The 44,336-nt window shown below is 37.2% G+C and carries 41 protein-coding genes and 1 tRNA gene; 30 read left to right on the top strand and 12 right to left on the bottom strand.

Annotated features, from left to right (window positions below):
- Nucleotides 1-75: 75 nt before the first annotated feature.
- Genes FFM57_RS06460 through FFM57_RS06450 form a run of 3 tightly spaced genes read right to left on the bottom strand, consistent with a single transcriptional unit; the run spans nt 76 to nt 2,836 of the window.
- The gene (locus tag FFM57_RS06460) at nt 76-1,056 is read right to left on the bottom strand and encodes a FecCD family ABC transporter permease (RefSeq protein WP_137599712.1); all 981 of its coding nucleotides are present in this window, start codon (nt 1,054-1,056) and stop codon (nt 76-78) included.
- Complete coding sequence (locus FFM57_RS06455) at nt 1,053-2,039, bottom strand: FecCD family ABC transporter permease (RefSeq protein ID WP_137599711.1); 987 nt, start codon at nt 2,037-2,039, stop codon at nt 1,053-1,055. The genes FFM57_RS06460 and FFM57_RS06455 overlap by 4 nt, the downstream gene beginning before the upstream one ends.
- Complete coding sequence (locus FFM57_RS06450; protein WP_137599710.1) at nt 2,036-2,836, bottom strand: ABC transporter ATP-binding protein; 801 nt, start codon at nt 2,834-2,836, stop codon at nt 2,036-2,038. Before FFM57_RS06450 ends, FFM57_RS06455 begins: the two co-directional genes overlap by 4 nt.
- Before the next feature lie 147 nt (nt 2,837-2,983).
- Between FFM57_RS06450 and FFM57_RS06445 the strand changes: the two genes are divergently transcribed.
- The gene (locus FFM57_RS06445) at nt 2,984-3,931 is read left to right on the top strand and encodes an ABC transporter substrate-binding protein (RefSeq protein ID WP_137599709.1); all 948 of its coding nucleotides are present in this window, start codon (nt 2,984-2,986) and stop codon (nt 3,929-3,931) included.
- Nucleotides 3,932-3,981: 50 nt separating this feature from the next.
- Here the strand turns inward: FFM57_RS06445 and FFM57_RS06440 are convergent, their stop codons facing one another.
- The 3 genes from FFM57_RS06440 to FFM57_RS06430 form a co-directional block, all read right to left on the bottom strand.
- A complete protein-coding gene (locus tag FFM57_RS06440; protein ID WP_137599708.1) occupies nt 3,982-4,812 on the bottom strand; it encodes a TIGR03943 family putative permease subunit in 831 nt (276 codons plus the stop codon).
- A gap of 12 nt (nt 4,813-4,824) precedes the next feature.
- Nucleotides 4,825-5,727: a permease gene (locus tag FFM57_RS06435; protein WP_137599707.1), complete on the bottom strand. Its 903-nt coding sequence runs from the start codon at nt 5,725-5,727 to the stop codon at nt 4,825-4,827.
- Between the two features lie 101 nt (nt 5,728-5,828).
- The gene (locus tag FFM57_RS06430) at nt 5,829-6,539 is read right to left on the bottom strand and encodes an HAD family hydrolase (protein ID WP_137599706.1); all 711 of its coding nucleotides are present in this window, start codon (nt 6,537-6,539) and stop codon (nt 5,829-5,831) included.
- A 207-nt stretch (nt 6,540-6,746) separates the two neighbouring features.
- Between FFM57_RS06430 and FFM57_RS06425 the strand changes: the two genes are divergently transcribed.
- From FFM57_RS06425 to typA, 3 genes are all read left to right on the top strand, one after another.
- Nucleotides 6,747-7,031, top strand: coding sequence for a UPF0223 family protein (locus tag FFM57_RS06425; protein ID WP_137599705.1), 285 nt, complete (start codon nt 6,747-6,749; stop codon nt 7,029-7,031).
- Nucleotides 7,028-7,786, top strand: coding sequence for an inositol monophosphatase family protein (locus FFM57_RS06420; RefSeq protein WP_246023432.1), 759 nt, complete (start codon nt 7,028-7,030; stop codon nt 7,784-7,786). The genes FFM57_RS06425 and FFM57_RS06420 overlap by 4 nt, the downstream gene beginning before the upstream one ends.
- A gap of 151 nt (nt 7,787-7,937) precedes the next feature.
- Entirely contained in the window at nt 7,938-9,794 is a 1,857-nt protein-coding gene (gene typA / locus FFM57_RS06415) for a translational GTPase TypA (RefSeq protein ID WP_137599703.1), read from the top strand.
- Between the two features lie 148 nt (nt 9,795-9,942).
- On the opposite strand, the gene FFM57_RS06410 is transcribed toward typA, so the two are convergent.
- Both FFM57_RS06410 and FFM57_RS06405 read right to left on the bottom strand, forming a co-directional pair.
- Complete coding sequence (locus tag FFM57_RS06410) at nt 9,943-10,692, bottom strand: hypothetical protein (RefSeq protein WP_137599702.1); 750 nt, start codon at nt 10,690-10,692, stop codon at nt 9,943-9,945.
- Between the two features lie 251 nt (nt 10,693-10,943).
- Nucleotides 10,944-11,017: transfer RNA gene (locus FFM57_RS06405), tRNA-Arg, on the bottom strand.
- 123 nt (nt 11,018-11,140) lie between these two features.
- Between FFM57_RS06405 and FFM57_RS06400 the strand changes: the two genes are divergently transcribed.
- Nucleotides 11,141-11,323, top strand: a complete 183-nt coding sequence (locus FFM57_RS06400) for a hypothetical protein (protein ID WP_137599701.1) — start codon at nt 11,141-11,143, stop codon at nt 11,321-11,323.
- Between the two features lie 80 nt (nt 11,324-11,403).
- Here FFM57_RS06400 and FFM57_RS06395 read toward each other — a convergent pair whose 3' ends face one another.
- Entirely contained in the window at nt 11,404-12,639 is a 1,236-nt protein-coding gene (locus tag FFM57_RS06395) for an aminopeptidase (protein WP_137599700.1), read from the bottom strand.
- A gap of 253 nt (nt 12,640-12,892) precedes the next feature.
- Here FFM57_RS06395 and FFM57_RS06390 point away from each other — a divergent pair, with 253 nt between their 5' ends.
- On the top strand, nt 12,893-13,459 hold the full coding sequence (locus FFM57_RS06390) for a TetR/AcrR family transcriptional regulator (protein ID WP_137599699.1): 567 nt from the start codon (nt 12,893-12,895) through the stop codon (nt 13,457-13,459).
- Nucleotides 13,460-13,636: 177 nt separating this feature from the next.
- On the opposite strand, the gene FFM57_RS06385 is transcribed toward FFM57_RS06390, so the two are convergent.
- Together FFM57_RS06385 and FFM57_RS06380 are read right to left on the bottom strand one after the other, a co-directional pair.
- Nucleotides 13,637-14,080 carry a flavodoxin gene (locus FFM57_RS06385; RefSeq protein ID WP_137599698.1) on the bottom strand — a complete coding sequence of 148 codons (444 nt, stop codon included), beginning with the start codon at nt 14,078-14,080 and terminating at the stop codon, nt 13,637-13,639.
- 93 nt (nt 14,081-14,173) lie between these two features.
- Nucleotides 14,174-16,033: an LTA synthase family protein gene (locus FFM57_RS06380; RefSeq protein WP_246023430.1), complete on the bottom strand. Its 1,860-nt coding sequence runs from the start codon at nt 16,031-16,033 to the stop codon at nt 14,174-14,176.
- Between the two features lie 152 nt (nt 16,034-16,185).
- On the opposite strand from FFM57_RS06380, the gene map reads away from it, so the two are divergent.
- Both map and FFM57_RS06370 read left to right on the top strand, forming a co-directional pair.
- The gene (map, locus tag FFM57_RS06375) at nt 16,186-16,950 is read left to right on the top strand and encodes a type I methionyl aminopeptidase (RefSeq protein WP_137599697.1); all 765 of its coding nucleotides are present in this window, start codon (nt 16,186-16,188) and stop codon (nt 16,948-16,950) included.
- 61 nt (nt 16,951-17,011) lie between these two features.
- Nucleotides 17,012-17,944, top strand: coding sequence for a YihY/virulence factor BrkB family protein (locus FFM57_RS06370; protein WP_137599696.1), 933 nt, complete (start codon nt 17,012-17,014; stop codon nt 17,942-17,944).
- A 2-nt stretch (nt 17,945-17,946) separates the two neighbouring features.
- Here the strand turns inward: FFM57_RS06370 and FFM57_RS06365 are convergent, their stop codons facing one another.
- Nucleotides 17,947-19,080 carry a glycosyltransferase family 4 protein gene (locus FFM57_RS06365; protein ID WP_137599695.1) on the bottom strand — a complete coding sequence of 378 codons (1,134 nt, stop codon included), beginning with the start codon at nt 19,078-19,080 and terminating at the stop codon, nt 17,947-17,949.
- Nucleotides 19,081-19,263: 183 nt separating this feature from the next.
- Here FFM57_RS06365 and FFM57_RS06360 point away from each other — a divergent pair, with 183 nt between their 5' ends.
- The 22 genes from FFM57_RS06360 to FFM57_RS06255 all read left to right on the top strand — a co-directional run bounded on the left by FFM57_RS06360 (nt 19,264) and on the right by FFM57_RS06255 (nt 44,054).
- A complete protein-coding gene (locus tag FFM57_RS06360; protein ID WP_137599694.1) occupies nt 19,264-20,046 on the top strand; it encodes a glycosyltransferase family 2 protein in 783 nt (260 codons plus the stop codon).
- Between the two features lie 10 nt (nt 20,047-20,056).
- Nucleotides 20,057-20,878: a glycosyltransferase family protein gene (locus FFM57_RS06355; protein ID WP_137599693.1), complete on the top strand. Its 822-nt coding sequence runs from the start codon at nt 20,057-20,059 to the stop codon at nt 20,876-20,878.
- Nucleotides 20,875-21,597: a glycosyltransferase gene (locus tag FFM57_RS06350; RefSeq protein ID WP_137599692.1), complete on the top strand. Its 723-nt coding sequence runs from the start codon at nt 20,875-20,877 to the stop codon at nt 21,595-21,597. The genes FFM57_RS06355 and FFM57_RS06350 overlap by 4 nt, the downstream gene beginning before the upstream one ends.
- Before the next feature lie 13 nt (nt 21,598-21,610).
- Nucleotides 21,611-22,480, top strand: coding sequence for a glucose-1-phosphate thymidylyltransferase RfbA (gene rfbA, locus FFM57_RS06345; RefSeq protein WP_137599691.1), 870 nt, complete (start codon nt 21,611-21,613; stop codon nt 22,478-22,480).
- A gap of 13 nt (nt 22,481-22,493) precedes the next feature.
- Nucleotides 22,494-23,072: a dTDP-4-dehydrorhamnose 3,5-epimerase gene (rfbC, locus tag FFM57_RS06340; RefSeq protein WP_371851246.1), complete on the top strand. Its 579-nt coding sequence runs from the start codon at nt 22,494-22,496 to the stop codon at nt 23,070-23,072.
- Between the two features lie 12 nt (nt 23,073-23,084).
- Nucleotides 23,085-24,113 carry a dTDP-glucose 4,6-dehydratase gene (rfbB, locus tag FFM57_RS06335; protein WP_137599690.1) on the top strand — a complete coding sequence of 343 codons (1,029 nt, stop codon included), beginning with the start codon at nt 23,085-23,087 and terminating at the stop codon, nt 24,111-24,113.
- 88 nt (nt 24,114-24,201) lie between these two features.
- The gene (locus tag FFM57_RS06330) at nt 24,202-24,999 is read left to right on the top strand and encodes an ABC transporter permease (RefSeq protein ID WP_137599689.1); all 798 of its coding nucleotides are present in this window, start codon (nt 24,202-24,204) and stop codon (nt 24,997-24,999) included.
- 2 nt (nt 25,000-25,001) lie between these two features.
- Complete coding sequence (locus FFM57_RS06325) at nt 25,002-26,207, top strand: ABC transporter ATP-binding protein (protein WP_137599688.1); 1,206 nt, start codon at nt 25,002-25,004, stop codon at nt 26,205-26,207.
- A gap of 30 nt (nt 26,208-26,237) precedes the next feature.
- Nucleotides 26,238-29,285, top strand: coding sequence for a rhamnan synthesis F family protein (locus FFM57_RS06320; RefSeq protein ID WP_137599687.1), 3,048 nt, complete (start codon nt 26,238-26,240; stop codon nt 29,283-29,285).
- Nucleotides 29,286-29,301: 16 nt separating this feature from the next.
- A complete protein-coding gene (locus FFM57_RS06315) occupies nt 29,302-30,540 on the top strand; it encodes a glycosyltransferase family 4 protein (protein ID WP_137599686.1) in 1,239 nt (412 codons plus the stop codon).
- 42 nt (nt 30,541-30,582) lie between these two features.
- Nucleotides 30,583-31,944, top strand: coding sequence for a DUF2142 domain-containing protein (locus tag FFM57_RS06310; protein ID WP_137599685.1), 1,362 nt, complete (start codon nt 30,583-30,585; stop codon nt 31,942-31,944).
- 1 nt (nt 31,945) lies between these two features.
- Nucleotides 31,946-33,211: a glycosyltransferase family 4 protein gene (locus FFM57_RS06305; protein ID WP_137599684.1), complete on the top strand. Its 1,266-nt coding sequence runs from the start codon at nt 31,946-31,948 to the stop codon at nt 33,209-33,211.
- 92 nt (nt 33,212-33,303) lie between these two features.
- The gene (locus FFM57_RS06300; protein WP_170999917.1) at nt 33,304-34,089 is read left to right on the top strand and encodes a glycosyltransferase; all 786 of its coding nucleotides are present in this window, start codon (nt 33,304-33,306) and stop codon (nt 34,087-34,089) included.
- 26 nt (nt 34,090-34,115) lie between these two features.
- The gene (locus FFM57_RS06295; RefSeq protein WP_137599683.1) at nt 34,116-34,844 is read left to right on the top strand and encodes a glycosyltransferase family 2 protein; all 729 of its coding nucleotides are present in this window, start codon (nt 34,116-34,118) and stop codon (nt 34,842-34,844) included.
- 1 nt (nt 34,845) lies between these two features.
- A complete protein-coding gene (locus FFM57_RS06290) occupies nt 34,846-35,208 on the top strand; it encodes a DUF2304 domain-containing protein (protein ID WP_137599682.1) in 363 nt (120 codons plus the stop codon).
- Nucleotides 35,205-36,065, top strand: a complete 861-nt coding sequence (locus FFM57_RS06285; protein ID WP_137599681.1) for a LicD family protein — start codon at nt 35,205-35,207, stop codon at nt 36,063-36,065. The genes FFM57_RS06290 and FFM57_RS06285 overlap by 4 nt, the downstream gene beginning before the upstream one ends.
- A 20-nt stretch (nt 36,066-36,085) precedes the next feature.
- On the top strand, nt 36,086-36,991 hold the full coding sequence (locus FFM57_RS06280) for a glycosyltransferase (RefSeq protein ID WP_137599680.1): 906 nt from the start codon (nt 36,086-36,088) through the stop codon (nt 36,989-36,991).
- Between the two features lie 231 nt (nt 36,992-37,222).
- Complete coding sequence (locus FFM57_RS06275; RefSeq protein ID WP_170999916.1) at nt 37,223-38,047, top strand: LicD family protein; 825 nt, start codon at nt 37,223-37,225, stop codon at nt 38,045-38,047.
- 47 nt (nt 38,048-38,094) lie between these two features.
- Nucleotides 38,095-39,510 carry an oligosaccharide flippase family protein gene (locus tag FFM57_RS06270; RefSeq protein ID WP_137599678.1) on the top strand — a complete coding sequence of 472 codons (1,416 nt, stop codon included), beginning with the start codon at nt 38,095-38,097 and terminating at the stop codon, nt 39,508-39,510.
- Between the two features lie 44 nt (nt 39,511-39,554).
- Nucleotides 39,555-40,253, top strand: a complete 699-nt coding sequence (locus tag FFM57_RS06265) for an IspD/TarI family cytidylyltransferase (RefSeq protein WP_137599677.1) — start codon at nt 39,555-39,557, stop codon at nt 40,251-40,253.
- Nucleotides 40,253-41,278 carry an alcohol dehydrogenase catalytic domain-containing protein gene (locus FFM57_RS06260; RefSeq protein WP_137599676.1) on the top strand — a complete coding sequence of 342 codons (1,026 nt, stop codon included), beginning with the start codon at nt 40,253-40,255 and terminating at the stop codon, nt 41,276-41,278. Before FFM57_RS06265 ends, FFM57_RS06260 begins: the two co-directional genes overlap by 1 nt.
- A 427-nt stretch (nt 41,279-41,705) precedes the next feature.
- Entirely contained in the window at nt 41,706-44,054 is a 2,349-nt protein-coding gene (locus FFM57_RS06255; protein ID WP_137599675.1) for a BspA family leucine-rich repeat surface protein, read from the top strand.
- The last annotated feature ends 282 nt before the right edge of the window (nt 44,055-44,336 follow it).

Here is a 44,336-nt window from a genome sequence, read left to right as displayed (position 1 = left end):
ACCGCCGTATACGGAACCGTACGTACGGTGGTGTGAGAGGTCGGTAGGCGAAATAATCGTCTACCTCCTACTCGATTAGCTGGTTTTTAATAATTGATAGATGAAATAAGGTGCTCCTACTAAAGCGACGACAATCCCCGCAGCTAGTTCCCCTTGCGGTAAAAGGATACGACCTAAAAGATCGCCATAGGTTAACAGTAAAGCGCCCATTAGCATGGTGAAAGCTAAGGTGGTATTGTTGCGCTTGGGTTGCAAGGTCCGGGCGATGTGGGGGGCAATTAAACCGATAAAACTAATGCTACCGGCAACGGCGACACTGACTGCCGCTAGACAAACGCCACAAAGCAATAAGAAAAATTGTTTCTTACGTAGCGCCACTCCCAAACCAATCGCTGTTTCATCTCCTAAGTTTAAGAGCTCTAAGGTTCGCCCTTGGGAAAATAAAACAGGCACTAAAATCAGGAGCCAAGGGAGCAATAAACCGACGTATTGCCAAGTAGCGCCCCAAATAGTTCCCGCTAGCCAACTGGTGACAAAGGTGTAATTATCCCGTGCGACTTTTAAAGTGGCAATTAACGTGAGGGCGGAAAGACCAGCGTTTACGGCAACGCCAGCTAACAATAAACGATTGGGTAAGAGACGACGGAATTGTTGACCACAAAGGTAAACAAGGAAAGCGGCAAATAGACTACCAGTACAAGCGACTAAAGGTAAGAGCCAACTCGTTTGACCACTAGCAAAAAAGCCTAGATAAAGTAGGACGGTTAAACCCGCTCCGGCATTAATTCCTAAAATGCCGGGATCGGCTAAGTCGTTATGGGTAATCGTTTGAAAAACATAGCCAGCTAAACTCAAGCCGCTACCCGCCAAAAGAGCAATAAGCAGGCGCGGCAAACGAAAGTCGTAGAGCACTAAATTTTCAGCGCTAGTACCGCCCCCTTGTAAAATACGACTCAAAGCGGCCCAACTAAAGGAAGTGGTGCCAACTTTTAAGCTGAGAAGGATACCTAAAAAGAGGAGCAACAGTAAACCAATCAAGGTAATTTTCTTTTTCATAGGCGACCTCGACGAATTTGATAAAGGAGAAAGGGCACACCAATTGCTGTGACGATGACTCCCACCGGTGTTTCTAAAGGTGGGGCAATGATGCGGGACAAAAGGTCGGCACTAACGAAAAATAAGCCGCCTAAAAGGGCTGTTGCTGGTAAAAGTCTGCGATAGTCATGACCGACAAAGTGGCGGGTAATGTGGGGGATAAAAAGTCCCAGGAAACTAATCGTCCCCACTAAAGCGACAGCAGTTCCTGCTAATAATAAAACCGCCAGCATCGCTAATTTGCGAATCGTCGCCGGCTTTTTACCTAAAGAAATTGCCGCTTCATCCCCTAAACTTAATAAGGTAATTTGGCTGCCTAAAAGAAAACTCAAGAATAGCCCACAAAGGATTACAAGAGCCGCTAGTGGCAGTTGGCTCCAAGTAATGTTCCCGGTGCCACCAACTAACCAGAAGACTAAATCTTGATTCAAATTAAAATATAAACTGATACTTTGACTACAGGCCGCAAAAAAAGAACTCAATGCCGCTCCTAATAAAACCATTTTCAATGGGTTAAAGCCAAATTTTCGTTGACTGGCTAAAAAGTAAACGATGGCTAAAGAAAGTAAAGCCCCTAAAAAAGCAAAAAGAATCGTCACAGCCGGTTGCGGACTTTTAAAAAGCGCAAAGGTTAACGCTAGACCAAGACCTGCTCCGGCATTAATTCCTAACAGACCAGAGTCGGCGATCGGGTTGGCGGTAATCCCTTGCATCATAGCGCCCGCTACAGCAAAGCTCGCCCCCACTAAAAGCGCGCTTAAGGTACGAGGCACCCGCAGCTCCATAATCATTTGACTTAGGGGACCTTGCTCTGCAGTAGGCCTAAAAAGACCCCAAACATCGTGCCAACTGTTACGCACCGCGCCATAACGCAGTGAAAGGAGACACATGAGGATGAGTAACAAGAACAGCAGACTGACAAAAGAAAATTTTTTTATTTTCATGAGGCATCTGCTCCTTTTGGCAATAAGGAATAATCTAAAATGCGGGGTTTTTGTGAGTTTTCCGGCGTATAAAATTCAGCGTCAATATCAAAAAGTCGGGCCATTTGTTGCGGCACAAAAACTTCTTGCGGTGTACCTGTCATTAAAATTTCCCCTCCCCGCATGCCGATAATGTAATCAGAAAAGCGGGAGGCCTGATTCAAATCGTGAATCGTCATAAAAATAGTTTTGCCTTGCTGTTGAATCGTAGTTAATAAATTTAAAATTTCTAACTGGTGGGCGGGATCTAAAAAAGTAATCGGTTCATCTAATAATAATAAATCGGTGTCTTGCGCTAAGGCCATAGCAATCCAGACCCGCTGTTGTTGCCCCCCAGAAAGGGCGTTTAACCGCCGCTCTTTTAATTCTGTCAGCCCGGTTGCATCTAAGGCCCATTGAATCAGTTGATAGTCGTTTTCTTTCAAACCAGCGAAACCCTTTAAATAAGGGAAACGACCGTACGCCACAACTTCGCTTACCGTGAGACCTGTCAAAAGGGTGCTACTTTGACCAAGAATAGCTAATTTTTGGGCGACTTGTCGCGTGTCGAGCCGTTGAATGTCGGTACCATCTAGTAAAACAGCACCGTTATCTGGTGTTAAAATCCGCGCCACAGCTTTTAAGAGGGTAGATTTACCACTGCCATTGGGACCAATTAAGCTGGTAATTTTTCCCACCGGCAAAGCGAGGTCTACTTGATGGATGACTTCTTTTTTTTCATAGCTGACTGTTAATTGTTTGGTTTTTAAATCTGTCATAATTGTCCTCGTTCCTTTGATAACCATTCTCAATTATCCTTTTTTTTCGGAAGGTCGTCAACTATAAATTTTAGTATTGACAAGGGTTTCAAACTTCGCAATAATATTAACTGAGAATATTTCTCAATTAAAAGAAAGAGGTAGTGTATGAAAAAGAAAATTATTTTAGGGGCCATGACGTTTTTGGCCGCTTTGAGTTTAGTCGCTTGTAAAGGGCAAGGAGATGCAAAAGGAAGCAGTGAAAGTACTACGGATAGCTCAAGTGCCGCCCAAACATTAACGGATGCTGATGGTCATACCGTCACGGTACCGGCGAATCCGCAACGCGTGATTGCCAGCTACTTAGAAGACTATGTGTTGGCTTTAGGGGTGACCCCAGTTGCTCAGTGGACTGTAGGAGGTGGCTCCATTCAAAATTATTTACAAGATAAATTAGCCGATATTCCAACGATTAGTTATGATTTGCCTTATGAAGACGTCTTGAGTTTTACGCCTGATTTGTTGCTGGTGAGCTCCAGTGGTTTAGTTGAAGGGGGCAAATACGACGAATACAGTAAAATTGCACCGACTTATGTTGTGAAAAATGGCGATGGCGTTACGTGGGAAGAACAACTGACCGACGTAGCTAAAGTTTTAGGTAAAGTGGATGCTGGAGAAAAAGTTTTAAAAGAGTATCAAGATGATGTTGCCGCAACAAAAAAAGAATTAGCGGCTAAAATCGAAGGAAAGTCCGCTGCTGTTTTATGGGTAACTAACAACACTGCCTTTATGGTACGGTCAGATCGCTCTTCCGGGCGTCTTTTGTATCAAGACTTAGGCTTTGAAGTGCCAGCTTTAGTCGCTGACGTTACTGCAAAAGCAACGTCTGATTGGTCGCAAGTCTCTTTGGAAAGTTTGTCGCAATTAGATGCCGACTACTTATTCCTTGTTAATAGCGATACTGGCGCGGCGATGTTTAAAGAAAGTCTCTGGGAAAATATTCCCGCCGTTAAAAATCAACAGCTCCATGAATTTAGTCCAGAAAAAAGTTGGCTATACAATGGTCCGATTGCCTACACAGAAATGTTGACTGATATTGCGGAAGTTTTAAAATAAACGAAAAAAGACGTTGCCAGCTGAGGCAGCGTCTTTTTGCTAAGGATTACTTAAAAAGAACGATAAACATAAGTATTGGCCGGCGTTGCGACCTTTGTTAGGGTGGCGACTTTGACCGTGGGGAGCTGACGTTTAAAGGGAGCGTAGTAGTCGTTCGTTAAGGTGCCGCTAATTGTAACCCATTCATTGTTTTGAACCGTGGTATTTGCCGGCAAGGTCACTCGTAAACCAAAAACTCCGGAGTCTGCGACACAATGGATAATGCCAAAGCGGAAAATAAAATCATCGGTGGTGCCATTTTGTTGGGTGACATAGGCAAAACCAGTATACGTAATGGTTCGGCCGAGAAACTCACTGGGATAATTATAAATGAGTTCCATTAGTTCCAAATAATTATCCTCAGTAACCTTTAAGTCCGATTGATTTTGATATTTTGCCAGCAGTTTGGTCATTTGGTCGTGGTAATCATTTTCATTAAAATAAATACTAGTGTCTGGTTTTAAGTATTGGGTATTCATTTCAGGATCCCCCACCGATTCTTTACTAATGGGGAAATTAAAGCCCTTAGCTTCCACGATGGTGGTATCAAGACTGACGGTGGGAAAAAGATAACCAACAATTAGCGGCAAACTCAGGAGCACGTAAGCGATGATTCGTTGGCTGCGACTCTTTAAGCCGTGTTGGTGATCATCATGTTCATGTTGTGTCTGGTCATTTTTCACCCAGAGAATTAATTGCACGATAGCTAGAATTAAGGAAAGAATCATGGAAAGAATGGCCAAATAGCGATAATGGACATTGATGTATTGATTTAACTTGCCGGAAGTTTGCAGCATCAGCATCAACTCAAAATAACCAGCTAAAATTAAAAATCGAATCATTAGGCCGCCTCCTTAGACAATGAAAGCGTAGCAAGTGACGCTTAAAGTAATCAGTCCCACCATCGCTAAAACAAAGCGGGTCCCAAAGTAACGTTTCATCATTAAAAGATTTTTGATGTCCACCATGGGACCGTAGACGAGAAACGCCACCACCGGCGCTGTCCCAAAAAGACTTAATAAGGAGCTGCCGACAAAAGCATCCGCTTCTGAACACAAGGACATGGTTAACGCTAAAAGAATTAGTAAGGCGATGGCTAGTAATTTAGAAGAAGTCACGGTCAACAAGACGGAAGTAGGCAAGAAAACTTGCATAGCACTGGCAATTAAGCCCCCAAACATCAAGTAACGTCCCGTATCAAAAAATTCATCTAAGGCGTGTAGCAACACGTCCACCGCCTTTTGTTTACCGGAAAGCTTTGCATGATGGTGGTGGTCATGCTCTTGTGTGTCACTTGCGGCAAGCTGTTTTTTTAAAATGGTGGTATGGTTAAAATAGGCAATCCAACTGCCAATGATGATGGCCACAAAGAAACTGCCGACAACGCGTAATAAAGCGAACTTAACAGAGTTACTAAAGGCGATATACGTAGAAAAAATAACGATGGGATTGACAATCGGGGCGGTGAGCATAAAGGCAAAGGCCGTGTGTTCCGACACGCCTTTTTTGACGAACTGATTGACAATCGGCACGATCCCACACTCGCAAGAAGGGAAGAAAAAGCCTAAGACACAGCCGACTAAAATCCCAAGAAATTTATTTTTAGGCAAGATTTTTTTTACTCGTTGCGGCGTTAGAAAAACTTGCAGCGCACCGGAAATCAGACAACCTAATAAAACAAACGGCAAAGCTTCAATGACGATGGATAAAAAAATCGTCGCCATTTGCAAAATACTATGAGGTAAAAAAGTAAACACGGGGCGCCTCCTAAACAGCTTTCAAGTTGGACTTACTATACAGCTTTTTGTTACAACTGACAAGAAACCACTGGCGGTCGGCCCCAAGTTTAAAACTTTCCTTAAAAAATTTCCTGTAAGGTGATCAATAATTGCGGAAAGGATTGAATTTCAAAGTCAGGTAAGTGGGCCGGGGCTATGGGCGCTTGGCGTAAGCGATGATTAAACCACAAGGATTGCCAGCCCGCTTTCTTACAACCGGCGACATCACTTTCAAAACTATCCCCCACATAAAGGGTTTCTGCCGGCGTGAAGCCAAAAAGATTTTGCGCAATCTGAAAAATTTCTACTTCAGGCTTTTGATAACCCGTTGCTTCGGAAATAATAATCCGTTCTTGGGCCACCCAATTTTCCACTTGCAGTTGTTTGATTTTTTTATATTGGTGATCTGTCGGGCCGTTAGTGATGATGCCAATGGGAATTTGGCGCGCTTTCAAGTAATCTAGTGTCTCTGCAATATCTGCGTGAAGTTGGATTTGTTGTAATTCATCTTCGTAAAGTTTTTGAAAACGGAGCGCTTCTACGGTTGTTAAACGGGGATAATCCAAATCCACTAAAGATTCAATAATCCGCTGATTCCGCATTTCCACTAAAGTTAATTCTCCCGTCATTACTTTGGGGAAATTTTCATCGCTGTAATAACGAAAACGCAAATACAACGGGTGAAAATCGGCTGCTAGTACTTGGGGAACGAGTGCTTTTACTGCTTTTCGGAAGGGCGCTTGTTGGTCATATAAAGTATCATCCACATCAAAAACCACCGCTTGCATCAATTAAACTTTCACACCTTTCAGTTTCTTTCAAATTTATTTTCACAAATAGTTTAGCGGAAAAAAACGGCAAAATAAAGTAGCTGTTGTCATTTAATTAGAGTTTTATTTACCTGATTACCTGAAAACTATGGGTGCTAATCCCTTTAAGCATGCGGAAAGAGGACAGTTTATGATACACTAAAGGAGAATGTAGGTAGGAGGATGAGCATGAAAGAAAATTATCAATACCCGCTAGACTACACGTGGCGTCAGGAAGAATTAGTAGTGGTGATGAAGCTATGGAACTTAGTGGAAGCGGCCTATGAAAAAGGAATACCCTTAGCCGAGTTTAAAGCTGGCTATCAAGCCTTTAAAAAAGTGGTTCCCAGTATTGGGGAAGAAAAGCGCTTAGGTAAAGAATTTCAGCAGGAGAGTGGTTATTCTCTGTACCGCGTCGTGCAAGCAAGTAAAACGAGTACCCGAAAAATCTTGAAAATGGAGGCAAAATCTTGAAAGAAATCGCTGAACTTGTTATTCCTTGGTTAGAAGAAGCCGCTAGTGTTTTGCGGGAAAAAATGTTAGAGCCTTTAGAAGTAGAAACGAAAAGTGGACGCAACGATTTAGTGACGAATCTCGATAAAGCGACCCAAGCTTTTTTAGTCGGGAAAATTCAAGAACATTTCCCGGAAGATGATATTTTAGGAGAAGAGTCGGGCTTCAATCAAGAAGTCGACTGGCAAAAACGGGTTTGGATTATCGATCCGATTGACGGCACCTTGAATTTTGTCTTACAAAAACAAAACTTTTGTATTATGTTAGCTCTTTATGAAAAACGCCAAAGTCGTCTCGGCTTTATTTACGACGTGATGGCCGGCAAACTTTATTGGGGTGGGCGTGATCTTGGCGTTTATTGTAATCAAGAAAAATTAAGGCCACCCAAGGCGATGCGCTTAGCTGATGGCTTACTAGGAATGAATGCGTATTTGTACGCTCATAATTTATGCAACGCTCAAGCGGTGGGGGATGCGACAGCCGGCGTCCGGATAATGGGTTGCGCTGGTTTAGAAATGATTGCCATCTTAACGGGTCAACAAGTAGGCTACTTATCTAATTTGCAACCGTGGGATTACGCACCAGGTTGTGCCTTGCTGGATGCCTTTGGGATTCCTTATACAGGAGCCGACAAAGCTCCTTTAAATTTTTCCGGGCGCCAACCCTTCATTGCCTTGTCACAACCCGCTTTTGCTGAGTTTCAAAAAAGCTTTTAAAAGAAAATAAATTTGAAAACTTTTACTGTATTTCATGAAAAGAATCTGCTATAATAATTTGTCGCAGTATATTCGTTGGAAAATAGCTTCAGCTATTTTCTTTTTTGTGAAGAGACTTGTCGGGAGATTATAATTTAAGGAGATATACAAATTGAAATTAAGAGAAGATATTCGTAACGTTGCCATCATTGCCCACGTCGACCACGGTAAAACAACCTTGGTGGATGAGTTATTAAAGCAATCAGAAACCCTAGGTGCACGGGAACAATTGCAAGAACGGGCGATGGATTCCAACGCGATTGAAAAAGAACGGGGTATTACCATTTTAGCGAAAAATACTGCTGTTTCTTACAATAATACTAAAATTAACATCATGGACACTCCTGGACACGCGGACTTCGGTGGTGAAGTAGAACGTATTATGAAAATGGTTGATGGTGTTTTGTTAGTGGTGGATGCTTATGAAGGGACCATGCCGCAAACCCGTTTCGTTTTGAAAAAAGCTTTGGAACAACATTTAACACCGATTGTTGTCGTGAATAAAATTGATAAACCTTCTGCTCGTCCGGAATTTGTTGTGGACGAAGTCTTAGAATTATTTATCGAACTAGGCGCCAATGATGACCAATTGGAATTCCCTGTTATTTACACTTCAGCTTTAAACGGAACTTCCAGCTTGTCTGAAGATCCAGCGGACCAAGAACACACTATGGCACCAATTTTTGAAACGATTATTGACCATATTCCAGCACCAGTGGATAACTCTGATGAACCTTTACAATTCCAAGTGTCCTTACTAGACTACAACGAATACGTTGGTCGAATCGGAATTGGCCGCGTTTTCCGTGGTACCATCAGTGTCGGGGACCAAGTATCCTTAATGAAATTAGACGGCTCCGTGAAAAACTTCCGCGTCACTAAATTATTTGGTTTCTTCGGTTTAAAACGTGAAGAAATCCAAAGCGCCAAAGCCGGCGATTTAATTGCTGTTTCCGGGATGGAAGACATCTTCGTTGGGGAAACTGTTACACCAACTGACCATCAAGAAGCGCTCCCAATCTTACGAATTGATGCGCCAACCTTGCAAATGACCTTCTTAGTAAACAACTCACCATTTGCTGGTCGCGAAGGAAAATGGGTAACGGCCCGTAAAATCGAAGAACGTTTGATGCAACAATTACAAACGGACGTTTCCTTGAAAGTTGAAAATACAGATTCACCAGATCGTTGGATTGTTTCCGGTCGTGGAGAATTACACTTGTCCATCTTAATTGAAGAAATGCGCCGTGAAGGCTATGAATTGCAAGTTTCTCGGCCAGAAGTTATCGTTCGTTATGTGGACGGTGTGAAATGCGAACCTTTCGAATTAGTCCAAATTGACACGCCAGAAGAATACATGGGTACCATCATTGAATCATTATCACAACGTAAAGGTGAAATGCAAGACATGATTCACGCCGGTAATGGTCAAATGCGTTTAATCTTCCTAGTACCAGCTCGTGGTTTACTAGGTTACTCCACTGAGTTCCTTTCCATGACGCGCGGTTACGGGATTATGAACCACACCTTTGATTCCTACTTGCCAATGTTACCAGGTCGGATTGGTGGCCGCCATACCGGTGCTTTAGTTTCCTTAGACACAGGGAAAGCTACGACTTACTCCATCATGTCTATCGAAGAACGAGGGACGGTCTTTGTGGAACCAACGACTGAAGTTTACGAAGGCATGATTGTGGGAGAAAACGCTCGTGAAAATGACTTAACCGTTAATATCACGCGTGCAAAACAACAAACCAACGTCCGTTCCGCCAATAAAGACCAAACATCGGTCATTAAACGGCCGCGGATTTTAAGCTTAGAAGAATCATTAGAATTCTTAAGTGATGACGAATACTGCGAAGTAACGCCAGATTCCATCCGCTTACGGAAACAAATCTTAAATAAAAATGAACGGGAAAAAGCTGGCAAACGCCGGAAAGCTGCCGAAAACGAAGACGCAGCACAATAATCCTGAAACGAAAAGCAGCGCCGCAATTTTTGCGGCGCTGCTTTTTTAGAAACCATAAAGCTGGTGGATAACCGTGAAAAAGCGTCCAGTTGTTAGTTTTCCGTTGGTCACTTCTTACAGGCCGTTGATGATGAGAACTGAGGACTTCTTAATTCTTTTTATGAAGTTCCATGCTTAAATAACCCATTGCATCTGTTCTTTTAAACGCAATAGTTATAGCTCCTGATTTGTTATAGAATAAAAAGCCATTACCTTCTTTAAGTTGATACATATTAAAAAATTCGTCCATGGCAGTGACGTTAGCGTCTCTAAAAATACTGGCTGTGTTTATTAATGAAGAGCTGACGATGACTTCTCTTGTATCTTGAAGATTATCATTCCAAACTTGAAGGGCTGAACGAGTATTCCCTAGAGTATAAGTCGTTTCTACTACAGAACGCTCGCCGGTAATATTCTCTGCTGGAATTATTGCTGAAAATGTGTACATATCGTCACTGCTTCGTGTGAAGGTAATCGTCGCTTCAGCAAAGCTTCCCTGTAAGGAATCTCCCACTGCTAGAAAAGTTAAATCTACTGCGTATTGGCTAGTATCTTGATTGACTTTCTTCAGTGAACCATCCTCATAGGCTGATTCAGGTTGGCTCGATGATGATACAGATTCTTGGGCCCAATCACTGCTAGCTGCCATAGTTGCCGAAGTACTTGCCCCTTGAGCGAACTCTGTCGTACTAGAAGTATTAGGACTCTCTTTTTCTTTGTCGGCGCCTAGATGCAAAATAAAAGCAATCATCATGAGTATTGTCAAAAGTAAGATCACGATAATTAGTAAAAACCACTTATTTGAATTTTTTCTTTTCCTATCCTGACCAGCATTATGATATTGACTTCTGCTTTCCATGTTTTCACCTTCTCTTTCCAATAGGGTGATTATAGCACATAGTGGGCAGCGATTAATTTCAATCCTTTAACAGATAGATGTAAAATAAAAAACAAGTCTAACAATCTTTACTAAAGAATGCAGACTTGTTTTTCTTTTTGTACCTCATAGTGCTAAGATAATTCCTTTTGACAATTAAAAAGTATTTAGCACAAATTTGGCACATTTAAAACGCGCATGTTGACAAATCAACATTTTCAGCGCTTTTTTAACGTCCCCGACTGGAATCGAACCAGCGACCTTTCGCTTAGGAGGCAAACGCTCTATCCTACTGAGCTACGAGGACACGACAATGCTTTAATTATATCCTTGAAAAAATTTTTCGTCAATCAGGCAATAAACTATTGCTAACCAACACAGTTGTGTTACAATAAGTTTGTGAAGAAAACGCTTTTAGGAGGTGAAGAGCATGGCTCACGAAACAAAAGAAGAGACTTTTGCTAAACGTCAAAAGGACTATAAAGATGCTAAATCTAAAGCTTTTAAAGAAGCGCAACAAGAAGCGCAACAAGAAGCTAAAGCTCTAAAGGATGAAAAAGAGGAAGCGCCTAAAGACAAAAAAGTAGCAAAAGAACCTGAATATGTCATCTAATTTTGGTGCAAAAGAAAAGTAAAAAGCGAGAAAAATTTCACAAATTTTTCTCGCTTTTTTATTTTTCGGTTATTTAATTTCTAGGCCCAGTCACCATTTCTAAAAATTGGGACAATCGTGCCATCTTTTTTAATACCGTCGATGTTCATTTCACTAGAACCAATCATAAAGTCCACGTGACTTTGACTGCGATTTAAGCCGTGACTAGCTAGTTCTTCGCCGGTCATTTCAGTACCACCAACTAAGCTGAAAGCATAAGCTTGACCTAATGCTAAGTGGTTGGAAGCATTCTCGTCAAATAAGGTATTGTAAAAAGTAATGCCCGATTGGGAAATAGGGGAAGGATCGGGAACTAAGGCAACTTCACCAAGACTTTTTGACCCTTCATCTGTTGCTAGTAATTTTCCTAAGACTTCTTCGCCAACTTCCGCGGAAAAGTCCACTACTTTGCCATCTTTAAAAGTAAAGTGCATGCCGGAGATCGTTGTGCCAGCATAACTTAAAGGTTTAGTGGAGGAGACTGTGCCATTAATCCGTCGGCAATCAGGAGCAGTGAAGACTTCTTCTGTTGGCATGTTAGCCATAAATTTTTCTTTGCGACTATTGAAACTACCGGCGCCTTCCCATAAATGATTTTCCGGTAAGCCGATGGTTAAATCAGTGCCAGGAGCCGTATAATGTAAAGCATCAAATTGAATGCGATTTAGCTCGTCTGCTTTTGTTTCTAACGTAGCGTCGTGTTTTTGCCAAGCAGCGACAGGATCCTCGCTATAGATACGGGTCGTTTTAAAAATTTGATTCCATAAAGCGTCTACTTGTTCTTCTTCAGAAGTTAAGTCAGGGAAAACTTTTTTAGCCCAAGCTGGGGAAGCGGCGGCTACTACGGTCCAAGAAACTTTATTAGCTTGTGTAGCTAAACGAACATGCATCATGGCTTTTCCCATGGCACTTTGGTACTTGGCGACCCGTTCTGGATCGACGCCAGCTAGTGCGTCAGGATTGCTAGAAACAACGCTAATCCGAGATGCACCTTTAGCTAACCAGTCATTTCCTTGCGCAATTTTATAAGCAGGGACTTCGGATAAACGATCTTCGGCGCCGTGCAAGTAAAATTCTCGGGCAGAAAATTCATCAATCCATTGAACTGAAACTTCAGCTGCTCCTAATTCGTAGGCTTTTTTTACGATTAGGTGAGCTAATTCTTGTTGTTCAATACTGATGTTTAGGACGATGGTGTGTCCCGGTTGGACGTTGACACCGACTTCGGTAATCAAAGCCGCGTATTTTTCTAGGTTTTGTGCAAAGTTAGCTAACATAAAGACCTCCACTAAGTTTTTTTGATTACATAATCTCCCTTATGATAACATCATTTGTCAGAATTCTCAATTTTTTATTGCAGTTTAAATAATTGAAATTCCACAAACTGATATTTCAGTTACTGGTGATTATCAAGATTTATAAATTTGACAGCGCTTTTAAAAAACAGTCTAGGCATTTGATATTAAGCATGATATAATAACTAAGGGGAAGGATTTGCTTCAGTTGTATTTTTTGAAAGGAGTAAAAGGGATGGCTAGAAAAAAAGTAATTACTCGCCAACAAATTTTGGATGCTGCCTATGACTTGGTAGCCCAAGAAGGATTTCAAAAGTTTACGGCGCGCAATATTGCGCAGCACATGGCTTGTTCGACGCAACCGATTTATTTGGAATTTCGCAACATGGACGAGCTGAAAGAAGCGGTGTTTGATCGCATTCACGATTATCTTGGGGAAGAAATTTTCACTAAGGCAATCACGGGGGACAACGTGGTGGATATGGGTTTAAATTATATCTACTTCGCAAAGCATGAAAACAAATTGTATAAAGCGCTGTATTTAGAAGATTACGGCGGCGGCGAACGGATGCACAGTTTTTCTTACACGATGTTTTCACAACGGGCACGGAAAGATGAGCATTATGCTAACTTACCAGAAGATGTGATTAATCGCTTGCATACGGGTACGTGGATTACCGTTACCGGCTTAGCCTCTTTAATGAGTTCTAATATTATTCATCCAACACAAGAGCAAATGATTGCCATTATTCAAGATTCCATCGGGACTATTTTGGATAAGGAAGAAGCTGTTGGCGCATGAAAAAAATAAAAAATCGTCATCCTCAGTGGCACCTGTCCTGCATATTTCAAGACAGGCCGCACTTGAGACTGACGCTTTTTTATTTTGACAGAGCTAGAGCAGTGGTAAGAACCTAGACTTACGCTACAACTTTAAAAAAAACTGGTACGGAAAATAAATTTCCCACCAGTTTTTTTCTTATAGTTTGCTAGCTAGGGTTTTGGCGAAAGCTTCCAATTTTTCAATATCTTCTGCTTGTGCGTCTAGTTCCACTTTAACGCCTTCAGCACCCTTAGTGGCTCCCGTCTTTAAAAAGGCCGCCTCGAAGTCATCTACAGCCTTACAGAACATATCACCGTAGAAAGTATCGCCAGAACCTACGACACCAAAAATTTTCCCTGTTAAATCTAACTCTTGTAAATCATCATAAAAGTCTTGAATTTCGTCAGGGAGGTCACCGTCACCATATGTGTAACTGGCGACGATACATAAATCAGCATCGTTAAATTCATCAGCGTCTACTTCAGTACATTCCGCCATATCCACTTCAATATCTAAGTTTTCTAGTGCTTCAGAAACAATATCGGCAATCTCTTCAGTGTTGCCGGTTAAACTTGCATAAACAATTTTAGCTAAAGCCATGGGTTACCTCCATCAAAATGTTTTAACAAAGAAATTTTAACACATTCTCTCCGTTTTTTCATAGGGAGGGAAAAATTTTCTAGCTGGTTAGTCTTATTTTTTTGTTTTCGTCGGGGTGAGGACTTCAATTTCCGAACCTTGAATAATCGTATTTTGGTAAAAGTCGGAACGTTTGGCTAATTCCGCGTTAAAGGTTTCATACCCGTATTTTTCCATTAAGGTGGGTTCGTCAGCGAAAAGATTCGTCCCTAACCCCAAACGTTCACCGCTAACCTTTGCCCCCAGTGCAGCTAAGGTTGTGGGGTACATATCCATCGTAGAAAATTGTCGGTTTTTATTTTTGCCAGTCGCTGGTGTTATCGCTGAATTTAAAAAGAGATTAAAGACAGTCCGGGTATAGTCCGGCGCTAAGTCAGCGAAGAAATCTTTATCCATCGTTAAATGATCGCCAGAAATAATGACGGTGGTGTTAGCGTAAAAAGGTTGCGTCATTATCCAACTTAGAAATTCACCAAGCATTTCATCGGAGTAGTGAATGACATTACTGTATTGGTCGTCAAAAACTTTCGGTGTATCGTCAGAAAGGTAGCCATCTTCAAAGTGGGTGTCCACCGTTAACATCGTAAAATTGAAAGGTTCACTGCTACTGGCAAGGTTATTTAAGGTGTTTTTCGCATAGCCAAAAAGTTTTTGGTCCTCATAGCCCCACCAAACGTGATAGTCAGGGGCAATCCAGCCATCAGTAATCGCGGTATTGTAATCTAAAATATTGTAATTGCCGTGTTGCGTAAAATATTTATCCCGACCGCCAAAGCTCGCTTTAGAACCAATGAGTAAGGTCTGTTGATACCCTTGTTGGTCTAAAATTTCCCCTAAGGAATAAGCGCCGGGTAAGTATTGTGAAGTAGAACCGTAGCGATTGTGGTTGCCAGAAGTGAGTAAGGGTACGCCAGCCGTTTGGGCCGCCATACCACCAGTAGTGAAGCCCACACCAGGTACTTGTTGTGCGCCCCCTAAAAGTTCAGTGTTAGAAAAGTTAAAACCGGTCGTTTGCGCTAGCTCAGCTAAATTGGGGAGTAAATTTTCTTTTTCCGCGCCTCCTAATTCGGTGGACAAGTAGCTAGATTCCATGGACTCTAGAAAAATATAAATCAAATTGCGTTTCTTTTCTGGGAAAGTAATCTTTACTTGGCGCGGGTCCACATATTCTTGCGCCATTAGTTGGCTGGTTTCAAAAAAGTAGGCCTTAATCTGGGCAAAGCCAACCCGTTGTAAACCAAAAGTTCCTCCTAAAAATAAAATGAGTAAACCAGCAACCACAGGAAGCACCCGCCGCAAAATTTTGTGTCGGAAAAAATCACCGATTTTTTTGGGGGCTAGCCGATGATAGGAGGTGCTGAGGGAAAAAAGTAACAGTTCTGAGATAACGGCCGTAACCACTAACGTTTTTAAAGCCGCATTTTCCATAAAGGAATAAATTTGCGTGTTGTCAGAACCCGTCAAAGGCTCGTTAAGATGATAGACGATTTGGTCGATGGATAATTTGCCAAAGTGATTCATGCCCCAATAACAGCTAAAGAAGAAGAGGCTGCCAATAAAAATAAAAAGAAGAGTAATGAAGTAAAGGGTCCAATCCCCAGCTTTTAAATTACGCCGCGCGATGTGTTGACTCTGCGTAAGGCGCCGTAATAAGAAAATAAGACCAACCGCAATAAATGTTAAGACAACAAAAGTACCGCTAACTTTTAAGGGTGTTAGTAACCAAAAATGAAGATGGAGTAGTGCCGGTAATAATTTTTGCCCCAGTAGCGTACTTAGGAGCAGACTAACAGCGAAGAGTAACACATTTGTTTTGAGACTTTTTAAAATAATTTTTGTTAGGGAGCTTTGGGGATTATTTTTTTTCAGGAGTAAAACATAACCGGTAAAGGTGATGAATAGTAGGAGCAGCATGGGGATAACCTTCCTTTTTCGTGTCTTAATGTTCAAAGAATATTAGCACAAATTATGCTTTTTTACTAGATAGGGAGAAGTTTTGTTGAAAGCTTACTATTTTAACAAAATATGTTAGAATAAAATCGAAAACGATAGGAGCGAAAAAAAGCATGATTACTTTAAAATCAGAACGTGAAATTGAAATGATGAAAGAATCTGGCGAAATTTTAGCCGATGTTCACCGTCATTTACGTAGTTTTATTAAACCAGGAATTACCAGTTGGGATATTGAGATGTACGTCCGCAAACTGATTAAAGAACGGGGCGCGATTGCGGCACAAATGGGTTTTGACGGCTATAAATATGCCACTTGTACCAGTATCAACGATGAAATTTGCCATGGGTTTCCCCGGAAAGATGTTTTGAAAAATGGCGATTTAGTGAAAGTCGATATGTGTGTAGATTATAAGGGTGCGATGTCCGATTCTTGTTGGGCTTATGCTGTTGGCGAAGTGTCACCAGAAATTGCCCGCTTGATGGACGTAACGAAAAAAGCAATGTACTTAGGTATTGAACAAGCACAAGTGGGTAAACGGATTGGGGACATTGGTCATGCAATTCAAACCTACGTGGAAGGCGAAGGATTTGGTGTCGTGCGGGACTTTATCGGTCATGGTATTGGCCCCACAATTCATGAAGATCCAGCTGTACCTCATTATGGTGAAGCCGGCAAAGGGATGCGTTTAAGAGAAGGCATGGTGATTACCATTGAACCCATGGTAAACGTGGGTACTTGGAAAATGAAAATGGATCCTAATGGTTGGACGGCTTACACGCGCGATGGCAAGTGGAGCTGTCAGTATGAACATACTTTAGCCATTACTAAAGATGGCCCGTACTTATTAACTTCACAAGGCGAAGAAGGCACGTATTAACAACAAAAACAAAAAGGAATGAAACTTCGGCTTCATTCCTTTTTTTATCAGAGGTGATGGGATGGATAAATTAGGTCAAATGATTAAAAATAAAAAGTTGTTAAATTTTATCGTGATTACGCAACGGCGAATGAAAGAAGCAGAAATGGGCTCCTCTGGTGTTGTAGTAGCTTACTATTTAATGTTATCGCTTTTTCCTTTGATTATGGCGGTGGGGAGTATTTTGCCTTATTTAAAGCTAGATCCCAGCACTGTCCTTCCTTATATTCAGGAACTAATGCCAGCAGAAATTTACCAGCAGTTAGAACCGGCTATTACCAGTCTCCTAACTCAAAGTAGCACAGGTTTAGTCTCTTTTTCTGCACTAGCAACATTATGGGCGGCTTCCAAAAGTGTCAATGCTTTACAAGGGGCTATGAATAAAGCTTACGGGGTGGAGGCACGGCGTAATTTTTTTGTTGCCAAATTAGTTTCCTTTATGATGATGTTTTTACTGATTATTGCGTTACTAGGAGTAATGGTGGTTTTAGGGTTAGGACAAGAGATTCTCAATTGGTTACAATCTGTTTTCCATTTTTCTTTGTCGATTGTCGACACCTTTAGTGCCTTAAAATGGCCGGTCGTTATTGTGGGCTTAGTGATTGTCATGTGCTTAATTTATCGCCTTTTGCCTAATGCGCAGATTCGAACGCGGGACGTTTGGCCCGGCGCTTTATTTACTTCTTGTGGCTGGGTCTTATTATCGCAGGTCTTCGGCTTGTATCTCAGCTATTTTTCACCAGCGATGGCCAGTTATCAAATTATCGGCAGTTTTATCGTCTTAATGCTCTGGCTTAACCTCGCCAGTTCTATTATTATTTTAGGTGGCATTATCAACGCTGTGTTAGCGGAGTATCGTTCTGGTACGGAATTGAAGGAGCGTAAAGGAATTTTGGCAAGAATTAAGAAATTAGTTGGGAAAGAGGAAGTAGATAAAAAAAGAATTGACGATTAATGTCAATTCTTTTTTTCATTTTTCTGTTTTTTTAAGCGCTGTTTTAAACGGAATTCAGGATTACCAATATATTTCAAAAGATTTAAGACGGGTTGATGATTAGGCCCCATTAGTCCGATTAATTCAGCAAAAAGCTCTAATCCGAAAAATAAGGCTAAGACTAGTAATATCAAGCCCCAAGTGTTATCACTGTAACTCATGAGAAAAGCGATTAAAGAGAAGACTAACGCCAACGTATAAATCGTTAAAACAGCTCCACGATGAGAAAAACCTAACGATAACAGTCGGTGATGCAAATGCATTTTATCTGCTGAAGTAATCGGTTGCTTATTAATAAAGCGGCGAATAATTGCAAAGACTGTGTCGGTAATCGGTACGCCTAAAATAATCATGGGACTAATCACGGTAATTAACGTGGCATTTTTCAAGCCCTGCAAAGATAAAACGGAAATCATAAAGCCAAGAAACAATGCCCCCGTATCCCCTAGATAAATTTTCGCGGGATAGAAATTATAAGGAAAGAACCCAGCAATCGCTGCTACTAAGATAAAAATCAAAATAGGAACGTAAATCGTATCAGGATGCAAAAAGAAATAGCCAATGGTGCCGATTGTTCCTAAGGCGATGATGGAAACGCCGGACGATAGACCGTCTAAGCCGTCAATCAAGTTAAAGGCATTGGTAATAGAAAGAATCCACAAAATGGTCATGGGTAAACCAAACCACCCTAAATGAATCGTGCCAATAACTGGCAAAGTAAACTCATCAAAATGGACCCCGGCTACAAAGTAAATTTCTAAAGCAGCCAAAAGAATCCCTAACGTCTTTTGCCGTGGTTTCAACTCTTTGATATCATCAATGACGCCTAAGACGATAATAATTAGGGCACCTAGAAAAATTTGTAAAAAGAACTTAGTAGGAATGATATCAGCAAATAAGATAAGAGCAGAAAAAGTAAAGGCTAAAAAGATTGCTAGCCCCCCCATTGTCGGCATAGGCACACGATTCATGCGCCGTTTATTAGGAATATCTGTTGCGCCAATTTTCAATGCTAAGTGTCGCACCAAAGGCGTTAAAGCTAGGGAAATTAAAAAAGTAATAAAGAGTTTAGTAATGGTACTAAAAGTCATGCTCATACGTTTGCTCGCTTTCTAGGTTTCCAACGAATATATTGTTATTCTACAATAGTTAAAGAGATTTAACCATGTTTCTTAAAGAAAATCTATAGAAATTAAGGTTATCTTGATTTTATTAAGCTCGGGCTTTATGATAAACAAAGGTATATTTTACAAGAAGTAGCATGGAAAGCGAGGATTTAGGTGAAGAATTTACAAATTGCTATCAGTATCGTCACATACAATGGCGACGATGTTTTTAAAACATTGGCCAACTTACAACAAGAAATTTTGCCTTTCTTTCCGTGTCGCATTTATCTCTATGATAATCATTCAACAAGTGCTTTTCAAAAAAAACTCGCCGAATACCAAAGCGAACAAATTACTATCCACTATGGCGCAGAAAATCGCGGTTTTGGTCACGGGCATAACTATAATGCGCGTCAAGCCACGGAAGAGCTTTTCCTAATTTGTAATCCGGATATTCTCGTTAGTCAAAAAAGTTTCCAAAGAATGCTAAGGTATTTAGAAAAAGAGCCCCAAAGAATGGTGGCACCAAAAGTTTTGAATACTGATGGATCTACGCAATTTTTAGTGCGGCGGCGGTTAGCTGTTTTTGATTATTTTTTGCGGTTTTTGCCAGGAAATTTTTTGAAGAAAATATTTCAGCGCCGTCTAGCCTACTTTGAATGCCGTGATTTGACTGATGAGGTCCAAGAAATCGCTTTTGCTTCAGGCTGCTTTATGTTTACTTCGCGTGCTGCGTTTTTAGCAGTTGAAGGTTTTGACGAGGGCTTTTTTATGTATTTTGAAGACAACGATTTATGTCAGAAATATCGGCAAGTGCAGCAAAAAATTATTTATCTACCGCAAGCTGAAGTGACACATTTCTATGCTAAAGGGGCTCACCGCAGCTTTAAACTCTTTAAAATCTTTTTGCAGTCTATGATCCGCTACTTTAATAAATGGGGCTGGCAATTCTTCTAGGAGTCGACGAATGAAATTTGCAATCGTAGTAGTTTTATATCAAAAAAAAATACAACAATTACCTTTTTTTTCGTGGTTGGGCGAAATATTTGCCAGCAAGATTCCTATCTATTGCTATGATAATAGTCCAATAGCCCAAGACTTTCCTACTTCGCCGTGGTTCATTTATCAGCATGATCCACGTAACCTAGGAGTGACGGCGGGCTATAATTTTGCTTATCAGCAATTGCAAGGGAAAGACTATGATGGCTTGTTGCTATTAGATCAAGATACCCAGCTTTCCTTAGCCTATTTAAAAGAGTTACAGCAACTAGTAATCGCCCCTAACGTTTTTGCTGTTGTCCCCAAAATTTTTGCGGGGAGTCAGCAAATTTCGCCGGTGAAAAGTGCTGACTACATTAATCGTAACGCACAAGCTCTAACTTCTGGTTGTTACGCACAAGAGGTGATGGCGATTAATTCAGGTAGCTTACTGCGCTTCAGCTTTTTAACAAAAATTGGCGGTTTTAATCCGGAATTTCCCTTAGATTTTTCGGATCACTGGCTTTTTTATGCGTTACACAAACAACAAGGTGAAGTGTTAGTGCTGGATACCAAGCTGGAACATCAGTTATCAGTCTTGGATTACACAACCATGAGTCATGGCCGCTATCAACAAATTCTGGCAGCTGAAAAACTATTTTATACCCGTTATCGACGCGATTTACTAAGGACACATTGCTGGCAGTTGTTTAAAAGAAGCGCGAAACAACTCGTTAAGGTGCGGGATTTATACTTTGCCAAAACAACTTTTTTTGCTGGGCTGACTTTACTTTGGGGAGGAACAAAATGATTTCAGTTTGTCTAGCTACGTATAATGGTAGCAAAACTTTAGAGCGACAATTGCGCTCCATTCTTTCGCAATTAACGGCCAGCGATGAAGTGATTGTGGTGGATGATCATTCTAGCGATAATACCGTCAAACTCTGTCGAAATATTTTTAATGAATATCCGGTGGGTTATGATATTTTGATTAACGAAAAAAATCGTGGTCCCATCTATTCCTTTGAAAAAGCGATTGAACAGGCTAATGGGGATTTTATCTACCTTTGTGATCAAGACGATGAGTGGTTACCTAATAAAGTACAAGCAGTACAACAGGCTTTTAAAGAGCAGCAAGCCGACTTAGTCATTCACGATGCGCACGTCGTAGACGGCAACTTCCAAGAAGTTGCCGCATCATGGAATCAATTTAAAAAGAATCAACCACCGATTTCAGTTTTACGTAACTTTTATAAAAATGGCTTAGCCGGCTGTATGATGGCTTTTACGAAGCGTTTAAAAAAAATGATTTTACCTTTCCCAACCACAATCCAGATGCATGACCAGTGGATTTTTTTAGTGGCAAAGAAAAACAACTATCCAGTGGTACATTTAGCCCAACCCTTGATGAATTATGTTCGTCATGGGGGAAATGTAACAGGAATGAAAAAAAGAAGTAAAAAAGAAATGCTCATAGGACGGTGGACTATGTTAAAATGTTACCTGAGTATGCGTAAAACTAAAAATTAAAGGAGTTTTTTTCATGAAAGGAATCATCTTAGCGGGAGGGTCAGGCACCCGCCTCTATCCATTAACCAAAGCAACCTCTAAACAATTAATGCCTATTTACGACAAACCGATGATTTACTATCCCATGTCTACCTTGATGTTAGCCGGCATCAAAGAAATCTTGATTATCTCCACACCGGATGATACGCCGCGCTTTGAACAATTATTCGGTAACGGACATGACTTAGGCATTCACATTGAATATAAAGTACAACCTAGTCCGGATGGCTTAGCCCAAGCTTTCATTTTAGGGGAAGACTTTATTGGCGATGATTCCGTCTGCTTGATTTTAGGGGACAACATTTATTATGGTGGTGGCCTTTCTAAGATGCTACAACGGGCAGCACAAAAAGAAGTCGGCGCAACGGTCTTTGGCTACCATGTCAATGATCCGGAACGCTTTGGCGTAGTGGAATTTAACGACGAGATGCAAGCTATTTCTATTGAAGAAAAACCGGCAGCGCCAAAATCAAATTACGCCGTCACCGGACTTTATTTTTACGATAACCAAGTGGTGGAGATTGCTAAAAATATTCAACCTTCTCCCCGAGGTGAGTTAGAAATTACCGACGTTAATAAAGTCTATTTAGAAAAAGGTCAACTTTCCGTTGAAGTGATGGGCCGGGGCTTTGCCTGGTTAGATACGGGAACGCACGAATCCTTACTAGAAGCCTCCACTTTTATTGAAACGATTGAAAAACGACAAAACTTAAAAGTTGCTTGTTTAGAAGAAATTGCGTATCGCATGGGCTACATCAATCAAGAACAATTGATTGAACTGGCTCAACCTTTAAAGAAAAATGATTACGGCCAATACATGTTACGTTTGGCTGCGCAAAAATAAGGAGTCCTCATTCATGTCATTGAAAATTACGAAAACGACGTTACAAGATGCGTTGATTATTGAACCACAAGTTTTTGGCGATCATCGCGGCTTTTTTACGGAAAGCTATTCCGAAAAAGTCTTTCAAGAAGCAGGCATCCCCTACAACTTCATTCAAGACAATCATTCCCTGTCCTCAGAACCTGGTGTCTTACGCGGGTTACATTTTCAAAAAGGGGCCGCAGCACAAACGAAACTCGTGCGGGCGGTGACGGGTGCCTTGTACGATGTGATTGTGGATATGCGTAAAGGCAGCCCAACTTATGGCAAATGGGAAGGCTTTATCTTAAGCGAGTACAATCACCGTCAACTTTTAGTACCCAAAGGCTTTGCCCACGGTTTTTGTACCTTAACTCCCAATGTGAACTTCTTGTACAAATGTGATAACTATTATGCGCCAGAAGCAGATGGCGGGATTGCCTTTAATGATCCTGATTTAGCGATTAACTGGCCATTTGATATTCAACACGCTATTACGTCCGAAAAGGACTTAAAACATCCAACTTTCAAAGCCTTCGAAGGGGAAAATCCTTTCGTTTACGGCGAAATTTAAAGGAGTCGAGCCATGAAAAAGATTATTGTGACCGGGGGAGCCGGCTTTATCGGTTCTAACTTTGTCCATTATGTAGTGAACAACCATCCAGACGTTTTTGTGACGGTTTTGGATAAATTAACCTATGCCGGGAATAAAGAAAATTTAGTCGGACTGCCTGAAGACCGCGCGAAGTTAGTCGTGGGGGATATCTGCGATGCGCCTTTAGTGGATAGCTTAGTACAAGACGCGGATGCCGTGGTGCACTATGCCGCTGAATCCCACAATGACAATTCCTTAAAAGACCCGTCACCATTTGTGCAAACCAATATTGTGGGCACCTATACCTTGCTAGAAGCTTGTCGCAAGTACGACGTGCGTTACCACCATGTATCAACCGATGAAGTCTACGGCGATTTACCATTACGAGAAGACTTACCAGGACATGGGGAAGGACCCGGTGAAAAGTTCACAGATCACACCCCTTACAATCCTTCTAGTCCATATTCTTCTACCAAAGCCGGCTCTGATTTATTAGTCCGGGCGTGGGTCCGTTCTTTTGGGCTTAGAGCGACCATTTCTAATTGTTCCAATAACTATGGCCCTTACCAACACATTGAAAAATTCATTCCTCGCCAAATTACCAATATCTTAAGTGGCATTACGCCAAAATTGTACGGTAATGGGAAAAATGTACGAGATTGGATTCATACCAATGACCACTCTTCAGCTGTTTGGGCGATTTTGACGAAAGGTCGGATGGGGGAAACCTATCTCATCGGTGCCGATGGCGAACAAGACAATAAACACGTCTTAGAACTCATTTTAGAATTGATGGGTCAACCCAAAGACGCCTACGAACAAGTTAAAGATCGGCCAGGCCATGACTTACGTTACGCCATTGACTCTACTAAATTGCGGGAAGAATTAGGCTGGACGCCTCAATTCACCAATTTCCGTGATGGTCTAGCAGATACTATCAAATGGTACACGGAAAATGAAGCCTGGTGGCAAGCTGAAAAAGCCGCAGTAGAAGCAAATTATGCGAAGAGCGGACAATAAGACTTTTTGATTGGAAACTGTTTAATAGGCCTCCTGAGAGTGATCTTGGGAGGGCTTTTAAACTTATGGTAAAAGGAGAAGTGACTACGTGTTTGAAAGAAAAAACCGTATTTTATTAAAAGAATTAGTTAAAACTGATTTTAAGATGCGCTATCAAGGTTCTGTTATGGGTTATTTATGGTCTGTTTTGAAACCCTTAATGTTGTTTGCTGTAATGTATGTAGTGTTTATTTACTTCCTAAGATTTGGTGCTGATGTTCCACACTTTGCTGTAGCAATGTTATTAGGGATGGTCCTGTGGCAGTTTTTTACAGAGACGACGAACTTAGGGATGATGTCCATTGTTCAACGGGGAGATTTATTAAGAAAATTAAGCTTTCCTACACACATTGTGGTTGTTGCAGTATCTATTAATGCTTTAATCAATTTACTAATTAACTTAGTTATTGTGTTTATTTTTGCCTTGATTAACGGCGTGCAAATCTCAAAATTTGCCTTTGTCACACCATTTCTACTAGTAGAGTTGTATGCTTTTACTTTGGGAGTAACTTTTATCTTAGCAACTATTTATGTCCGGTTTAGAGATATTGGCCCAATTTGGGAAGTATTTATGCAAATAGGGATGTATATGACCCCAATTATCTATCCAATTACAATGGTGGTGAATGTTAATCAAACCATTGCCAAAATCATGATGCTAAGCCCGATGGCCCAAATTATCCAAGATATGCGCTACTTGCTTACGAGTCCTGTGAATTTAACGTCTTGGTCCATGATTAATCAAAAGTGGATTCTCATTATTCCTTATGCGTTGCCGTTCGTTATTCTGGTAGTTGGTTTTAAAGTCTTTAATAAAAACTCTAAGAAATTTGCGGAGATTATCTAGATATGGAAAAAAATATTGCAGTTAAAGTTGAAAATATAAGTAAATCTTTTCGCTTGCCTGTGGAAAGTACGACAAGTTTAAAACGAACACTAGTAAATTACTTTAAAGGAATAAAAGGTTACCGTGAACAACAAGTCTTACGTGATATTTCTTTTGATGTTAAAAAAGGTGATTTTTTTGGTATTGTCGGGCGGAATGGTAGCGGAAAGTCTACACTTTTAAAAATTATTTCTCAAATTTATCTTCCTGAAACGGGAACGGTTGCTATTAATGGGAAGTTAGTTTCTTTTATTGAATTAGGGGTGGGGTTTAACCCCGAACTAACGGGTAAAGAAAATGTATATCTAAATGGTGCATTACTAGGTTTTTCTGTAAAAGAGATTGATGATATGTATCAGGATATTGTTAATTTTGCTGAACTTCACGAATTTATGAATCAAAAATTGAAGAACTATTCTAGTGGCATGCAAGTGAGATTGGCATTTTCAGTTGCGATTCAAGCAAAGAGTGATATTTTAGTATTGGATGAAGTTCTAGCAGTAGGTGATGAAGCGTTTCAAAGAAAATGTAATGATTATTTTATGCAAGCAAAAAAAGAAAAGAAAACGATTATTCTAGTTACTCATTCAATGGAAGCTGTCAGGAAATATTGTAATCGAGCTATGCTTATTGACAAAGGGAAAATTAAAGTTATTGGAACTCCTGATGATGTAGCAAACCAATATTCTTTAGATAATGTTTCACAAACTGGAGCTACAACGGTTATTGAGGAAGTTGAAGAAGTTGAAGAAGTAGTATATGTTAGGGATTTAAAGGTAACACTTAATTCTGAAAAGTTATTAGATAATGAAAATCGACTTCTTAAATTTCAGATTGCATATGATGTAGTTAAGGACCGCCAAACTTATATTGCTTTTTCGTTAATGGATATTGAAAGAAATGTTTGGATTTATAATGATAATTCGTTAAACTTAATGACTTCGGGTGTAGGAGAGAAGTCTATTGAGTATCAATGTAACCTACAAGGCATAAATCAGTGTAAGCTAAAATTGATTGTATCTGTTCGTGGAGATAATGATGAACCTTTTGCTATTGCAGACAGCGAAAACAGCCCGATAGTTATTGTTTCACCTAGTCCAAGCATGGATAAAAGTGCAAGAATGTCTAGTTCTGGGATAATGAATAGAAATGGCAGTTGGAAAGTTTAAATTAATTTAGATAAGGATGTAGATGACTTTATGGATAATAAAGTTTCAGTAGTTGTGACATGTTTTAATCATGAAAAATATATTGAGCAGTGTTTAGATAGTATTTATAATCAAACTTACAAAAATATTGAATTATTAGTGATTAACGACGGTTCAACGGACGAGTCACACAATATTATTCGTAAAGTCATTGCAAAATCCCCGTTTGCTCGAACAGAGTACCGCTCTCAAATAAATAGTGGTATTTGTGTTACCAGAAATAGCGCTTTTAATTGGATTGAAGGAAGCTTCTTATTATTTGTTGATAGTGATAATTACTTAGAAAGTACATATATAGATAAATTGATGCAAGCTGCGTTTCAGACGAATGCAGATATATTATATGGAAATTTATTTGATCCTGATAGTAAAAGAATGTTTATGGAATCGAAGCCATTTGTGCTGGATGACTATTTAGTGGGAAATTATATTGATAATTGCTCGCTTTTACGTGTGGCCGGCATTGGTAAAGCAAGGTACGATTTAGAACTGAATAGAAAAAAACTAGTAGATTACGATTTTATGTTAAATTTGATTGTTAATGAAAGTGCTAATCCTTACTATGTTTCTGAGGCTAACGTGAATTATCGTGTGCTAGAAAGTTCAATTTCTAATAGAAGAGACGAACATTTTTATTTTGAAGTTTACTTCTACATTATGAAGAAGTATCTAAAATTAATGCCAGAAAATGTGTATCGTGGTGCTCAAGCAAATGTTTTTTTATTAGAGGGTAGATTAAGTGAGTTGCTTGAACACTTAAGTAAAGTTACTGATTATGTACACGATTTAGAATCTGTGCGACTTGATTTAACTGAAAAACTGAAACAGGAAACTGCTCAAATTTCTTCATTAACGCAAGAAAAGCAATTACTTGAAGCAGAAATTGGTGAATTGTCTAAACATAATATTGAGATTCAACAAAAAAATCAATTCTTACAACAAGAAAATCAATTGATTTTAGCATCAAAGTCTTATCAAATAGGGAATGCTATTATTCGCCCTCTAAAATTTGTTGGCCAAATCGTTAAACATCCTAGATTAATTCGAACGTATTTAGGAAAAGCTAAGAGAAAAGTACAAGGGACATTATCAGTTTCAACAAGTTTGAAAGGTAGAGTGTTACGTCTTGCCCGTTCTGTACAACGAAAAAAAAATAATTATCAAGACCCTAAAAGAGTTCTAGTTTATGTCATTTATGAAGGACAAGCACACCTTCAAGAATATAAAATTATTTTTTTGAAAGCACTTGCTGAGCTTTCTGATAAAGTGTTAATTGTAGTGAATGGCAGTCTTCCAGAAGAGGATATCAAAACTTTAAAAAATTATGGTGAAGTTCAGCTTAGGGATAACTCTGGCTATGATACAGCTGCCTTTCGCTATGGTATTCAATATTTAGGAGAAGAACAGTTAAGAAAATTTGATGAGTTACTGCTAGTCAATGATACAAATGTTGGCCCAGTGTCAGATTTAAAAGCGGCTTTTGATAAGATGGCTACGAGAAAATTGGACTTTTGGGGCATTTCTTATGGAGATCCACAACCAGATTTTACACAGTATAATCCTTATCATTATATTCCAGAGCATCTGCAGTCCTACTTTTTAGTAATCGAAAGGTCATTGTTACAAAATAATTCTTTTTATGACTATTGGGCGAAATTGGAGGACACGGATTCAAGAAATAAAGCTATTGGTAAACACGAAACAGTATTTACTAAATATTTTGCTGATAAGGGCTTTATTCACGGTTCTCTGGCTAGTACAAATGAAGATTCTGCAATGTATATTCACCCTTTAACGATGGTAAAAGATGGTGTGCCTTTAGTTAAATATACTGCATTTGCTAATTATGATAATGATAAATTTGCTTGGCAAGGACTACTTAGAGAGACAGAAGTGCCAGCACTATTAACGTATCTTGAAAATGAAACAAGTTATCCTATGCAGGTCATTTATGATATTATGGATGAAGTCAAAAATAAAAAGGTTAAAGAACATATTTTAATTATTGATGGTGTAGAAAATGCTATTCCTCAATGTACTCGTTATCGCGTCTTAAATAAAGCAGAACAATTGCGTAGTTTAGGTCATGAGGTATGGGTAGTTAATCGCTCTGGCTTCCAAATGGGCTATGCAGAGCATGCGAGTCATATTATTATTTACCGTTGCGCATATTCAAATGAGTTAAGTGAACTATGCCGACTAGCTAAAAAGTATAATAAAACGGTATTATTTGATATTGATGACTTGGTAATCGATACCAAATATACCAATCAGCTTTCGTATACGCAAAGTCTTTCTAGAGATGAGAAACTCAAGTATGATGCTGGTGTTAACTCTTATGGTCAGATGATGTGTTTATGCGATGGCATCATCACTAGCACGGGTACTATGCAAAAAGAACTTAAGAATTATAAAGATTTGGTTCTATTAAATCGTAATTTAGCTAGTGCAGAATTGATTGCTGCTAGCGATAAAGCAATAGAAGAGATAAAGCAAGATAGCGCACTAGTAAAAATTGGCTATTTTTCTGGATCAATCACACATAACGAAAACTTTGAGCTAATTAAGCCAGCTTTAATTAAGCTATTAAAAGCATATCCGAATGTTGAACTTCATCTTGTTGGCTATTTAGATTTACCAGATGAATTATCTTTATTTAAAGCACAAATTAAGCAACATGATTATGTTGAATGGCATGAGCTACCTAGATTAATTCGTCAAGTGGACATTAATCTAGCTCCGTTAGTGAATTCGATTTTTAATCAAGCAAAATCTGAAATTAAATGGATTGAAGCAGCCTTAGTGAAGGTTCCAACTATTGCCAGCAATATTGGTTCGTTTAATGAAACAATTATTAATGATGTAAACGGAATTTTAGCTACTGATGATAGCTGGTTTGAAGCCCTAGAATCTTTAATTTTGTCTTCTGAAAAGAGGATAAGTATTGCCAATAATGCCTACAGTGCTGTTGTAAATCAACATAGCACCTATAAACATATTGATCAGTTTAGCACCTTCTTAGAAAACAAAGAAGATTAGAATTAGAGAGGTAGTTATGAAAAAGATACTGTTTATATCACCAACAGGAACGTTTGACAATGGAGCAGAGATTTCAATTTTTAGTTTGATGAAGTATCTAGTTAATTTAGGTGATGAGGTTTATGCCGTGGCTCCTCAACATTTTAGACCTGCTCAAACTGATTATTTTAATCTTTGTCGAGAAGCTGGAATTTACGTCCACTTTATCCCTTCGCTTAAGTGGTGGTGGGAGGACGCTCCGGGAGGATTAGCTGGAACTCATGAAGAACGAATATACTTTTATAAAAAAAATATTTTAGATATTCAACAATTTATACAAACGAAAAGTATTGATTTGGTAATTACTAATACTGTTAACATATTCCAGGGAGCAGTTGCTGCGGCTATCGAAAACGTTCCTCATTATTGGTTGATTCATGAATTTCCAAAGAACGAGTTTGCTTATTATCTTTCAAAGACTAAATTTATTGATTGTAATTCAGAAGCTATATATGGAGTGTCAGGAGAACTTCAACGTGAATTAAAAAAAATGTTTCCTAATCGAATTGTTAAAAGTTTTACTCCATATACAAAGTTAAAAATTGCAAAGCTAAAAAACGGAGATAATATTCGCATTGTTTCAATAGGGAGAATAACTAAGGGAAAAAATCAATTGGAGCTTATTAAAGCATTTTCGTTACTAGATGGAAATACAAAGTTAATCTTTATAGGTGATTGGGACTCCGAGTACAAAAAAGAATGTGATGATTGGATTTGTGAACATCATGTAAAAAATATAGAGTTTATTGGGAACAGAGAAAACCCTTGGGATTTAATTACAGAAAAGGATATCTGCGTATTGACATCTTCAATGGAAACCTTTGGCTTGGTATATGTAGAGGCTCTTCTTCAAGGAGTACCTGTTATTATTTCTGATAATTTAGGTTTTAAATCAGTTTATGAAATATTTAAATTCGGGACAATGTATTCATTAGGAGAAATTGAAAAATTATCCGGCACTATCAGTAAATATATGGAAAACTTTATACAAATAAAAAAAGAGTCAATCGATTTTATTCCTAAAGCTCTTTCTTTGTATGATGTGGCCTCGTCATATAAAGAATTAATTTTAGATATTGATAATATACTTCCTTATAAAAAGAAAGGAATCTCTTCTTTAAATTATTTACTTATCACCAATAAAGAAGAAAATAAATTAAAAAAAGTTCTAAAAAGGGTATTTCGGAAGATTAAATCAAAAACATGTAATTTGTAAAAAAATGTAACATAAATTATAAAGTTGAAGGGAATAAAAGGTATGAGGGAAAAAACTAAATATAATCCGGAAAATATTTTTTTGATTTTAGGTGCCTTTTTTATTGGTATAAGTATTTTTGCTTTTCCGTTAAATAGAATACCAGATGAAACAAATCATGCTCGTATGGCTTGGCAAATTGTTTATACTAGAACGAATAATAGCTTTGATTGGATGAATAGTATCGAAAATATAGATAAAGTTAGCTTTCCTGAATATAAAAATCTATTTACTGAAAAAATTAACTTAGCAAATGATCAGGTAGAAAATAATTTTTCGATTAAAAATATACCGCATATACCGCAATTGCTAGGAATGCTTCTAGGTAAATCTATATATCCGTCGGTTGGCGTTATTATGACTATGGGAAGAATAACAAATGCATTATTTTACTTGATTTCACTTTTTTTCATTATTAAAAAACTGAAATTTGGAAAATTTCCTCTAGCGTTTATCTCATTATTGCCTATTTCTATTCAGCAAGCATCGTCATTATCGTATGATGTGGTTAATTTTGTATTCGTTTCATTTGTTTTCTTCTTAATTTCTAATTTAGTTATAAACAGAAATCTTAATTATAAAAACATAATGGGAATAATAATAGCTTTTATCGGATGTTATGTTACAAAAATGAATAACTTTTTTCTACTATTACTTTTTCCCCTTCTGAAAATTCATTTTTCAGATAAATTTAAGAAAGCAAATAATTTTTTAAATCAAGTGTATCAACTAATAGCTAGGTTTAAGTACTTTGTGCTATTTATATCTGTTTTTTTTATATCAATTGTGGCAGTATTTTATTTTAAAGATAAAGGCGGAATTACTCATTTTATCCAAGTCATGATTAACTCGGTATTAAATACGAACTTGAATGGACATATCAATGGAATACTTTCTTTAGGAATATTTGGTTTCTTAGGTCAATTCCAAGTTCAAATGCCATTATGGATAATTTACATTGATATTGTAGTATTAGTATTGTTGATGTTCCAGTTAGACTTAGTTGACGTTGATATAGAGACAAACTTTGGGATTGCATCAGCGCTAATGTTTCCATTACAAGTTCTTGTAATTATTGGCGGAATGTATTTTGCTTGGACGCCACTTGTTCTAGGAGACAATGCATCTATTTCAGTAGGAGCCCAGGGAAGATATTTCACTCCGTTCTTAATTTTCTTTTCACCTTTCTTCTTGAGCATTAAAAATAGCGTAGCATTAGTTTTTCAAAAAAACACTGTAAAAAAAATTGTTATCATTACATTAATAGTTAACTTCCTAATCATGACTTATTTAATAGTTTTCTATTATTGGATACCTGACTATGAGACCGATTGGCTAATTCGGATTAGGGAGTTGTTAAATTAGCATGTCTAATATACTATTCATTTCGCCGACAGGAACGCTAGATAATGGAGCAGAAATTTCTATTTTAAACCTAATGCGGACTCTTAAGAATGTAGGGCACGAAATTTATGTAGTTGCTCCACAAGGCTATAGTAAAAGTATGGAATACAAGAAAGAATTAAGTCAATCAGGGATAAAACTTTACTTGATTTCTGCACTCAAGTGGTGGTGGCATGACGCCCCTATGGGTGGTTTTGGTTCGGTTAATCAACAATCCATTTCTATTCAAAAAGTTAACTATAAAATTGTAGATTTGATAAAAAAAAATAAAATTGATTTAGTAATTACGAATACTGTAAATATGCCGCAGGGAGCAGTTGCTGCTGCAATTAGTCAGATTCCACATGTCTGGTTGATTCACGAATTTCCTGAGGGTGAATTTTCATACTACGCTTCTAAAATTCCTTTTATTGAACAAAACTCAGATGAAATTTTTGCAGTACAAGGGGAATTGAATAAAAAAATTCAGACGTTGATTTCAAGCAAAAAGATTGGACAATTTATTCCGTATAGCAATGTAAAATCAAGTGAACTGAAAAAAGGGCAGAATACTAGGATAGTTTCAATAGGAAGAATTACAAAAAGAAAAAATCAATTAGAACTAATTAAAGCTTTTTCGAAAATCGATAGAAATAATATGGAATTAGTTCTAATAGGGGGATGGGATGAACCTTATAAACAAGAGTGTGACTTTTTTATAAAAAAGAATCACGTTAGAAATGTAGTCTTTGTTGGGAATGTGAGTGATCCTTGGGAATGTGTGAGTGACAAAGACATTTGTGTACTTCCCTCGACAATGGAAACATTTGGGCTAGTGTATATCGAAGCATTGTTAAAAGGTGTTCCAGTTATTGTTTCTGATAATTTAGGATTTAAGTCTGTTTACAATATGTACGAAACGGGTAAGATGTATTCTCTAGGTAATGAAAAAGAGCTACTAGCCAATATTTTTAGTTATATGGACAGGTTTGATGAAGTAAAAAAAATATTTATTTCTCGCTCCGATTATATAAGTAAGAAGTACACTTTAGAGAACTCATACTGCGAATTGATAGAATTACTTAATTTAGGAGTGGGGTATAAAGAGAAAGATATACTCGCTTTAAATACGCTATTGACAATCGAGTGTAATGAGACCAAAGTATCTAAATTAATTGAAAACATTAAGTTTTTAGAGATAAAAGTATGGAATAAAGTCAAAAAATTAATTAACAAAAGAAACATTTAGATAGTATAGATAACTTTTGTTGAGTTTCTTGTTGATAGTGAATTCGAAAGTTAAGCTTGCCATGAAAAGTAAAAATGTATAAGGAGACTATCATGAAAATTCATACCTTTGTTATTTGTTCTTACAAACAATCGCCCTACTTGGAAGATTGCATGCAATCGTGCCTTAGTCAACTATCTGTTAGAAATAAAAAATCGAAAGTTATACTATATACAAGTACTCCTGATAACGTTATCAGGAATTTATGTAAAAAATATGACATTGAATTATTCCACAAAGATGGCGGAGGAATTGGCAGAGATTGGAATAATGCGTTGTCTTTTGTGGATACTAAATATGCAACTATTGTGCATCAAGATGACATTTACTTACCTAATTACGGGGAAAAGATTATTGAAGAGTTTGAGAAAGTAAAAGACTGTAATATCGTCTTTTCAGATTACGAAGAGAATGATGCTACAGGTGCAGTACGTAAACGAGGTTTAAATTTAAAAATTAAAACCGTAGCATTAAAAATAATGTTTCTTTCCAGAAATAAAACTTACCAACGAAGAATATATGCTTTAGGAAATTTTATTGCTTGTCCAGCAGTTTCCTATAATCTGGAAAGATTAAAAAATTTTCGTTTCAATGAACAACTCAAGATGACCTTAGATTGGGATGCTTGGGAACGAATTATGAAGCTACCAGGTAATATTGGCTTTGTTCAAGAAAAACTAATGTATCATCGTATTCATGAAGAGTCAGAAACAACGGTTAACACCAAGGATCACACCCGTGAAGCAGAAGAATTTGAGATGTATAAACGATATTGGGGTAACGACATTGCTAAGTTTTTAATGAAATTTTATGTGTTAAATCAGAAAAGTAATCAGTAAAAAAATATGTTGATAAGGAAGAGAAAATGGATTTAATAAAAATATTACTCATCATCCCAGCGTATAATGAATCTGAAGGCATCGTAAATGTAATACGAAAAGTAGATGCATATAGAAAAAAATGCAGCTATCATTTAGATTATATTGTAATTAATGATGGCTCAACAGACAATGAAGAAGAAGTTTTGCGAGAAAATAATATAGATCACGTAGAGTTGATTCAGAACTTGGGTATTGGTGGTGCTGTTCAGACAGGCTATTTATACGCTCTTGAAAAAAATTATGATATCGCAATTCAATATGATGGTGATGGGCAACATGATATTGAATCGCTTCCTAATCTAGTTGAACCAATTATCAAAGATGAAGCTGACTTTACTGTAGGTTCCCGTTTCGTTACATCTAGTACTTCGGAATTCAAATCAACAGGTGCCAGACAGTTAGGTATAAAAATTTTGTCTACATTAATCAAATTGCTTTCGGGTGTAGAGATTAAAGATGTTACAAGTGGCTACCGTGCTGGCAATAGAAAGGTTATTCAGCAGTTTGTAGATCGATATCCAAGTAAATATCCCGAGCCCGAAAGTTATATGCATTTGCTTGCTCATAAAATAAGGATTAAAGAAGTAGGCGTAAATATGTTTGAACGAGAAACTGGAGAATCTAGTATTAGACTACTTAGTGCAATTAATTACATGGTGACAGTTTCCTTATCTATTTTATTTGCAACTTTGATCGAGAAGAAGGAGAAGTAAAATGCCTCTTAAACTACAAATTATGGCCATTCTACTGGCCATCGGTTTTTTTATTTTCACAGTAAAACTGATTCGCAAAGGGAATGCTGAAATTAGACAAATGGGGAAATGGCTGAGTTTGTCCGTTGTGTTAGTTATTGGTGCCCTGTTCCCAAATCTTGGCAATAAAATAGCTCATTTCTTTGGTATCTCTACTTTGACATCATTAGCTCTTTTTATTACAACAGCAATTCTGATTGTCTTTTCGTTGACTACCCATATTTCGCTAATTAATGCAGAAAGACATAATAAGAAGTTAACACAAGAGGTTTCCCTTATGAAAAAAGAGCTGAGTGATTTACAGAGAAAAAGTAAAGAAGGGTGAATAAAGCGATGCTATATGATACATACGATGAAACAACTTTAAAAAAATTACAAAAAATTGAATTAGATATATTGAAAGAGTTTGATGAAATATGTGATAAGTTCAATTTAGAGTATTTTTTATGTGGTGGATCCGCTATTGGGGCTGTTCGTCACCAAGGAATTATTCCTTGGGATGATGATATTGATGTTGGAATGAATCGCAAAGATTATGATAAGTTTCTAGAAATTGCTAGACAAAATTATTCAGATAAATATACAGTAGTAAACAACGAAACTAATGAAATGTTTCCGCTAATGAACACTCGTTGGGGGCTAAATGGAACTACATTTAAAACAAAAGATTTAAAAGATGTTCCAGGGGAGTTTGGCGTATTTTTAGATATTTTTTGTTTTGACAATATTCCTAATGATGAAGCAAAAATGAAAAAACAAGGAACTGCAGCTTGGTTCTATGGCAAATTATTAGTGTTAAGTGGCGTGCCAAGTCCAGTCTTGTATATAAGTGGTTGGAAGAAAAGCATTGTATTATTTGTTAGTAGATGTGCACATACAGCCTTTAAAATATTCAAACTAAGCCCTCGCTTCTTTTATAAAAAGGCCAAGAAATATGCTGTGCAGTATCAAAATGAAGATACTGATAGAATGGCATATATGTTTGATCCAGAGCGTTTTACAAGCATTGTTTATAAAAAAGATATTTATCCAACAAAAAAAATGAAGTTTGAATCCTTTGAAGCAAGAGTTCCTCAAAAAATTGAAAGTTATTTGACGCAAAGATACGGTGATTACATGACGTTACCACCGGAAGATAAAAGACATAACCACCCGCCATTTCAGCTAAATTTGGGTGAATAGAAGTATTATAAGGAGAACGTATGAAAAAAGTTGCAGTACTGATGTCAACGTATAATGGTGAGAAATATTTAGAGGAACAATTAAAAAGTATACTGAATCAAAGTTATCCAAAGGTAAAAATTTATATTCGTGATGATGGATCTACTGACGGAACTATTAACATATTAAAAAAATATGCACAAAATAATTCGAATATTAGGGTTGAACTTGGCGAGAATGTTGGATATCCTAAATGCTTTTACAAATTAACTAATAAATTGTTCGATGAGGATTACTTTATGTTTTCCGATCAGGACGATCAGTGGTTACCGGATAAAATAGAAAGGGCCGTTAGGTTTTTAAGTAATGAAGAATATTCTGGAGCACTATGCTATTACTCTTCATATAATATTTGTGATAAAAATCTTAAATTTATTAGAAAATCGATGGATAGAAAAAGTGACTTCACCCTTGAAAATACAATCTATGAGGTGTGCGGTTTAGAGTTTACTATGGCTATGAACAAGTCAGCTATGGAATTGTTGAAAAAAAACCAGCCTAAAAAATCAAAGGCTCGTGGAACGTGGATGTCTATGCTGTTTGCTAGTCAAGGAAAAATTTTATATGATAACTTTGCCACTGCTAATTACCGAAGGCACGAGAGTACAGTAACTAGCAATAACATGGGGAAATTTGGAATGCTATTGTGGAGAGCCAAAACATTTTTGCTAAGTGATAGTTCTCTAAAATATAAAGAATTGTTAGATGAATTTCAAGCTATCACAGAAAATCAACTCACTATTAAGGAAAAAAGACTTTTAGCAATTTTCTGCGATAGAAGTTTTTTTGGGGGGGCTTTGAAAAAAACGTTTTATCCTCATCGATTACGTAGTAATTTTTTAGATGAAATACAGTTAAGAACTCTTTTTCTACTGAAAAGGCTTTAAAAATTATTGTAGTGGAAACTTTAATAATAGTCTTCGATATATATTATAATTAGAAAATAGACTAAAACGTAAACTACTTTACTTGTTGACGAGAAAAATCGGTTAAAGTTTCTGAATATCTTTTTGCGCATCAAATAATTAGATCCAATTAAAAATTTTTTGAATATAATTTGATGTATTGATTTTTAAATAAAACGTAGGTTTTTATGTAATGAAAGGATGGGTTTTCGAATGACAAGAGAACCAATAAGTAGTGAAAAACAAAAGGACATCCTATTGCAAATTTTAGAATATATTGATGAAATTTGCGTTGAACATGATATAAAATACTCTCTTTGTGGAGGTACATTGATAGGTGCTATTCGCCATAAAGGGTTTATTCCATGGGATGATGATATTGACATTATGTTGGAAAGAACTCAGTATGAAAAATTAATTTCTGTCCTCAAAAAGGATAACCAATATTATTTGCTAGATAAAAATACTTCTGGATATAGGAAGGCATATGCAAAGTTATGTGATAAAAGAACCTATGCAAAGTCATATTCTAAAGTTCCAATTGAGATGGGAATCTTCGTTGATATATTTCCTGTTGATAATATTCCCGATAGTCAAGAGGAAGAAAAAAAATTTAAAAACAAAATCGCCATAAAAGATAATAACGCTTATTATAGCAGGATAACTACATACAATGGCGCATCTAGTTTACTAAAAGTTTTTTTAAAAACAATTATTTGCTTTCCTTTATACGTTAAAAGTAGAATAAATGGAAATATGTATACGCAAGTTTCACAACTAGAATCATACAGTCAAAAGTACAATAATCAGAAAACAAAGTTTTGCGGTTGTCTAACTTCTTCGTGTTTAAGAGAAAAAGAAAAATATCCTCGGGAGATATTCAACTCTTATAGTAAAGTATTATTTGAAGGTAAATATTTTTCTTCTATTACAGAGTATGATATTTATTTGAAACAACTTTATAATAACTATATGGCACTACCTCCTGAAGGGGATAGAATTAATCATGACTTCTACAAATGGTATTGGAAAGAATAAATATGCTTTAATGCAAATTGAAGTGTTTTTCAAAGAGAGGTGCCTTATTGAAAAATAAAAATATCCTGTGGAACTTTTTTTATCAAGCTAGTTATCAAGTCTTGGTAGTAATGCTTCCTGTGATTACAGTCCCGTTAGTTTCTAGAGCTTTACAACCAGAAGGAATAGGTACATGGAACTACATCAACTCTATTGTTAGCTACTTTATATTGGTTGCTGGCTTAGGTTTATCTAGTTATGGTGTGAGAGAAATTGCCTTTGTTCGCAATGACAAAAAAAAGCTTTCAGAACGATTTTGGGAGATTCAGGGATTTAATGTCTTTTTTTCATCCAGTATATTAATTATTTACCTTATCTTTTCTTTTTTTTCTAAATTTAGTATTTTGTTTTTTTTGCAATCTCTAGTTGTTTTGGCCACGTTGTTAGACATTTCGTGGTTTTTTCAAGGAATAGAAGATTTTAAAATGGTTTCTATCGTAAATGCCGTTGTTAAGATTTTTACGTTTATTTTGACAATCGTTTTAATTCGTGATCAAAGTGATTTGAATACCTATGTCGGAATCATGGGCTTTAGTTCCTTTTTGTCAGGTTTAGCATTTTGGTTTTTTATCAAAGACAAAGTCTTTTTTGTGAAAGTATCTTTAAAAAAAATGTGGTCTCACTTTGTTCCGGCTCTAAGTTTTTTTGTAGTTAAAGTAGCGTCGACGCTATTTAATAACATGAATACAACTATTCTTGGAGTTATGACCAGTATGGCTGTTGTAGGAATGTTTTCTAATTCATTAGTTTTAATAATGCTAATCACCTCATTAGTTAATTCATTAAATACAGTGCTTTTACCTCGAATGTCATCTCTTGAAAAGGAAAATCAAGAACAAGAAATGATTGATCTTTTAGGAAAAGCAATTGATATTCAAGTATTTATGGCAGTGGGTTGTATGTTTATCGTTCTAGGCATTATTTCTGGAGTAGTGGATTTGTTTTTGGGAAGCAGCTTTAGAGAGGTTGTTCAAATAGTTCCAATTCTCGTTCCCGTAATGTTATTAGCAACTATTCAACAAGCCATTGCTAATATGTATCTTGTGCCTAAAAATAAAATTGCATCTTACACGAGAACAATTATAATAGGATTAGTTATTAATATTATTTTGTGCCTATTATTAGTTCCTAATTGGGGTGCCTCTGGTGCTGCTGTAGGTTACACGGTAGGACAATTTTATTTGGCCTTCTCAAGAGTTATTATACTCAGCAAGGAAACTACTTATCGTTTTAACTTTAAAAACTTATTATTATGTTGTGTTGCTGGAGCATTGGCGTATCTAGTTATAGATTTGATTAATATGACGGGATTAAATGGTTTTATACTTACCTTTACACAGGGGTTACTTGGACTTATGGTCTACACATTAATGACCTTGTTATTAAAAGTAAATCCAGCCTTGGAGTTATTAAAATTTAAATAATCTAAAACAGATAGATAGAAGATTATACTAGGAGGACGATGTAAATGTTTTTTGCACAAATTATGGCTGGCGGAATTGGGAAAAGAATGGGTAATACTTCAATGCCAAAACAATTTCTTCCTTTAGGTAATAAACCAATTATTATTCATACATTGGAGAAATTTATTTTAAATTCTGATTTTGAAAAAATAATTGTGTCATGTCCTAAAGCGTGGATAGAACATACTAAAGATACTATTGCTAAGTATATTGACGATAACCGGGTCGTGATTATCGAAGGCGGCGCTGAGAGAAACGATACGTTAAATAAAGCGATTGAGTATATTGAAGCCCATTATAAATTAACTGATGAAGATGTTCTTTTAGTTCACGATGCGGTTCGACCTTTTGTAACGAAAAGAATTATTGATGAAAATTTAGAAGCGACAAAAAAATATGCAGCAGTAGATACTGGTATTCCGTCCTTTGACACCATTGTTCGGGTAAATGATGATCTTATTACAGATATTCCCAATCGTGATGAAATGTATCAAGGACAAACGCCGCAAACTTTTCGAATTAAAACTTTAAAGGCTAGTTATGAGAAATTAACTGAAGAAGAAAAAGGAACGTTAACGGACTCATGTAAGATTTGTTTATTGGCTGGTGAAAAAATTTATATGGTCCAAGGTGAAGCTTCCAATCTAAAAATCACAACCCCTTATGACTTGAAAATCGCTAATGCCATTTTGGAGGAAAGATAATGATTAATCAGGTTGTCCGTCTAACGTCTCCAAGACAGTTTGAACTTTTTTCCATCGATGAAAAAGTGACTTCTAATACAGTTATTGTTCGTCCAACGTATCTCTCCATTTGTCATGCTGATCAGCGCTATTTCACTGGTTCAAGAGGAAAAGATGTTCTTAAAAAAAAGTTACCCATGGCGCTGATTCATGAAGGTGTCGGTGAAGTAATTTTAGATAAATCTGGAACTTTTAAAGTGGGACAAAGAGTAATTATTATTCCTAACACACCAGCTGAAAAAAGCAACACAATTAGTGAAAACTATTTACCTACATCCAAATTTCGCTCTAGTGGCTTTGATGGATTAATGCAAGAATATGTTTATTCTACGCCTGATCGTTTAGTTTCTATTCCAGAATCTTTATCTTCTGAGGTAGCCGCATATACGGAATTAATTTCTGTTGCAATGCATGCGATTTCTCGCTTGAAAGTAAGAATGAATGGGGATAACGAAACTTTTGGTATCTGGGGGGATGGAAATTTAGGCTTTATTGTCAGCTTGTTACTTAATAGAATCTTTCCCACATCGAAAATCTTCGTATTTGGAAAAAATCCAGAAAAGCTCCAGTATTTTTCTTTTGCGACTGAGACCTACCAAATTGATGAAATTCCTGCTGATATGAGCATTTCCCACGGAATTGAGTGTGTTGGCGGGATGGGGAGTCAGGATGCTGTAGATCAAATTATTCACTATATTAAACCTGAAGGCACAATATCTTTAATGGGTGTTTCTGAACATTCTATTGAGATAAACACGAGACTTGTTCTCGAAAAGGGAATTACAATGTTTGGTAGTAGCCGCAGCGGTCGTGTAGATTTTGAAAGAACGATTCAATTTTTGACAGAACATCCTAATGCTTGTGATCGATTAGCTAGTTTAGTAGGTATTGTTGAACCTGTCAAAACAACAACGGATATGATTAGCTTCTTCGATAAAGAGCTCCAAAATACTTGGGGAAAAGCAGTTATGAAATGGGAATTTTAAGGATAACTTGTTTTCGGTGCAGCAGTGCTGATATGTTAGAATGCTAGATTCTGCATTGATAATTAATGTGTCTGTAAGTGCCTATAGAATAGTACCTTATCCATACGGAAAGAAGAACTTGAGTCATTAGGAAATTAGGAGTTCTTTTATGAATCATCCTCAGCGCCTACAAAACAGCTGAGTTATACTGCCTAAGAGGATGTCTAAAAATTTGTTCAGAATAAAATTAACCGCCAAACTCCCCAACTCTCAGTATAGAGGTTGGGCTATTTGGCGTATAGGTGCTATTTTATTGAGCTCATACTCTCTATGAATAAAAAATAGAACGTTTTTATTTTTATAGAAAACAATATTTACCTGTGATAATATGAAAGTAGTTTAAGACCTTTCAAACATTATAAGCTTCTAAGAAGAATGGAGTGACAAAATGGAAAAAAGCAAAAGAGGTATAGGGATAATTGTCAGTGTGATTTGTTTGGTACTTGTGCTATTCTTAATTCCTAAACAAACACATAGTGAGGAATCTATCTTAGATCAAGGAAATTATGGGATTGATTGGCGTTTGACGACTGATGGAGTTTTATATCTTGAAGCAGGGACGCTGCTTTCTCCTGAGGGACCAAGTTATGATTTAACATATCCATGGAGTAAAAATATTTCAAATATTAGAAAAGTAGTTATTGAAGGAAAAGTAGTTTTACCGAAGACCCCTAAGTTGTTTACAAAAATGACTCGACTTAAAACAATTGATAATATTGAGTTATTAGATACTTCAAGAGTAGAAGACATGAGCTATATGTTTTATGATGTCACTGAGATAGATACACTTGATTTGTCAAGTTGGGATACTTCTAATGTGACAGATATGAGTGGTATGTTTAAAGAAACTTATAAATTAAAAGATTTATTTATAGCAAATTGGAATGTTTCGAAAGTTACAAATATGAGCAATATGTTCTATGATGCCACTGGTTTAACTTCACTAAACCTGAATTTCTGGGATGTTTCAAATGTTAAAGATATGTCAGGAATGTTTTCTGTAGGGAACCTTACTCTAACTTCAAACTTGAAAGAGTTAAACATTGATGCGTGGAATGTAAAAAATGTTCAGAATATGAATTATATGTTTTTAGGAAGTGCTATTTCCTCTCTGGATTTGTCGAATTGGAACGTTTCTAATGTAACTGCTATGTCAGGAATGTTTGAAGAGGTATTTAATTTACCTAGCTTAGATCTGTCAAAGTGGAATACATCTAAAGTTATAAACATGACTAATATGTTTCGAAGAATTAAAAATTTAAATAATTTAAATCTATCTGGTTGGAATGTAGCATTAGTTCAAAATATGTACTTTATGTTTGGAGAAACGTATTTTGAGGTTTTAAACTTATCCGATTGGATATTATCAGGAATAACGGATATAGAGGGATTATTTGATACCTCAGAATATAATTATGGTGGCGTAAGCTCTACTAATTTGAATCTGTCGAATTGGGATATCGATAAATTATATACTCTAGATTCAATAAAAAACATTAAAAACATGTCTAATTTAAAGATATCCAACTGGAAAGATTCAGAAAAGTTGGAGGATACATTAAATGCGTTATTTCTTAAGTTTCCGGAGTTAAAAATAGAAGGCGCTGGGTATCAAGAAAAAGCAGTTAGTGATTTATCTTTTGAAAAGATAAATTCTATTATGTATACCGGTAACAAAATAGAACCTAACATAGAGGTGTATGATGGGAAAGATAAGTTGGAAAAAAATGTGGATTACACTATAACGTTTGGGGAAAATATTTTAAATTATGGAAGTGTAACAATAAGTGGGACAGAGACCTATAATAACAAAAGAAAATACGTTGGAACTAAAGAAATTACATTTAAAATTTTGCCTGCTAAATCATATTTAGTCAATTTGCCATTGGCTAGCTCTATTTATAAGGGGCAAAGTCTTTCTGCATCAAATATTAGTAATGGAAAAGTTGTAGATAATTCAGGAAAAGAAATTCAAGGAAATTTCAAATGGAAAGAGTTAGAGTTTGCTAATATTGAACTGAATGAAACAGGTTTTCATGAAGTGGAATTTAGTGCTACTGGATATGAAACTTTAAGCTTTCATATTGAAGTAAAAGTGTTAGTTGGATGGACTAAAATAGATAATAAATGGTATTATTATGGAGAATATGGGAAAAATACCGATTGGATTCAAGTTAAATCTAAGTGGTATTATATGGATAGTTTAGGAGTAATGCAAACGGGATGGCAGCTTATTAGATGGTGTTCTAGTGATCCTTTGAATCCTATAGTTGACTACTGGTATTATTTTAATGATAGCGGCGCTATGCAAATTGGCTGGCAAAAAATAGAGGATAAGTGGTATTACTTAGACAATGGTGGTGTCATGCAAATGGGCTGGCAACATATAGGAAACACGTGGTACTATCTTGATGCTAGTGGTGCTATGCAAACGGGCTGGCAGCATATAGGAAACACGTGGTACTATCTTAATACTAGTGGTGCTATGCAAATGGGTTGGCAGCATATAGGAAACACGTGGTACTATCTTAATGCTAGTGGTGCTATGCAAACGGGTTGGCAGCATATAGGAAACACGTGGTACTATCTTAGTGCTAGTGGCTCCATGCAAATTGGTTGGTTACAGACTAGTGGCAAATGGTACTACTTAGATAGTTCAGGGTCTATGATTACTGGTACAAAAAAAATAGGTAACACAATTTATAAATTTAATAGCAGCGGAGTATGGATTAAATAACAAAAAAGAATAATAACTTTTTAAAGAATATCTATGCTAAAAAAAATAAAGAAGAGCAAAAGTTAAAAGTTTATTCACAGAATTTTTTATGAAGTAAATGCCTAATTTAACAGTATCTAGGATGCCATCCGTATCGATTCCAGTCTTGGAAGATGATAAGGGTGGTTTTTGTTTTGAGTATTTTTGGGACGTTCTTCTGCCAAAAGTAAGCGGGAAGTACCCCAGTATATTCTCTAATAGTTAACCTCCTGTTATTCTTAAAATACTTAAGAAAGACAGGAG

This window comes from Enterococcus nangangensis (genome assembly GCF_005405245.1).
In the GTDB taxonomy this organism is placed as follows: Bacteria; Bacillota; Bacilli; order Lactobacillales; family Enterococcaceae; genus Enterococcus_J; species Enterococcus_J nangangensis.
The sequence above is the reverse complement of the archived record's forward strand: the minus strand, read 5'-3'. Positions and strand labels throughout refer to the sequence as shown.

Bases quoted from the DNA above. Each gene is read 5' to 3' on its own strand.
- FFM57_RS06265 (WP_137599677.1), top strand. From the start codon at position 39,555: ATGTTTTTTGCACAAATTATGGCTGGCGGAATTGGGAAAAGAATGGGT.
- FFM57_RS06260 (WP_137599676.1), top strand. From the start codon at position 40,253: ATGATTAATCAGGTTGTCCGTCTAACGTCTCCAAGACAGTTTGAACTT.
- FFM57_RS06425 (WP_137599705.1), top strand. From the start codon at position 6,747: ATGAAAGAAAATTATCAATACCCGCTAGACTACACGTGGCGTCAGGAA.
- FFM57_RS06400 (WP_137599701.1), top strand. From the start codon at position 11,141: ATGGCTCACGAAACAAAAGAAGAGACTTTTGCTAAACGTCAAAAGGAC.
- rfbC (WP_371851246.1), top strand. From the start codon at position 22,494: ATGTCATTGAAAATTACGAAAACGACGTTACAAGATGCGTTGATTATT.
- FFM57_RS06310 (WP_137599685.1), top strand. From the start codon at position 30,583: ATGAGGGAAAAAACTAAATATAATCCGGAAAATATTTTTTTGATTTTA.
- FFM57_RS06460 (WP_137599712.1), bottom strand. From the start codon at position 1,056: ATGAAAAAGAAAATTACCTTGATTGGTTTACTGTTGCTCCTCTTTTTA.
- rfbA (WP_137599691.1), top strand. From the start codon at position 21,611: ATGAAAGGAATCATCTTAGCGGGAGGGTCAGGCACCCGCCTCTATCCA.
- FFM57_RS06325 (WP_137599688.1), top strand. From the start codon at position 25,002: ATGGAAAAAAATATTGCAGTTAAAGTTGAAAATATAAGTAAATCTTTT.
- FFM57_RS06365 (WP_137599695.1), bottom strand. From the start codon at position 19,080: ATGAGCATGACTTTTAGTACCATTACTAAACTCTTTATTACTTTTTTA.
- FFM57_RS06320 (WP_137599687.1), top strand. From the start codon at position 26,238: ATGGATAATAAAGTTTCAGTAGTTGTGACATGTTTTAATCATGAAAAA.
- FFM57_RS06395 (WP_137599700.1), bottom strand. From the start codon at position 12,639: ATGTTAGCTAACTTTGCACAAAACCTAGAAAAATACGCGGCTTTGATT.
- FFM57_RS06280 (WP_137599680.1), top strand. From the start codon at position 36,086: ATGAAAAAAGTTGCAGTACTGATGTCAACGTATAATGGTGAGAAATAT.
- FFM57_RS06450 (WP_137599710.1), bottom strand. From the start codon at position 2,836: ATGACAGATTTAAAAACCAAACAATTAACAGTCAGCTATGAAAAAAAA.
- FFM57_RS06300 (WP_170999917.1), top strand. From the start codon at position 33,304: ATGAAAATTCATACCTTTGTTATTTGTTCTTACAAACAATCGCCCTAC.
- FFM57_RS06290 (WP_137599682.1), top strand. From the start codon at position 34,846: ATGCCTCTTAAACTACAAATTATGGCCATTCTACTGGCCATCGGTTTT.
- FFM57_RS06275 (WP_170999916.1), top strand. From the start codon at position 37,223: ATGACAAGAGAACCAATAAGTAGTGAAAAACAAAAGGACATCCTATTG.
- FFM57_RS06445 (WP_137599709.1), top strand. From the start codon at position 2,984: ATGAAAAAGAAAATTATTTTAGGGGCCATGACGTTTTTGGCCGCTTTG.
- FFM57_RS06380 (WP_246023430.1), bottom strand. From the start codon at position 16,033: ATGCTGCTCCTACTATTCATCACCTTTACCGGTTATGTTTTACTCCTG.
- FFM57_RS06350 (WP_137599692.1), top strand. From the start codon at position 20,875: ATGATTTCAGTTTGTCTAGCTACGTATAATGGTAGCAAAACTTTAGAG.
- FFM57_RS06305 (WP_137599684.1), top strand. From the start codon at position 31,946: ATGTCTAATATACTATTCATTTCGCCGACAGGAACGCTAGATAATGGA.
- map (WP_137599697.1), top strand. From the start codon at position 16,186: ATGATTACTTTAAAATCAGAACGTGAAATTGAAATGATGAAAGAATCT.
- FFM57_RS06370 (WP_137599696.1), top strand. From the start codon at position 17,012: ATGGATAAATTAGGTCAAATGATTAAAAATAAAAAGTTGTTAAATTTT.
- FFM57_RS06315 (WP_137599686.1), top strand. From the start codon at position 29,302: ATGAAAAAGATACTGTTTATATCACCAACAGGAACGTTTGACAATGGA.
- rfbB (WP_137599690.1), top strand. From the start codon at position 23,085: ATGAAAAAGATTATTGTGACCGGGGGAGCCGGCTTTATCGGTTCTAAC.
- FFM57_RS06410 (WP_137599702.1), bottom strand. From the start codon at position 10,692: ATGGAAAGCAGAAGTCAATATCATAATGCTGGTCAGGATAGGAAAAGA.
- FFM57_RS06385 (WP_137599698.1), bottom strand. From the start codon at position 14,080: ATGGCTTTAGCTAAAATTGTTTATGCAAGTTTAACCGGCAACACTGAA.
- FFM57_RS06355 (WP_137599693.1), top strand. From the start codon at position 20,057: ATGAAATTTGCAATCGTAGTAGTTTTATATCAAAAAAAAATACAACAA.
- FFM57_RS06455 (WP_137599711.1), bottom strand. From the start codon at position 2,039: ATGAAAATAAAAAAATTTTCTTTTGTCAGTCTGCTGTTCTTGTTACTC.
- FFM57_RS06295 (WP_137599683.1), top strand. From the start codon at position 34,116: ATGGATTTAATAAAAATATTACTCATCATCCCAGCGTATAATGAATCT.
- FFM57_RS06440 (WP_137599708.1), bottom strand. From the start codon at position 4,812: ATGATTCGATTTTTAATTTTAGCTGGTTATTTTGAGTTGATGCTGATG.
- FFM57_RS06255 (WP_137599675.1), top strand. From the start codon at position 41,706: ATGGAAAAAAGCAAAAGAGGTATAGGGATAATTGTCAGTGTGATTTGT.
- FFM57_RS06390 (WP_137599699.1), top strand. From the start codon at position 12,893: ATGGCTAGAAAAAAAGTAATTACTCGCCAACAAATTTTGGATGCTGCC.